A 56,662-nucleotide genomic window follows, 5' to 3' on the forward strand; every position below is an offset into this window, starting at 1 on the left:
CCCGCTGCACGACGCGCCTTGTCTCGGAAAACCTGGGGTGCCAACGCGAGTGTGTACATGGATTAGTGTTTCCTTAAAGGCCCGACACACCGGTTCGGTCAGGGCATTAGCGCTCAATGTAGTTCGAATTGGGGGAAATGGGCATAGGACGAAAGGACGAAATTTGTGCAGATTTTTCATCATTGTCCCGCCATCCAGGTTGTGCCTAAGCTCGCAATACCGTGGCTGCCCAGGCGCAAAAGGTACTGACCTGGTGAGACGCCCTGCCACTCAAACCGCTGCACGGAAGAGCCCTCACTCATGCATGCACTCCCCTCATCGGAAGAGATTCGCCTCGGGGTTATCGGACTGGGTTATGTCGGCCTGCCGCTGGCGGTCGAGTTCGGCCGGGTATGGCCGACCCTGGGATTCGACATCCAGCCCGGCCGCATCCAGGACCTGAAGAACGGCGTCGACCGCACCCGCGAGGTCGAGCCGGAAGATCTCGCTGCCGCGACGCACCTGGACTACACCACGGAGCTCGAGGCGCTGCGCCCGTGCAATGTCTTCGTGGTGACCGTGCCGACACCGATCGATGCCCACCGCCGACCGGACCTGCGCCCCCTGCTCGGGGCTACCCATACCGTGGGGCAGGTGCTCAAGCGGGGCGACGTGGTGATCTACGAGTCGACGGTCTATCCGGGGGCGACGGAAGAAGACTGCGTCCCGATCCTGGAACGGGAGTCCGGGCTGACCCACAACGAGGATTTCTTCACCGGCTACAGTCCCGAGCGGATCAATCCCGGGGACAAGGCGCACCGGGTCACCTCCATCAAGAAGGTCACCTCGGGTTCGCTGCCGAAGGTGGCGGACTTCGTCGACGCCCTGTATGCGCGCGTCATCACCGCCGGCACGCACAAGGCCGAGAGCATCCGTGTCGCCGAGGCCGCCAAGGTGATCGAGAACACCCAGCGCGACGTGAACATCGCCCTGATCAACGAGCTGGCGCTGCTGTTCGAGCGCCTGGAACTCGATACCGAGGCGGTCCTGCAGGCCGCCGGGACCAAGTGGAACTTCCTGCCGTTCCGGCCCGGGCTGGTGGGCGGGCACTGCATTGGGGTGGACCCGTACTACCTGACACACAAGGCCCAGGCCGTCGGGCACCACCCGGAGATGATCCTGGCCGGGCGCCGCGTGAATGACGCAATGGGGGCCCACATCGCGGATGCGACCATCCGTGCACTGGTGCGCAAGGGGATCAATCCGGTGGGGGCACGCATCCTGCTGATGGGCCTGACCTTCAAGGAGAACTGCCCGGACCTGCGCAACACGCGCGTGATGGACATCTACCATACGCTGCGCGGATACAACACCGAGGTCGTGGTGTTTGACCCCTGGGTCGACCCGGAAGAGGCCGAACACGAATACGGGATTACGCCGATCACCGCGCGCCCCGAGGCGGATTCGTTCGACGCCATCATCGTGGCGGTACCCCACCAGGCGTTCCTGGACATGGGGGTGGATACGATCCGCGCCCTCGCGCACCCGCAAGCGGTTCTGTTCGACGTGAAATCGGTCTTCCCGCGCGAGGCCAGCGACCTGCGCCTGTGAAGGCCTCCAGGCGGCTGGCGAGCGATCGCGCCTAGCGGCAGGGTTTGCAGTCGAGGGCCGCAGGGCCGACCCCTTCGCGCCGCCCCGGGTTGGACTCGCGATCGCCTGCATAGGCCCCGTAGCGGGGGGCGCTGCGATCGCGGTCGTTGTAGTCGCGATCCAGATCGGGAGGAAGCGGACTTTGGAATTCGGGCAGCCCCTCATACGCCAGCGTCCCTTCCAGCGGAAACAGATCGAGTTCCGCGAGGGCCGCGTGCGGCTGCGCCAGGTAGGCCGAAGCCCGTTCGAAGCCGGCCTCGTGGTTGATTTCCGTTTGCGCCGTGCGCGCGGCATCGATCGCCGGGTCGGCGAAGACCGCGTTACCGGTAATGAGCTGTTCATAGCGCCGATCGCCCGGTATCAGCCGTATCCCGAATCCCCGCGCCACCACGGTGTTGTGGACGATCAGGACATCCTTCGGGATGTGGTTGTGTGGCTGCACGACCAGGGCACTGCCGGCGTCGTTGAAGAACAGGTTGTTGTACATGGCCAGGCGACCCTCGCCCTGAAAGAGGCGCTGGTGGGGGTTCTGGTAGAAGAGGTTGCCGTAGATCCAGTACCAGTCGTGCTGCCCGGGACCCTCGGGCGGGAAGTGCCCGACCAGCAGGTTGGGACGCGCACGATGGCCGCTGCTCGCGCGCTCCGCCTTGCTGAACACGTTGTGGCGGATGATGGTGGCATGGGGTTCGGTCGGCATCCCCGCGCGCGAGGCTCGCGGACGCTGGTGCTTGATCTGCATGTTGTAGCCCAGGGTACGGCCAATGAAGTTGTGCTCGATCAGGCCCGCGACAAACGGCCCCGTACCATCCGGCCGACCGAGATACATGCCGGTGCCGGCATCGCGAATATCGTTGTGGCGAATGGTCCAGTTCCAGGCAGGCGCACGGGTGGTGATGCCGCTGTTGCCCTGCGAACGGTCGTAGCCGCGGATGGTCAGGTGCTCCAGCGTGATGTCGTGGGCGTATTCACTGTCGTGCTCGACCACGACCCCGGCGATGTTGTGCCCGTCACCCTCCAGGGTCAGGTGCCGGATCACCAGGTGCGCGGCATTGATCAGGCGAATGGTATTGCTGCCCGCCCGACCACGGAGGATGGCCGGGTCTCCCGAATCCGGGCCGGTGATCACGATTGGCCGCTCGGCCGTCCCGCTAACCCCACGCAGCACCAGCGGCTCCGGGTATTCGCCCGGGGCGAGCTGAAGATGATCGCCCGGGCGCAGCTGGCGCACGGCACGGTGCAAACCCTCCGGGTCGGTATGCAGGACGCGGGTGGCCGCAGCGGGTGGCTCCGAGGCCCCGCCTGGCCGCGGCGTGTCGGCACTCGCCGGCAGCACGGCCAGCACCACCAAGCCCGCCAGCGCCCATGCCCGGGACGCAAGCGAGTGGACCATTGACCGCCCTGCTGTCATCACCGCACTCCCCGCCCGGGCCCTGCGAAAACAGGCCGCCCTGCGGCGCTTGGCGGGGCCATACTCCGGTATATGCCCCCTTGTCAGGTTAGACCATGTGCGAGCGCGGCAACCCATGAGACGCATCCGCGAACCACTGGCCTTTCGGACCTGTGTCATCGGGGCGTGGCTGTCCCTGGGGTTTGCCCTCTATCTGACGTTGCTGCCGTTCGAGTTCGGCGAGATGGGTCTGGAGGAGGCGTGGTCACTCTACCGCGAGATGAGCCTGCAGGGTCCCGGCACCAGCGGGCGCGCCCAGTTCATGGCCAATGCCATGATGTTCATACCGCTGGGCTTTTTCTGGATGGCCTGGCTCACCTATGGTCGCGATGGCCTTGTATGGCACCTGGGGGCCCTCGCCCTGGTCGCCCTTCTGGGGCTGGCTACCACGGCAACGGTGGAATTCCTGCAAATCTGGCTGCCCTATCGCTATCCGGCTGGGGCGGACATCGCGGGCAATTTCCTCGGGGCGGTGGTCGGGGCCCTGATGTGGTGGGGGCTGCGCCGACCGCTGCTCCGCTGGCGGGGCCAGCTCGCGGGGCCGAACCGTGCGATCGGGCCGGCCGTGCTGATCGCCTATGCGGTCCTGTACGTCGCGATTGGCCTGGCCCCGTTCGATCTGGTCCTGTCCAGCGCCGAGTGGAGTCAGCGCCTCGACTCCGACACCTGGGGCCTGTGGGTCGCAGCCGGGGCCTGTACGTCCGGTCTTCGCTGTATCTCCGAACTGGGCCTGACACTGGTGGCCAGTGTGCCCGTCGGGATCCTGCTCGCGTACGGACTCAGGCGGCGCCCGTCCGCGAACTGGGCCGTGCTGGTAACCCTGGCCGCCCTCCTGGCCATCCTGCTGGAGGCCCTGAATCTCGCCACGCTCTCGGGAATTGCAGAAGGCCGATCGGCAGTGCTGCGGGGCGCCGGATTTGTCACAGGAATGCTCCTGTACGAGTACCTCTCGCCGCCGCAGCTCATGCAGACCCTGCGGCGTGCCGCGATCCCGCTCCTGGTCGTTGCGACGCCACTCTACGGGGTCGCGCTGCTCGCCCTGAACCACGACCTGGGCCCCTACCAGTGGGACCGGGCGGCCATCTCGGCGCAGTGGGCCCAACTCAATCTCTGGCCGTTCTACTACCACTACTTCGTCGGCGAAACCGTGGCCCTGCGCAGTGCGGCGCTGCATGTGGCCATGTATCTGCCGCTGGGCGCGCTGGTATGGCTGGCCCAGGTCCGGCGCCCGCTGCATCCGCGGCAGTTGCAGTGGCTTGCCGCCCTCGGCGGGCTGCTCGCGGCACTGCTGATGGAAGGCGGCAAGCTGCTGGTCGTGGGGCTGCGGCCCGACCCGGCCAGCCTGGTCCTGGCCACAGCGGCCGCCTGGGGCATGGCGGCCGCACTGCACTTCCTGACGCGCATCGCCACCGAAACCAGTGCTACGAGCCAAGCCCGGGTCCGGCCGCCCGGTTCAGCGCCCGGAACGCCCGGGCGGTCTACAGTCAACAGCGAACGACTCAGGCGGGAACACGAACGTGACGAACTCCAGTTTTGAGCAGCGCTGGCGCCAGCGCTTTACCCAGCGCGGCAGCCAGTGCGACGACGATGCGGCGATCGCGGGCTGGACGCCCACCGGGCTGGCCAGCCGGGTACGCCAGTTCCAGTCGTTCTGGCAACAGAGCCGACCCCCCGGCGCGCAATGGCTGGATATCGGCTGCGGGGCCGGCACTTACACCCGACTGCTTCAGGCGGAAGGCCGCAGCCCGATCGGGCTGGACTACTCCGCCCCGTCACTGCACAAGGCGCGACGGCGCAGCCCCGCCGCGATCGACTGGCTGGCGGCGGATGTCCACCGCCTGCCGTTCGCCGATGGCGAGTTCGATGGCGTGCTCTGCTTCGGGGTGATGCAGGCGCTGGCCGACTCGCGCCCGGCTCTTGCGGAGATGCATCGCGTGCTGCGCCCCGGCGGCGAGATCTGGGTGGATGCGCTGAACGCCAGGACATGGCCCACCGTGCTGCAGGAGCGTCGACGGGTCCGTGCCGGGAAGGCACCCCATCTGCGCTACGAGACCCCCGACTCGCTGCAGGCGGGGGCGCGCACGGTCGGCCTGCAGCCACTGGCGTGCTACTGGCTGCCCCTGGTCCCGGGCCGGCTGCGCTGGCTCCAGGGCCCGGCCGAGAGCCGCTGGGCCAGGGCCATTTGGCAGGCATCGCCATGGACCGCGGAGCGGTTGTGTCACTCGTTCATTCTGCGTGCACGCAAAGGGTGAGTGTAAAAGGGGGTGACACTCCTGCGTGGCCTTGGGCGTGCCGGCATCGGCGAACGGCTACCAGTGTCAGCGCCTTTTACACATCCTTCGCAGCAACGACCCTGATGGACCCCTTGGTATTAGAAAAAGCCTTCCAAACAGTGGATTACACCGCTGCTGATTTGGGGTATAGATATTGCTCTGTGTTTTGGTTGTCGTCGCGAATACGTGCGGCTACACAAATTCAGCGACCGAATGCGAAATCCCGGGTGACCCGGACTAGGATCAAGCCAGGAGGCCTGGACAGCCCGCGTCTCCCTGCACGCGATACCGCTCCAACCAAGGCCCGGTCCCGATCATTCTGGAGGGACACGATGGAACAAAACGACAACCAGGACTCGAGCCGGCGCCAGGAGGGGCTGGGTACACACGGCCACAATCGACGTCGCCTTAGCCGGGCGATGCTCGGGGCAACCCCCCTGCTGATGACCCTGCATGCCTCGCCGCTGAAGGCGGCCGGTGCGAACTGCATGCCCTCGGGCTGGGCGTCCGGCAATGTGTCGCGCCACGATGGGCCCCAGGACTGCGGCGGCCACTCTCCCGACTACTGGAGCGGGGGCTACGACCCGACGCACGCGAGTCTTTCACTCAATGACAGTGGCCAGGGCCGCGGCGGGGGCCAGCTGTTCAACAGCGCCTCCTTCCACAGCCATCCGGAATGGCGGCTGGCGGTGGAGTCCGGCGTCCTGTTCGATTCGAACTACGGCTTCCCGGGCGTAAGCCGGGGCTTCCAGGAAGAGGACGGGGACCTCACCATGATCGGGGCCGTCTCCGCTTCGGTGTTCGTACTGGATGTGCAGGGGGCAGCCGAGCGCGAAGTGATCCGTTATGGCACCGCCGCATTATTGAATGCCAAGTACACCACCGGGTACCCGCTGTCCGAACGTCTGGTGCGGGACATCGTCACTGACACCCTGGAGCATGGCCACTACGAGACCGATGGCGGCGACCGCCTGTACCCCGAGCAGGTGTATCGGTTCCTGGAGAACACCATGGGCCTCCCGAGCTGGGGGTCCGCCTGAGCCATTCATTCCGTAATGGCCGCCGTAATAGCCGGAATCCAGGGGGAACGATATGTCGCGCCGCAGGTGGCAACGGACTGACGGGCTGCAACAGCGCACCCTGGGGCAGGAGTGCGTGGTGTTTCACCCCGGGGCCGGCACAACCCACTTGCTGACACCCGCGGCCGCCGCGCTAATGGACGGCCTGGCCGAGGGCGTGGCGATGGACGAGGCCGCGCTGGCCCGGCACCTGGGCCTGTCGGAGGAGGACGGGGAGGCCGAACTGAGGCGCTGGCTGTCCAGCCTGCAAAGCGCCGACCTGATCCAGGAACGCCCCTGATGCGTATCGCGGATCTGGGACAGACCCGGCTCCAGTGCAGCCTGGCGGGCCGTGGCCTTTATCTGCGCACGGGCCCCTTCACCAGCCGCATCCAGAGTCCCATTGCCAGCGTGGCCCGAAGCATCGAGTCGCTGTACCGGGACTTCGAGGTAGCCGACAGCCAGGGCTTTTACGACTTTCACTGCGAGCTACGTGCACCACGTTCCCACCGTCGCTTCTATCGGCCCCAGGTCCTGTTTCTCTCCGACCGTCGTAGCGTCTTCAAGCCCCTGGCCTACCACCAGGCCTATCCGATGCTCGAGTGGGGACTGAACTGGTGCATCGCCAACCAGGTGCCGCATCGACTGGTACTGCACGCGGCCGCCCTCGAACGCGACGGGAAGGCCCTGATCCTGCCCGCCCCGCCGGGCTCCGGGAAAAGCACCCTCTGCGCGGCCCTGGCCCATCACGGATGGCGCCTGCTGACGGATGAATCCGTCCTGGTGGATCTGGCCACCAGCGAGGTCTCCGGGCCCGCCCGGCCGGTGAGCCTGAAAAACGACTCGATCCGCGTGATCCGCGACGCCTGCCCCTCGGCTGTCCTGAGCACGCCGATCGCGGACACGCTGAAGGGCGCCGTGGCGCACATGCGCCCGCCGACGGATGCCGTGCGCCGCGGTCACGAGACCGCCCGGCCCGGGTGGATCGTGTTCCCGCGCTACCAGCCAGGAGCCCCCACCCGGCTGAAACCGCGCACGGCGGGTTCCGGGTTCATGCAGCTGATCGCCAATGCCTTCAATTACGCTGCCCTCGGGGCACGGGGCTTTCACAGCGCCGGACGACTGGTCGAACAGTCGGCATGCTTCGACTTTTCCTACAGCCGTCTGGACGAGGCCATAGAGCAGTTCGACAGGCTGGCCGATGGACGCTGACACCGCACTGCATCTGGCACTGGCACGGCCGGAGAGCATGGCCGAGCGCTCGGCGGCCGAGTGGGCCCCGCTGCTGGCGGCCGCGCGCGAGAGCGCGCTGCTGGGTACGCTCTGGCACCTCGCGGACGACGCGGGCCTTGCCGAAGACCTGCCGGAACCGGTGGCCAGCCACCTCTGGGGGGCAGCCCTGATCGCCGAGCATCGGTCACAGGCGCTGGTCTGGGAGCTGCACCGTCTGGCAGAAGGATTGCTCTCACGGATGAGCCCGGGTGTCGCGCTGAAAGGCGCGGCCTACCTGGCCGCCGGGCTGCCGAATGCGCGTGGGCGGCTGGCCAACGACATCGATCTGCTCTTTCCCCGCAGCGAAGTGGAACGAGCCGAGAAGCTCCTGTTCTTCGAGGGCTGGTCGGGCACGCATCACAACGTCTACGACCAGCGCTACTACCGCGAGTGGATGCACGAACTGCCGCCACTGGTGCACCAGCACCGGGGCACCACGCTGGACCTGCACCACAACATCCTGCCGGAAACGTTTCGCGGGCATCCCGACCCCGCGCGCCTGCGGCAGCAAAGCCAGGCACTCCCGGAACCCTTCCGCTTCCGGGTCCTGTGTCCGGCGCACCTGGTACTCCACGCGATCGTGCATCTGTTTTCGGAGACGGAATGGGACCGGGGCCTGCGCGACCTGTACGACATCCATGTGCTGCTCGACCACTTCGGTGCCCGTGACGGCGATGCCTTCTGGGAGCACTTCGTCGCGGAGGCCGAGGCCCTGAACATTGCCTGGATGGCGGAACGCGCGCTGTGGACCGCGAACCGACTACTGCTGACCGAGATTCCTCCCGAGCCCGTGAAACGGCTGGCCCGGGCACGCGCGGGCATTGCACTGCGGGGACTTGGCCGCTGGTCATTCGTGCACGGGCTGCATACGCGTGCCGGCTCGATCACCCCCCGCCGCGATGCGGTCGCGCGGGGCATGCTGTTTCTGCGCGGGCACTGGCTCAAGATGCCGGCCGGCCTGCTGGCCCGGCACCTGTTCCACAAGGCCTTCCTCGCCGAAAAACCGGAGACGGCCACGGCCCAGCCGCAGCCGGATCAGCACGGTTAGGGAGTCGCAACGCCGTGCGAATGCGAGCGCGCGATTGAATCAGCCTCTCCCTAACCATCCGGCTGCGAGCGGTACTGTTCCAGCAGGGGACGAATGCGGTCCGAGGGGATGGCGTAGGTAATGCCACTGGGGTTGCGTACGGCGGCTTCCCTTCCACCCTGGACGTAGACCTGATTGATCACCCCGATCACCTCGCCAGTGTCCTTGCGGTACAGGGGGCTGCCGCTGTTGCCCGGATAGGCCGTCGCATCCAGCTGGAAGACCATCGGCGGGGCGTTGCGCAGGGCCCGTATCCGGCTGTCATCCAGCTCCGAGGAATGCCGGGCCGGGATCGCCATCGGGGTCATCGCCGAGATCCCTGCGCGATGGGTGGCCGGATACAGCCCCAGGATCATGCCGATCGGGTAGCCGGTGAAGGCAACCTCCTCCCCGACCCTTGCCCGGCTGGAATTGCCAAGCGTCAGCGCGGGAAGGGAGGGTGGCGCAATGTGCAGCAGGACCAGGTCATCGCTCGCGGCGCGTGCCACGACCTCGGCATGATGGATGGTGTTGTCCCGGCCCTGGCCGCTGACCACCACCAGTCGTTCCCGGTTGTCCTGGTCCAGATCCCCCGGCAGGACATGGTCGTTGGTGACCACCAGTCGGCCATCGTCGATCACGAAGCCGGTCCCGAGATACTGGGCGCGTGGGCTGCGGGTCGGCTGATAGGTCGCGATACTCACCACCGAGGCCTTCACCCGCTCGGCCGTGTCGGGCAGCGGATCGGCGAGCGCCTGGCCCGGCGCAATCACCAGGGCAAGCAGCACAAGCGGTGTCGCTATCCAGAGCGGGACCCGCTGGCGCTTGCAGTGAACGACCGCTCGAAGGCCCCCATGAAGGTGTCCCCATGCCCACATGCCGCGTCCTCCACCCCCATTGCCAACCCCTTAAAGAATAGCGCGCAGCAAGCAGCCCGCAGCCCCTTCCGGGCATGCAATAACTCGCACGGTCGGCGGCAAAAAGGAGGGCCATACTCAGCCCCGGCAAGGCGGTCAGTCGAAGACGATGGTCTTGTTGCCGTGGGTGAGAACGCGGCCCTCGAGGTGATAGCGCAGACCACGGGCGAGGACCCAGCGCTCGACGTCGCGGCCCTTGCGGATCAGGTCCTGCACGCCGTCGTCGTGGCGGATGCGGGTGACGTCCTGCTCGATGATGGGGCCGGCGTCCAGTTCGTCGGTCACGTAGTGACAGGTCGCTCCGATCAGCTTGACCCCGCGGGCGAAGGCCTGGTGATAGGGGCGGGCCCCGACGAACGAGGGCAGGAAGCTGTGATGGATGTTGAGGATACGCTCGGGGTACTCGGCACAAAGCCCCGGCGGGAGGATCTGCATGTAGCGGGCGAGCACGATGGTCTCCGGTGCCAGTGCGGCCAGGCGTTCCTGGAGCGTGGCGAACGCGGCCTCGCGATGATCCTTCGGCACCGGGATGTGCTCGAACGGGATGCCGTGGCAGGCCGCCAGCGGCTCCAGGTCGCGGTGGTTGGAGAGGATCGCGGGGATCTCCATCGCCAGCTCGCCTGTGCTCCAGCGGGCCAGCAGATCGCTGAGGCAGTGCGGCTCGCGCGAGGCCAGGAGCACGACGCGTGGGCGGGTGTCGGCATTGCTGAGCCACCAGTCCATGCGCAGCTCGGGCGCCAGAGAGGCCAGTCGCTGCTCGAGCAGGGCCTCGCCATCGGCAGGCAGCGAGAACACCCAGCGCATGAAGAACCAGCCCGCCTCTTCGTCGGTGTGCTGGGCGGCCTCGGTGATCCATCCGTCGGTATCGGCAATGGCGGTCGCGATGCGCGAGACGATCCCGTGCTGGTCCGGGCAGCGAATGCTGAGGCGAAAGCGGGGGCGTTCAATCATCTGCGTCTCGGGATCACAAAGGGTAGCGGGGTGCAGCAGTGCCGAGCATAGCCGATCCGGCACTGGGGCCACATGCGGAAATCGCTACGGCTCGGCGTGCCTTCGTGGGCTTCGTGGGGCCAATAGCGGCACCGGAAAGAAACGGGGCCGGTCAGGCGGATTCGCGGCGCAGGGTGGAAGGAATGGAGAAGGTGATGGTCTCTTCGCGGCCGGACAGTTCGGAGACGGCCTCAACACCCTGGGCGCGCAGGAAGTCCAGCACCTCGTTGACGAGGATCTCGGGTGCGGAGGCGCCGGCGGTCACGCCGATGCGCTGTTTGCCCTTCAGCCAGGCCGGATCAACGTCGGCCGCGCCGTCCACCAGGTAGGATTCGACACCCAGGCGGGCGCCGATCTCGCTCAGGCGATTGGAGTTGGAGCTGTTCTTCGAGCCGACGACCAGCAGCAGGTCGCACTGTTGCGCCAGGTCCTTCACGGCATCCTGCCGATTCTGGGTCGCGTAGCAGATGTCCATCTTCCGCGGGCCCTCGATCTTCGGGAAGCGCGCGGTCAGGGCATCGATGATCTCGGCGGTGTCGTCCATCGACAGCGTGGTCTGGCTGACGAAGGCCAGGCGGTCGGGGTTGGCGACCTCGAGACCGGCGACATCATTCACGGTCTCGACCAGCATCATGCGCCCGCCCTGGCTGTCATCGAACTGGCCCAGCGTCCCCTCGACCTCCGGGTGGCCGGCGTGGCCGATCAGCACTACCTCGCGGCCCTCGCGAGCATAGCGCGCGACCTCGAGGTGGACCTTGGTTACCAGCGGGCAGGTCGCGTCGAACACGGTCAGGCCGCGGTCTTCCGCCTCCTGCTGGACGCGCTTGGGCACGCCATGGGCGGAGAAAATCACCACCTGGCCGTCGGGGACCTCGTTCAGCTCCTCGACAAACTTCACGCCCGCCGCTTCCAGGCGCCCGACCACGTGGCGGTTGTGCACGACCTCGTGGCGGACATAGAGCGGGGCACCGTAGATCTCCAGCGCACGCTCGACGATCTCGATGGCGCGCTCGACCCCGGCGCAGAAACCGCGCGGATTGGCGAGCTGGACCTGCATACTCATGTTGGCTCCTGCCAGGGAAACAAGAGGTTTCCCTATGGTTCGCTAACCGATACCACGTCCACCTCGAAAGTGAACGACTGCCCGGCCAGGGGGTGGTTGAAGTCCACGGTGACGCTCTCGTCGCCGACCTCTTCGATGCGGCCCGGGACCGCATCACCCGACGGGCTGGTGAACTCGTAAATGTAGTCTTTCTCCAGCGGCATGTCCGCCGGAAACTGTGACCGGGGCATCGTCTGTACCGCCGCGTTGTCCCGCAACGGGAACATGGCCCCGGCCTCGATCGCAAATTCCCGGTGATCGCCGGGTTCCAGACCCACCAGAAGGTCCTCCAGCCCGGGCAGGATCTCGCCCGCCCCGACCTCGAGGCGGATGGTCTCCTCGTCGGTGCCATCCACGACAAAGCCGTTGTCCAGGATCAGGCGGTAGTGCATCTCCACCGTCGCGCCCTTGGTTACCGTTGTCATGCCTTACTCCCGCGAATCCGTTGGTGACCCGTTGCTGCGGTCACCTTCAACAAAGGTGGCCACGATCAGGGTGATCGCGCCGACGACGATGGCCATGTCGGCCACATTGAACGCCGGCCAGTGATAGCCGGCCCAGTGGAAGTCGAGAAAATCGATCACCCGACCATGAGCGATGCGGTCGATCAGGTTGCCGACCGCGCCGCCCAGCACCAGCCCCAGCGCAGTAACCGACCAGCGCGCCTGGCGCGGCAGCCGCGCCAGCCACCAGAGGATCAGCAGCCCGATCACCACCGCCACGCCGGACAGGAACCAGCGCCCCCAGTCCCCGGCGCCGGCCAGGAAGCTGAACGCGGCCCCCGGGTTGTAGACCAGGGAGAGATTGAAGAACGAGGTCACCTCCACCGGCGCGTACAGGGTCAGGGCATTCTCCGCCCACCACTTGGTGACCTGATCCAGCAGCGCAACCGCGACCGCAATCAGCAGCCCCGGTCGCAGACCCGATTGCGCCAGCCGCATCAGGCGAAGCGCCGGGTCTCGCCCGGGCCCTCCACGTTGGTTACACAGCGCCCGCACAACTCGGGGTGGGCGTCATGCTGGCCGACGTCCGGCCGGCGGTGCCAGCAGCGTACGCACTTGGCGTGTTCGCTCTTGTGGACGACCACGCCAATCGCGGTGCCATCCTCCAGCTCGGCGGTATGCGCACCCTCGGGGGCGGCCCCGTCCACCAGCCGGGCCTCGGAGGTGATCAGCACAAAGCGCAGTTCGTCCTCCAGACGCGCGAGGCGCCCATGGGCGGCGGAACCCGCCGGCAGGTAGACCTCGATCTCGGCATTCAGCGAGGCCCCGATGCCGTGTTCGTTGCGCGCAATCTCCAGCGCGCGGGCGACATGCGTGCGCACCTCGAGGATGCCGTCCCAGTCCGCGCTGGAGAACTCGGCACCCTCCGGCAATGGGGCGAGGCCCTCGTACCAGGTGGCGAACAGCACGCTATCCGGACGCTCGCCCGGCAGCAGCTGCCAGATCTCCTCGGCGGTAAAGGTGAGGATCGGGGCGACCCAGCGGGTCAGGGCCTCGGCCACGTGGTACAGCGCGGTCTGTGCGGAGCGCCGCGCGCGCGAGTCCGCCTGCGTGGTGTACTGGCGGTCCTTGATCACGTCCAGATAGAACGAGCCCAGCTCCACCGAGCAGAAGTTGTGCACGCGCTGGTAGATCTGGTGGAACAGGTAATCGTCGTAGGCCTTCGTCACCTGCTCCTGCACCTGCAGGGCGCGCGCGACGATCCAGCGATCGAGCGGCAGTAGCTCGTCCAGCTCCAGCGCATGCTCGGCCGGATCGAAGCCGTTCAGGTTGCCCAGCAGGAAACGCGTGGTGTTGCGGATGCGGCGGTAGGCGTCGGCCGTGCGGTCGAGGATGCCCTGGGAGATCGCCATCTCGCCGGAAAAGTCGGTCGCGGCCACCCACAGGCGCAGGATATCCGCGCCCAGGGTAGAGACGACCTCCTGCGGCGCGACCACGTTGCCGCGCGACTTGGACATCTTCTCGCCCTTCTCGTCCACGGTGAAGCCGTGCGTAAGCACCGCCCGGTACGGGGCTTCGCCGCGCATCGCGACACTGGTCAGCAGGCTCGACTGGAACCAGCCGCGGTGTTGATCCGAGCCCTCCAGGAACAGGTCCACCGGCAGCCCGCCCAGTTCCGGGCGCTTCTCCACCACCGTGCTGTGCAGCACACCGGAGTCGAACCAGACATCCAGGGTGTCGTTCAGCTTGATGTAGTCATCGGCCTTGTCACCCAGCAGCTCCTTCGGGTCGAGCTGGAACCAGGCCTCGATGCCCGCCTGCTCGATGCGCTGCGCCACCAGCTCGGTCAGTTCCGGGGTATGCGGGTGGAGCCGTCCGGTCTCGCGGTGAACGAAAAACGGGATCGGCACACCCCAGTTGCGCTGGCGCGAGATGCACCAGTCCGGGCGGTTGACCACCATGCCGTGGATGCGGGCCTCGCCCCAGTTCGGCATCCACCGGGTATCGGCGATCGCCTTCAGCGCATCCGCGCGCAGCTCGGCGCGCTCCATGCTGATGAACCACTGCGGGGTGGCGCGAAAGATGATCGGCGTCTTGTGCCGCCAGCAGTGCGGATAGCTGTGCTCGAACTTCACCGCCACGACCAGTGCGCCGCGCTCCTTCAGCACGTCGATCACATGGCCGTTCGCCTGGTGCACGTTCTCGCCGGCAAACAGCGGCGTGTCCGGCAGGAAGCGGCCGTCCGGGCCGACCGGGTTGTGCACGGGCAGGCTGTACTTCAGGCCGACCGCGTAGTCCTCCTGGCCATGCCCGGGAGCGGTGTGCACCGCACCCGTACCCGTCTCGGTGGTCACGTGATCGCCCAGGATCAGCGGCACCTCGCGCTCAAGGAAGGGATGCTGCAGCGTCAGCCCCTCCAGGGCCTGACCCTTGACCCGCGCGACGACGGCCCCCTCGCCCAGCGAGTAGCGCGCCAGGCAGTCCTCGACCAGGGCCTCGGCCAGCAACAGGCGCTCGTTGTCCAGCTGCACCAAGGCGTAGTCCAGCTCCGGGTGCAGGGCCACGGCCTGGTTGGCCGGCAGCGTCCAGGGCGTGGTGGTCCAGATGACCACGCTGATCGGGCCGCGCGAGTCCTTGGCCCCCTCGAAGCGACGCAGGAAGTCGATGTCGTCGACCACGCGGAAGCGCACGTCGATCGCCTGCGAGATCTTGTCCTCGTACTCCACCTCGGCCTCGGCCAGCGCCGAGCCGCAGTCCACGCACCAGTGCACCGGCTTCTCGCCCATCTGCACATGGCCGCGCTTGAAGATATGACCCAGCGCGCGGACGGTGTCCGCCTCGACCTGATAGTTCATCGTCAGGTAGGGGTGGTCCCAGTCGCCCAGCACGCCGAGACGCTGGAAGTCCGCGCTCTGGCCGTCGACCTGCTCCTGCGCGTACTCGCGGCAGGCCTTGCGGAAGGTCGCGGCATCCACGTCGCGGCCGGCCTTGCCCAGGTTCTGCTCGACCTTCAGCTCGATCGGCAGGCCGTGGCAGTCCCAGCCCGGCACGTAGGGGGCGTCGAAGCCCGACAGGGTACGACTCTTGACGATGATGTCCTTGAGGACCTTGTTGACCGCGTGCCCGACATGGATCGAACCATTCGCGTAGGGCGGACCATCGGCCAGCACGAAGCGGGGGCGCCCGGCACAGTGCTCGCGCAGGCGGTGGTAGCGATCCTCCGCCTTCCACGCCTCCAGCCACTCCGGCTCGCGCTGGGCGAGGCCGGCGCGCATCGGAAAGGCCGTCTCGGGCAGGTTCAGGGTGTCCTTGTAGGGATTCGGCGGTGCCGGTTTGCGTGCCATGTCTTTTCCGGATCGGCCCTCGGGGCCGCGTTTCAGCTGAATTCTGCAATTTGCTGGCGGGCGGTCTCGACGTCGCGCGCGATCTGCGCGCGCAGGGCGTCCAGGCCGTCGAAGCGCTGCTCGCCGCGCACCCGCGCGATCGGCTCGAAGCACACGGCCTCGCCGTAGAGATCGGGGCTGCCTTCGAGCACATGCGCCTCCAGGCGCTGCTCGGTACCCGCCACCGTGGGCCGCCAGCCGATATTGGCAACCGCCGGCAGGGCCTCGCCCGAGGCGCGACGCAGCCAGCCGGAGAAGACCCCGCGCAACGCCAGTGGCCAGGGCCCCATGCGCAGATTCGCGGTAGGGAAGCCGATCGTACGGCCGCGCTTGTCGCCATGCGCGACCCGCCCGTGCAGCCGGTAGGGCCGCCCCAGCAGCTCGGCCATGCGCGTAAAATCGCCGTCCAGCGCCGCCGCGCGTACCCGGGTGCTACTGATCCGGCCCTCGGCATCCGCGACCGTCGGGGTGCCCTCGACACTGAAGCCAAGGCGCTCGCCCTCGCGGCGCATGAAGGCCTGGTCGCCCTCGCGGCCACGGCCAAAGCGAAAGTCGTCCCCGACCAGCACATGCTGCGCGCCGAGACGCTGGTGCAGCACCTCCTCGATGAAGGCGGTCGCCGACAGGCCCGCCAGTTGCGCATCGAAGCGCAGGATCCAGACGGCCTCGAGCGCGGTATCCCCCAGCGTGATCAGGCGGTCCCGCAGGCGCTGCAGGCGCCCGGGCGGGTCCGGGGCCTCGGGTCGGCTGCCGAAGTACTCGCGCGGCAGCGGCTCGAAGGTCATCAGGACCGACGGCGCCTGGCGATCCTGCGCCGCCTCGAGCAGGCGCCCCAGAACAGCCTGATGGCCACGATGCAGACCATCAAAGTTGCCAATGGTCACCACCGCGCCATGCACGGCCGCTGCCGTGGAAGCCCTGCTGTCGGACGGCCCCAGGCCGCGAATCAGCCGCATCGCCCCGATCCCGCGCAAAACGGCAAGTATAACCCGTCAGGGAAACAATGATTAAGGTACACACTCGCGCTCGAGTCGCTTTTGCGTGCGAACAAGGCGCGGTGACTGCCGTGCAGTCATTCTGCACAAGGGAACCGCAACGCCGTGCGCACGCCCGTTTTTGATAACAACGGGAGGCCGAGCCCCTTCGGGGTTGGCACCCCAGGTTCCCCGATCCTGCGTTGCGGCCCGAATCCGTCAAAAACGGGCCGGTAGAACCACTACCGGCTGCGCACCGCGCCTGGTCTCGGGAAACCTGGGGTACCAACGCGAGTGTGTACCTTAACCATTGTTTCCCTAAGCGCCCCGGCATCATTCGCTGGCCTCCCGCAGCAGGAAGTGCCGGGGCCGGAGCCCTGCGGCCAGCAGTGTCAGGATCAGCGCACCGGCCCCGGCCGTAATCAGGCCGGCCAGCGCGAACAGGCGCGTGCTGACCGTCCAGTCGGTCCACTGCCCGAACGACGGCGACAGCACGGCCAGCACCAGGACCATCACCCCGAGCGCGACCGGCAGCCCTGCACGCAGGCGTTTCAGCGCGGGCCCCGGTTGATAGATCCCCTCGCGGATCAGCCCGCGATAGAGCAGACCCGCGTTGATATAGGCGGAGGCCGAGGTGGCCAGCGCCAGGCCCGCGTGCGCGCCCGGGATGCCGGACAGATACCAGGGCAGCACGAACGCCGCGTTCAGCACGATATTGGCCAGCATCGCGATGATCGCGATCTTCACCGGGGTCTTGGTGTCCTGGCGGGCGAAGAACCCCGGGGCGAGCACCTTGATCAGGATGAAGCCCGGCAGGCCCAGTGCGTAGGCGGCCAGCGCCATCGCGGCCATGTAGGTATCCCACTGGGTGAAGGCCTGGTACTGAATCAGCGTGGCAAGGATCGGGACGGCGAGCACGATCAGGCCGACCATCGAGGGCAGGGCTACCAGCATCGCCAGACGCAGCGCCCAGTCCAGCGTGCGCCCGAATGCGGCCGGATCCGCCTGGTTGTACTGCCGCGCGAGGCGCGGAAGGATCACGGTGCCGATCGCGATCCCGAACAGGGCCAGCGGCAGCTCCACGAAGCGGTCGCCAAAATACAGCCAGGAGATCGACCCGGCCACCAGAAACGAGGCCACCAGGGTGTCCACCAGCAGGTTGATCTGCACGACCGAGGTCCCGAGGATCGCGGGCAGCATCAGCTTGACGATGCGCCGCACCCCCTCGTGTGCCCGGCGAAACCGCGGCCGCGGCAGCAGCCCCGCGCGCAACAGGAACGGGATCTGGAAGGCGAGCTGCAAGGCGCCCGCGATGAACACGCCCCAGGCCAGCGCGACGATCGGCTCCGCGAACATCGGCGCCAGCCACAGCGCCGCGACGATCAATGCCAGGTTCAGGAACACCGGGGTAAAGGCGGGGACGGCAAAGCGCCCGATGCTGTTCAGGATCCCCGCAGCCATCGCGGTCAGCGAGATGAACAGCAGGTACGGGAAGGTGATGCGCAGCATCTGCGCCGCGAGATCCTGACGCCCCTCCTCCTGCGTGGCGAGCCCGGGCGCGAACACCCAGATCAGCAGCGGCGCGGCCAGGATCCCGATCAGCGTGACCACCGCGACCACGGCCATCAGCGTGCCGGCGGTGTGGTCCAGCAGGTCGCGCAGGGCCTCGCGCCCGCGCTTCTCGCGAAACTCCGCGAACACCGGCACGAAGGCCTGGTTGAACGCGCCCTCGGCGAACAGCCGGCGCAGGAAATTGGGAATGCGGAAGGCGACGAAGAAGGCGTCGGTCGCAGCCCCGGCGCCAAAGGTGACCGCCAGCACCATGTCGCGCAGGTAGCCCATGACCCGCGAGATCATGGTCATGCCACTGACAACGGCGGTGGAGCGGAACAGGCGGTTCATCGCGGGCGGCGCGGATCCATGCACAAAGGCCCGCAGTGTACTGCAATCGAATACGCCCGGCCGTGCACAGCTTCCAGAGGGGCGCGCACAGTCATGTCGGCGCGTCGAAGGGCCGAACCGCTGACAGAAACGCAGACACAAAAAAGGCCGCCCGGAGGCGACCTTTCTCGGACGACCCGCGAGGGGCCGTCAGCCTTGGGAAGCGCGCCTTACAGGGCGGTCACTTCACCGGCGGCCAGGCCCTTGGCGGTTTCCTGGATTTCGAAGGAGACCTTCTGGCCTTCGGCCAGGGTCTTGAAACCCGAACCGGTGATCGCGGAGAAGTGGACGAACACGTCCTTGCCGCCATCATCCGGGGTGATGAAACCGAAACCCTTGCTCTCGTTGAACCACTTAACAACACCAGTATTCACAACTTGTAACCTCTTCAATGTAACTAACAAATGTGGTCGCGGGATGCTGCCAACAGATCAACGGGAGCACTGGTTCAGAAACTAGAAACTTCCTAGTGTTGCCGTTCATCCGCAGACCACGATCACGACTATACGCCTGCATTCCGGCAAAAGCCAACCGCCTTCCGAGAAACTTTCGTGACAATCAGGGGGTTCGGCTGGAATACCTCCTGCATCGACGCTAGTCGAGCTGCCGGATGTCCACAAAACTCCCCCGCGTCGTCCGACGCAGGCGCGGAAGTACTGCCAGCACAGCCTCGGCGGCCTTCTCCGGCGTCGGCATGGCCTCGGTTCCCCGTGCGGCCTTTAGCCGCTGCAGCACGGGGAAGGCCTCGCGGTCGGCCTCCTCGCACAAGTAGTCCTGCATCGCGGTATCGATCAGGCCCGGTGCCAGGGCGTTGATCGCGGTCTCCTCCGGGAACTCGTGGGCATAGAGCTGCATCATCATGTTCAGCGCCGCCTTGGACAGCGAGTAGCCGCTCCAGCCGGCATGACCGGATACCGAGGCCCCGGACGAGATCGCGACGATCTGCCCGACGCGCACGTCGCGGCGCAGCAGCGCGTCCAGGATGACCTTGTTGGCGAAGGTGTTCACATCCATCAGCAGGCGCAGTTCGTCCATCGGCGCGTCCTGCATGCGCTGCATCTGGCCCAGCAGCCCCGCGTTCAGGACCACCAGGTCCAGCTCGTCGACTCCATCGAGCAGGCGTTCCATCGCCGCGCCGGTGGCACCGAAGTCGGACAGGTCGACGCGTTCGTCGCCCGCCACACCGGGCTCCGGACAGCCACGCCGGCTCATCCCGTATACGCGCGAACCCTGCCCCTGCAGCACGCGCGTCAGCCCCAGACCGAAACCGCTGGAATTGCCTGTCACCAGTGCCGCCCGAATGACACCATCGCTCATGTAATCTCTCCTCCCGGAATGGGTTCAGCGGCAGGCTAACCGGAACCCATTTCAGTCGCCACACGAGCCGTCGCGGGACCACCGTATTGTCATGCCGCCCCCGAACCCACCGGGGGCCGTCAAGTGCAGTACCCTCCTGGTCGACGCATGCATGTCGCCCCACCGCAAACCGGGTATCCGACAAGGACCAGAATGAGACCAGCGGAGGACAGATCCACCCCAGCCTGGCGGCAATTGCTGGCCCACCCGCAGTCGAAAGCGGCGCGCGAGCGTGCGGCCGCCTGGCTTGCGCGGATGCCCAGCGGGACACAGCCTCTCTGGGTGGGCCGCGGGGCACCCTCGGATGTGCCGAAGGCAAACCCCGCACAGGTCGCTCACTGGCTTGGGCGCGAGGCCGACGCGATCGTGTTCGAGGCCCCCTGGCCCCTTCCCGCAGACGCGCTGGCCATCGTTAGCGGCCTGTTGCGGGGGGGCGGGGTGCTCCTCCTGCTGGTCGGGACGCCCGGCACCGGGGCTTTTGGCAGGCGCTGGACGAAGGCACTGCGGCAGGCGCCTGTTCAATGGGTGGGCGAGGATATTCTGGAGTGGCCAGCCCCTTCCGCAACCGGGAATGCCACCTGGTCCTGGACGCAGGACCAGCGGCGCGGTCTCCAGGCGCTGAAGCAGCTGGCCCCGGGGGAGTGCGGTGCGCTGATCGCCGACCGTGGACGCGGAAAGTCGACCCTGCTCGGCGAATGGATCGCCGAACAACGAGATGCCGGTGCAAAGGTCCTCGTTACCGCCCCGAATGCAGGCGCCGTTCGTGCGCTCTTCCGCCAGCTGGAGCACCACCCGGGGGCCCCTGTACCTTTCTGCGCCCCCGACCAGCTGAAGACCCTCGCCACCCCACCAGACACGCTGGTCATCGACGAGGCGGCCGCACTGCCGGTCGATCGCCTGGTGCGTCTGGCACGCCACGCCCGACGCCTGGTGCTGTCGACGACCACCGGGGGCTTCGAAGGCAGCGGCCAGGGGTTTCGCCTGCGCGCGCTCCCAGCCCTGCAACGCTCGGGGTTCCGGGTTCGGGATATTGGCCTGGCTCAGCCGGTACGCTGGGCAAGCGGCGATCCGCTGGAAGCCTGGCTGGACAGCCTGTTTCTGATGCGTGCCGAGAGTCGCACCCCTGCCCCACAAGCACTGCAATTCGACTGGCTTTGTGGCCACGAGCTGGCTTGTGACGAGCGCCGGCTCGAAGACCTGGCCGGCCTGCTTGCCGATGCCCACTATCGCACACGTCCGTCGGATCTCGCGCGCTGGCTGGAGGACGCTCGCGTACACCTGATGCTGCTCACCGGCACGCGTGACAACACCCTGTTTGGGGTAGCCCTGGCACAGGAAGAGGGTGGTCTGACGCCCCAGCTCGCGGAAGCGGTGTGGGCCGGCGAGCGCCGCCCCCAGGGGCATTTCCTGCCCTGCACCCTGGCTGCGCGCGGCGAGTTCGAGCTGGCCAGTCGAACCTGGTGGCGGATCCAGCGTCTCGCCGTACATCCCGCCTGGCAAGGGAGGGGCCTTGGTAGCCGACTGCTGCGAGCAGTCGAGGAGCGCGCTGCGCATTGCGGCATCCCGCTGGTTGGTACGAGCTTCGGACTGCAATCGGCACTGGTACGGTTCTGGGCGCAGGCGGGCTGGCAGCCCGTTCGGGTCGGGGAGCGACCCGACCCTGCCAGTGGCGAGGTCTCGGTCATACTGGCGAAAGCGATGGCTCAGGACATCGTCACCGCCGTGGATGCGGCCACGGCGTCCTTCGCCCGCGACTGGCGCGACACCGGCGCAGAGTACCTGGGCGATCCAACGGGACGTCGACGCCAGGCCCTTGAAGCCATGCTGCCGCCCAATGGCGCTTCGCCAGCGGCGAATCATGCCCATGACATAGAAGAGATTCGGGCCTTTGCGCAACGGCAACGGCCACTGGAATGGGCGCTGCCGGCCTTGCTGCGGCAGCTGGAGGCGGCCCCGCCGGTCGATCCGGAAGGCCGCCTGCTGGCAGCGAGCCTGGCGGCGCCCGTCGACTGGACGTGGCTGGCCCGCGAGCTCGGGGTGTCCGGGCGACGCGGCGTCACCCGCAGGCTGCGCCGCGCCGCCGGGGCCTGGCTGGAGGCCCGCGGGCTGTAGCGTCCCGTCTTACAGGCGGAACTGGGCCAGGGCCTGCTGGATCTCGCGTTCGACCTGCTTGAGCTCGTCGGACGCGGCACTGACCCGGTCGGCGGTGTTGGCCGACTGGTCGGCCCCGTCGGAGATCTGCACGATGTTGCGGTTGATGTCCTCGACCACGGTGCTCTGCTGACGCGCGGCGACCGCGATCTGGTCGGTCATCTCCACGATCGTGGTCACCGACTGCTGGATCTGCTGCAGGGCCCCGTTCACCTCGGCGGTGTGCTCCATGGTGGTCTCGGCCTCGTCCTGACCATGCTGCATGGCCTTCACCGCACTGCCGGTGGCGGTCTGCAGGCGCGAGATCATGCTTTCGATCTCGTCGGTGGACTCCTGCGTCCGGGTCGCCAGCTTGCGCACCTCGTCGGCGACCACCGCGAACCCGCGGCCATGTTCACCGGCCCGGGCGGCCTCGATGGCCGCGTTCAGCGCCAGCAGGTTGGTCTGCTCGGCCACGCCGCGGATGACCTCGAGGATGGTACCGATCTGCTTGGAGTCCTCGCCCAGCTTGGCCACGGTACCGGCAGCCTGTTCGACCGTGCCCAGCAGGGAGGCCATGGACTCGATGTTCTTCTCCATCACCTCGGCGCCGTTGTTCACCGCCCCGCTGGCCTCCTGGCCGGCCTGGGAGGTGGCGTCGGTGTTGCGCGCGATCTCCTCGGCACTGCTTTGCAGCTCGTTGATCGCGGTGGCGACGCGCTCGGTCTCGTCGCGCTGACCCGAGACGGCCTCGCGGGCCTGGTAGGCCTCCTGGTTCAGGTTCTCGGTCGCACGGTTCAGGGTCTCGGTCCCACTGCGGGCATTGCCCACGGCCTGCGCGATCTTGTCGGTGAAGCGGTTGAACGCACGCCCCAGCTGGGCGGTCTCCAGCAGGCCGTTCTCGTCCAGCCGACGGCTGAGGTCGCCATCGCCATCGGCAATCTCCTCCAGCGCCTCGGTCGAGTGAGCCAGTGCACGGCGTACCACCAGGATGATGAACACCGCGGCGGCCACACCCAGGACCACGCCGATCAGCGCCAGCACGCCCTGAGTCATCTGGGTGTTGCGCATGGTCGCGGTCAGCTCGCCGGCGGAACGCTCGGCCCGGTCGGTGATCCGCTCGGACAGCTGTTGCAGCTCGGTGCGCGCCTCCAGGATCACCGGGCCGACCTCGGTGCGGATCAGGAAAGCATCCTGCAGGGCTTCCTCGCTGCCGTGGATACGTACGATCTCCTGGATCGCACTGTCCAGTGTTTCCAGCTCTCCCTCGAAGTCCTCGACCGCGATCTGCTGCTCGAAATCCAGCTCGTCGTACTGCTCCATCAGCCGCGCCAGCACGTCATGGGTCTGGCCGAGATAAAGGCGCAGGTTCTGCTCGAAGGAGTCGTCACGAAACGCGATGAAGCCGCGCAGGTTCGAGGTGATCTGCAGGAGGTTGGTGCGCAGGCTGTAGAAGTCGCCAAGGCGATCGAACGAGCGCTCGAAGCGGGCCCGCGCCATCTCCTCGTCGATCATGGTGCTGGTCAGCTGGGTCATCTGCATGGTCGCGGGGTTGGCGCGCGAGTTCGCAACACCCTGGGCCGGCATGTTCTCGGCCACATCCTCCGCGATCTCGATCAGGCGCTCACGGTGATCGGCGAACCCATCGATGTTCGCCCGCACCTGCTCCGCGGAGCCACTCAGCTCGTCCGAGGCCTGCACCACCGGGTCATTGATCAGTGCATCCATGGCGACATCCAGGTCATCCATGGTGGCCAGCCAGGCGTCGCGGTGCTCGTCCTCTTCGCTCATCAGGTAGAACCCGAGAAAGGCGGCACTCTCCTGCAGTAACTGCTCCACCTCGTTGACACGCGCCACCGCCGGATAGTCCGACTGCGTGAGTTCGGCCACGCCCTGCCCGCCCACGTTCAGGGCGCGCAGTGCCAGTAGCGAGTTGATGATCAGGATCGCGACGACCAGCCCGAAGCCGGCGATCAGCAGCCCCCGAATGGAGAGTTTGTCCAGCATGATGTTGACTCCTTCCTCAGCGCCTTCTGCCGGGCGCATGTCCTCACGCGCAAGCGGGCTCTTCCGCTGCCTGTAGAGACGTTTCATCCCCTGTTACGGCCGCTTGCCCCCAGAGTTGAGGTTCGGGCCGTTTTGAGAATTACATCACAGCGGATGACGGGGGAAGGGTCAGGGTGATTCCAGCGCCTCCCAGCGCTCGAAGGCCACCGCCAGGTCACGCTCGACCTGTTCGAGCCGGCCCTGCAGCTCGCGCACCCGCTCGCCATCTCGCAGCACCTCCGGGTCCGACAGGGCTTCGGCCAGCGACTGGTGTTCGGTCTCCAGGGCCTCGATCCGGCCTGGCAGGGCCTTCAGCTCACGGGCCTCCTTGTAGGACAGCTTGCGGGCGCGGGGCGGCGGTGCCGGTTCCGCGGGCGTGGAATCGGGCCGAACCCGAGCCTCCGGCTCGGCGGGGGGCGGCGTCCCGGTATCCGCTTCGCGGGTCAGCAGGCGTTGCGTGACGCGGGCGGGCAGATCCGACCAGCCGCCGACGAATTCCTCGACCGTGCCATCGCCAGGCAGCACCAGCGTGCTCGTGGCGACATTGTCGAGGAAGGCGCGATCGTGGCTGACCACGATCACCGTACCGGTGTACTCGATCAGCAGTTGTTCCAGCAGCTCCAGGGTCTCGACGTCCAGGTCGTTGGTGGGCTCGTCGAGCACCAGCAGGTTGGCCGGGCGCAGGAACAGCTTGGCCAGCAGCAGCCGGTTGCGCTCGCCACCGGACAGGGCCGACACCGGCTGGCGCGCGCGCTCCGGCGGGAACAGGAAGTCCCCCAGATAGCTCAGCACATGCCGGGTCTCGCCGTTCACGGTGACCCGGTCACGGCCCTCGCCGACCGCATCCTGTACGGTCGTCGTCTCGTCGAGGCGCGCCCGGGCCTGGTCGAAATAGGCGATCTCGAGCTGGGTGCCCAGCTTGACGGTCCCGGACAGTGGCGCCACCTGGCCCAGCAAGCCGCGCAGCAGTGTGGTCTTGCCGGCGCCATTCGGGCCGACAATGCCCAGGGCATCGCCGCGCTGGAGCAGCAGGTTCACGTCGCGCACCACCGGCGTGTCGTCGTAGCCGAAGTCCGCATGCTCCGCCTCGATCACCAGGCGCCCGGAACGCTGCTCGGGCGACAGCTGCATGCGTACCTGCCCCCCGCGCTCGCGCCGCTCCGCGCGCTTCCTGCGCAGAGCCTGCAGGGCGCGCACCCGGCCCTCGTTGCGGGTACGCCGCGCCTTGATGCCCTGGCGAATCCAGGTCTCTTCCTGTGCCAGCTTGCGATCAAACTCGGCGCGCTGGCGCGCCTCGACCTCCAGGCGCTCGGCCTGGCGCGTGCGGAAGGCCTCGATCGACGGCGGGTGCTCGTACACCTGGCCGCGATTCAGCTCCAGGATGCGGGTGGCGACCTGCTCCATGAACTGGCGATCATGGCTGATGAACACCACCGTGAGCCCGCTCCCGCGCAGGAACTCCTCCAGCCAGCGGATCGCGGCCACATCCAGGTGGTTGGTCGGCTCGTCCAGCAGCAACAGCTGCGGTTCGCGCACCAGTTCGCGCGCCAGCCAGACACGTCGCTTGAGGCCGCCGGAGAGCGCGGCAAAACCGGCCTCGGGATCGAGCTCCAGGCGCGAAAGCGTCGTTTCGACCCGGTTCTGCAGGCTCCAGCCGTCAATTGCGTCCAGCCGGGCCTGGACCGGCCCCATCTTCTCCAGGGCCTCGGCATCCCCGCTGGCGGCGGCCTGGCTCAGGTGATGGAAACGCTCCAGCAGCTGCCCGGACTCGCCCAGTCCCTCGGCGACCACATCGAACACCGTGCCCTCGACCCCGGGCGGCAGTTCCTGGGTCAGCCAGGCGGTCGTCAGGCCATCCTGACGGACCACCTCGCCCGAGTCCGGCTGGATCGCGCCCGCGATCACCTTCAGCAGGGTCGACTTGCCCTCGCCATTGCGCCCGGCCACCGCCACGCGTTCGCCGGGCTCCAGGCTCAGGTTGAGGCCATCCAGCAGGGGGGCCATGCCATAGGCCAGGTGGATATCGCGCAGGGTCAGAAGAGCCATCGAGATCTAGGGAAACACTGATTCATGTACACGCTCGCGCTCGAGTCGCTGTTGCGTGCGAACAAGGCGCGGCGACTGCCGTGCAGTCATTCTGCACAAGGGAGCCGCAACGCCGTGCGCGCGCAAAAGCGGCCGAGCCCCAGCATTCAATGGTTTGTGGGGTGCCAACGCGAGTGTGTACATGAATCAGTGTTTCCCTAGAGGAATCCAGTTGGGGAACCGGCAAACGCCGGTCAGAAAGGGTTCAGGGGGAGTCGTGAACCAGGGGGCGCGGCTAGACGCTGAGGTTCTTGACCACCAGCACCGGGCAGTCGGCCCCCCCGATCACGCGCTCGGATACCGATCCCATCAGCAGGCGCTTCAGCCCAGTACGCCCGTGGCTGCCCACCACGATCAGGTCGCGGTTGTCACGCCTTGCCACGTCGATCAGGCTCACCTCCGCGCGGCCCTCCTCGAAGGTTGCGTCCGCCTGAAGGCCCTGCTCCCGGGCCTCGCCCTGCAGGCGCTGGATCGCGTCGACACCCTCCTGGCGTCGCTCGTCGCTCTGGCCGGGAACGGCGACCGAGGCGATGGTGATCGGCAACTGGCAATGACCGGCCAGCTCGATGGCCGCCCGCGCCGCCTGATCACCCAGTTCGGAGCCATCGGTCCCGACCAGCAGCCCCCGGTGCGGCGCCTGGGCGCCACGCGGGACGACCATGACATTGCATGGCGCCGTTCCCACCACCTTGCGCGTGGCATCGCCGACCATCAGGCGCGCAAGATCGCCTCGGTCGCGGCGTCCGATCACGATCAGGCCCGCGTTGTACTCCTCGGCGATCCTGACGATCTCCTGGTGGCGATCCACACCGTGGCGCAGGATTGGAGAGGGATCGACTCCCCGCTCCCGTGCCTTTTTCTCGAGCACATCCAGGTCGCCCTGGGCCGTCACGCTCGCATCATGGCTGCGCCGGGGCGACAACGCGTCGTGCTGGGTATCGGTCGGAATAATACGGGCGAGGATGAGCCGGGCCCCGCAGCGCTGGGCCAGATCCAGGCCGACGGCCTCGGCGGACTCACTGAACTCGGACCCGTCGGTCGCCAGCACGATGGTCTCGAATCGGCAAAGCGGGGCATCGGACATGGGACGTCTCCCTGACGGTTTTTGCCCAGCATAACCGACCGGCCGGCACACGGCAGCCAGCATGGCGCGAAAGGGACAGACGGCCCAGTTTTGCGTCCGACTGGCCGGAATGAAATAATCCCGCGCTTTCAAGGCCGTCTTGCGCTTCCCTGGCCAGCGGCCGGACCTCGCTTGTCAGCCCCCTCGGCCCCGGCCCTGCGCCGTCTGGCGCGGGCATTCAGGACACGAATCGATACATGGACAACCTTACGCTGACCACCGAGATGATCGTGGTGCTCGCGCTTCTTGCGTTCACCATCTTCCTGTTTGTCACGGAGATCATCCGCGTGGATCTGGCCGCCATCTCGGTGATGGTGCTGCTCGGCCTGCTGACGCTGGTGCCCGGGCTCGGCCTGCTGGTCGCGCAGGACGAGCTGTTCAGCGGTTTTGCCTCGAATGCGGTGATCGCGATCATCGCGGTGATGATCATCGGCGCCGGGCTCGACAAGACCGGCGTGATGCACAAGGTGGCCGCCTTCATCATGCGCGTGGGCGGCACCACCGAGAAGAGCATCATCCCGACCGTGTCCGGCACCGTCGGCGTGATTTCGAGCTTCATGCAGAACATCGGCGCGGCCGCGCTGTTCATGCCGGTGATGAGCCGGATATCCAATCGGCTGGGCATTCCCCTGTCGCGGCTGCTGATGCCGATGGGCTTCGCCGCGATCGTCGGCGGCACCATCACCCTGGTCGGGTCCAGCCCGCTGATCCTGCTGAACGACCTGCTGCCGTCGGACATGGAGCCCTTCCAGCTGTTCGACGTGACCCCGATCGGCCTGGCACTGCTGGCCACCACCATCGTTTACTTCGTGCTGCTGGGCCGCTTCGTGCTGCCGTCGGTCAAGTCCAAGGCGACGCAGCGCGAGAGCGCACAGGACTATTTCCAGCGGGTATACGGGCTGTCCTACGAGATCCACGAGGTGTTCGTGCCCGAGAAGGATCCGCTGGTCGGTCGCACCGTGGCCGAGATCGAACGCGAGACCGGGATCGCGATCGTCGGCACGTACAAGCACGACGAACTGCGCATGGCCCCCTGGACCGGCTACGAGATCCAGCCCAACTCGCATCTGGCCGTGCTGGCCAGCCCCGCGCGCATGGAGAAGCTGTGCGCGGACACGCGCAAGCGCCCGACGACCCGCCTGGACGTGTTCGCGAACGCCCTGGATACCGGCCGTTCCGGGGTCGCCGAGGTCGCGATCGCGCCCGGCTCCAATCTCGCCGGCAAGACCGTAACCGAACTGGCCATGCGCCAGACCTACGGCCTGTCGGTGATGCGCATCCAGCGCGGCAGCGAGACCTTCGGCGAGGGCCTGCGCGATATCCCGCTGGAAACCGGCGATATCCTGGTTGTGCACTGCACCTGGGAGTCGCTGGCGCGCCTTGAGAAGGATCGCGATTTTGTCGTGATCACCTCGGACTACCCGCACGAGGAGCTGCGGCCCTCCAAGGTCCCGCATGCGCTGTTCTTCCTGGCGCTGACCGTCGGGCTGATCCTGTTCACCGACATCATGCTGTCGGTCGCGCTGCTGACCGGCGCACTGGGCATGATCCTGACCGGGGTCATCAGTATCGACGACGCCTATCGCTCGGTGAGCTGGAAGACGGTGTTCCTGCTGGCCTCGCTGATACCCCTGGGGATGGCGGTGGAAAACACCGGCACCGCCGCGTGGATCGCGCAGAACACCCTGGAGATGCTGGGCACGGTCCCGCCCTGGGTATTGCAGGCGACGATCTTCGCGCTGGCCACGTTCTTCACCCTGGTGATGTCCAATGTCGGCGCGACCGTGCTGCTCGTGCCGCTGGCGATTAATTTCGCCATCGCCGCTCAGGCGGCGGGCATGGACGCCGACCCGCGCGTATTCGCGCTGACCGTGGCGATCGCCACCTCGAATTCCTTCCTGATCCCGACCCACCAGGTGAACGCCCTGATCATGGGCCCCGGCGGCTACCGGGTGAAGGACTACATGAAGGCCGGCGGTATCATGACGCTGCTGTTCGGTATCGTGGCCATGCTGATGCTCAATCTCATTTTCTGACAACTTGTCGCAACGTCGTTTGCAAGGAGAAACCCCATGTCGCAAAAACACCCCGTGATCGCGGTCACCGGCTCCTCGGGGGCCGGCACCTCCACCGTGAAGCGCTCGTTCGAGTCGATCTTCCGCCGCGAGCAGATCAACCCGGTCGTCATCGAGGGCGACAGCTTCCATCGCTATGACCGCAAGGCGATGAAGGAGGCCATGCAGAAGGCCGCCGACGAAGGCAATCACCACTTCTCGCATTTCGGCCCCGAGGCCAACCTGTTCGATCGCATCGAGGACCTGTTCAAGACCTACGGCGAGACGGGCCAAGGCCAGAAGCGCTACTACCTGCACTCGGACGAGGAAGCGGCCGATCACAACGAGCGTCTCGGCACCAACCTCGGCCCGGGCGAGTTCACCCCCTGGGAAGAGATTCAGCCGGGCACCGACCTGATGTTCTACGAAGGCCTGCACGGCCTGGTCGTGAACGGCGACGTGAACGCCGCCCAGCACGTGGACCTGGGTATCGGCGTGGTGCCGATCGTGAACCTCGAGTGGATCCAGAAGATCTTCCGCGACAACGCCGAGCGCGGCTATTCCGCCGAGGCCATCGTGGACACGATCCTGCGTCGCATGCCGGATTACGTGAACTACATCACCCCGCAGTTCGGCTACACCGACATCAACTTCCAGCGCGTGCCGACGGTGGATACCTCCAACCCGTTCATCGCCCGGGACATCCCCACCCCGGACGAGAGCATGGTGGTGATCCGCTTCAAGGAACCGAAGAAGTTCGACGTGGACTTCCCCTACCTGCTGAACATGCTGCCCGACTCCTTCATGTCCCGGCCCAACACCATCGTGGTGCCCGGCGGGAAGATGAGCTTCGCGATGGAGGTCATCCTCGCCCCGATCATCCACGACATGCTGAAGCGTCGCGGCTGATCGAGCCTCGCAGGAAGTTCCCCTGGCCCCGCTCCGGCGGGGCTTTTTTGTGGCTACAGCCGTTTGAGCTAGCATTCCGACGACCCTACCCAGACTCATGGAGTTGCCGTGTTCGGACTGTTCGGGCCGCGCCCCGCGCAACAGATGGAGCGCTTTCGCAGCCGCTATACCGGCCGCTCGCTGATCGTGCACCAGGGCTTCGAGGGCGACTGGCTGGAGGAACTGCTGAAGCAGCCCGGCGGCGGCGGGCACTTCCGCATCGACAGCCGCCGCCTGCCGGCGCGGCGCCCCACGCCGATCGAGTGGCTGGTACAGACCCATGTGCTGCCCCTGGCGCTGCCCCAGCCGCTGTATCTGGACATCCGCGAGGATGCGATCCTTGCGCGGCACCTGATGCGGGGCGAACGCGCGGTCCACCCCTCCGAGATCGCCTGGTTCCTGGAGGAGCTGGACACGCGCCACCATGCCCGCCTGGAGTTCACGGAGAACGACCAGATGACCGTCCAGCGCGGCATCCCCGAAACCGACAACGAGGCCCTCAGCATGCTGGAACAGCTGGGACTGTGACCGAACCAAGGATGCCGATGGAACGCTTTGTCAGTACCGCTGCCAGCGGCAATGACCCGCGCACCCTCGCCGCGGAACTGATCCAGGGGCTGGGCCCGCTGCCGCCCCGGGGCCCGGAGACCGTGCGCGTGGCGTTTATCTACGTGTCGGACGCGCTGAGCCGCAATGCCCGCCTGGTCATGGACACGCTGCGCAAGGAACTCGGGATAGACCATTTCGTCGGCGGCATGGGCATGGCCGTGATCGGGCCGGACCAGGAATTCTACGAAGACCCGGCGATCACCCTGATGATCGGCGACCTGCCGGCCGGTTCCGCGCGCGTGATTCAGCGTCCGGTCCACAGCCTCGACGAACTGAAGCAGGCCCTGGACGGCTTTCTCGACCCCGCAACCCCGGGCCGCCTGCTGCTCAATGCCGATCCGCGCATGGAGGGCGTGGAGGCCGTGCTGACCGAGATCGGCGAACAGACCGCCTGGTTCGCCACCGGCGGCATACACTCCGGCGAGGAGGGGGCGGTGCAGATCGCCGACGGCGTGGTCGCCTCGGGCATCACCGGGCTCGCGCTGCGCGACGATGTCGCGATCGCTGCACGCCACAGCCAGGGCTGCACCCCGCTGCCCGGCCAGCACGAGCTGACCGAGACCTGGCGCAACATCATCGTGCAACTGGACGGCCAGCGGGCGCTTCCAGCATTCAAGGGCATCATCGGCGATGTCCTGTCGCGCGACCTGGAGCGGGCACTGGGCTACATCCTGGTCGGCTTCCCGATCCCCGGCTCCGACACCGGCGACTACCGCGTCCGCAATATCATCGGCGTGGATCTCGACCAGCAGGTGCTCGCGGTCGGCGAACTGCTGGAGCCCGGGCAGAAGATCCTGTTCGTGCGCCGCGACGGCCAGGCCGCCCGCGAGGACCTCGAACACATGCTGGAACAGATCCGCGCCCAGGCCCCGAACGGCATCCGCGGGGCGATCTACGTCTCCTGCATCGGGCGCGGGCGCCACCAGTTCGGCCAGGAGGGGGCGGAACTGGCGATCATCCAGCAGGGTCTGGGAGACGCGCCCCTGGTCGGCTTCTTCGCCAATGGCGAGATCTTCGCCAACCGCCTGTACGGCTACACCGGGGTCCTCACCCTGTTCACCTGAACCGCCAAGGGAACCGCATGCAATACCGCAAACTGGGACGTACCGATATCGAGGTCAGCCTGATTGGCCTGGGCACCATGACCTGGGGCGAGCAGAACACCGAGGCCGAGGCCCACGAACAGCTGGACTACGCGCTCGATCAGGGCGTGAACCTGATTGATGCCGCGGAGATGTACCCGGTGCCGCCGCGCGAGGAGACCCAGGGGCTGACCGAGACCTACATCGGCAACTGGCTGGCGAAGCGCGGCAACCGTGACCGCGTGGTACTGGCCAGCAAGGTCGCCGGGCCCGGGATGATCGACTACCTGCGCGGCGGCCCGCAGCTGAACCGCGAACACATCGAGCAGGCCCTGAACGACAGCCTCCGGCGCCTGCAGACCGACTACCTGGACCTCTACCAGGTCCACTGGCCGGCGCGGGCCACCAACTTCTTCGGCCAGCTCGGCTACGTCCACAAGCCGGACGCAAGCGCGACCCCGATCGAAGAGACCGCGGCCGCGCTGAAGGCGGTGGTCGAAAGCGGCCGCGTGCGCACCATCGGCATCTCCAACGAGACCCCGTGGGGGTTCATGGAGTGGATCCGCGCCCATGATCGCGGCCTGTCCGAGCGCATCGTCTCCATCCAGAACCCCTACAACCTGCTCAACCGCAGCTTCGAGGCGGGCCTGGCGGAGATGGCCATCCGCGAGGAGGCCGGCCTGCTGGCCTATTCGCCGCTGGCCTTCGGCATGCTCTCCGGCAAGTATCTGGACGGGGCGAAGCCCGCGGGGGCGCGCCTGACGCTGTTCGAGCGCTTCCAGCGCTACAGCAACGAATCCGGCCTGGCCGCGACCGCGGAGTACGCGCGACTGGCGCGCGAACATGGCCTGACCCCGTCGCAGCTGGCGCTGGCCTTCATCAACCAGCAGCCCTTCGTGACCAGCAATTTGATCGGGGCGACCACGATGGAACAGCTGCGCGAGAACATCGCGACCGTGGACATCACGCTGTCCGATGCCGTGCTGAAGGCCATCGAGGCCATCCACGCCCGCTATACCTACCCCTGCCCATAGATCCCGGACGGCCCGGTGCACCTGATCGACACCCACGTCCACCTGGACCTGGACGCGTTCGATCCGGATCGCCCGGCGGTGCTGGACCGCGCCCGCGCCGCCGGGGTTCAGGAACTCGTCCTGCCCGGCGTCACCCGCGCGCGCTGGCCGGACCTGGAGGCCCTGCACCGCCAGCACGCGGGTCTGCATGTCGCCTACGGCCTGCACCCAATCTTCCTGCAGGATCATGCGGACGCGGACCTCGACGCCCTGGAGGCCTGGCTGGATACGCACCCGGAGACCATCGCGGTCGGCGAGATCGGGCTCGATGGCTACCAGGACGGGCTGGACTGGGACCGCCAGTGGCGCTTCTACACGCGGCAGCTGGCCATCGCGCGGGAGCGCGACCTGCCGGTGATCATCCACAGCCGGCGCGCGCTGGACCCGGTGCTGAAGGGCCTGCGCGAGCAGCCCGGCGTGACCGGCATCCTGCACGCCTTTATCGGATCACCGCAGCAGGCCCGGCAGGCGGCGGATCTCGGCTGCTGCCTGGGCATCGGCGGGCCGGTGACCTACGAGCGGGCGAAACGACTGCACCGCGTGGTGCGCGAGGCCCCGCTGGAGGCCCTGGTCGTGGAGACCGACGCCCCGGACCAGCCGCTGGCCGGGCACCAGGGCGAGCGCAACGAACCGATGATGACCGCCGAGGTGAACCGCCACCTGGCACGCCTGCGCGACATCGACCCGGCCGAGATGGCTATAATCACGTCACAAAATGCACGCCGGGTCCTCCGGCTCCCGAACGACCCGGATTCATGAGCACGCCTCACAACCCCTACAGCGAACGCACCGACCTCTTGCTGGGTCCCGATGTCACCGCGCGCCTGCGCGACCGCCATGTGTTCATCGCCGGGTTGGGCGGCGTCGGGAGCTATGCCGCCGAGGCCATCGCACGCGCCGGGGTAGGACGCATGACCCTGGTGGATCACGACGTGGTCGCCGCCTCCAACCTGAACCGCCAGCTGGTCGCCCTGCGTTCCACCCTGGACCAGCCCAAGACCGCGGTGATGGAGGCGCGCATCCGCGATATCGACCCGGAGATCGAACTGAACATCCGGCGCGAGTTCCTCCGCCCGGACAGCATCGCCGACCTGGTGCCGGACGATGCCGATTTCGTGCTGGATGCGATCGACTCCATCGCCTGCAAGGCCGCGCTGGTGGCCGGGGCGCAGCACCGCGGCCAGGCGGTGATCTCCAGCATGGGGGCCGGGGGGCGCACCGACCCCACGGCCGTACGGGTCGGCCCGCTGGAGTCCACCCGCGTCTGCCCGCTGGCGCGGCAGATGCGCAAGAACCTGCGCCGCATGGACGCGCGGCTCGACTACCCCGTGGTGTTCTCGATCGAGCAGCCGCGCAAGGGCACCGAGCACCGGCCGGTCGAGGGCGGCCGGCCGCGCTCGGTCAACGGCACGATCTCCTACCTGCCCGCGATCTTCGGTCTGACGGCCGCCGGCCGCGTGATCCAGACCCTGATCGCCCGCGCCTGACTCGCCCAGCTCCGTCATTGCGAGGCGCAAAGCGCCGCGGCAATCGCCGAGGAGTCCCCCCAGCGGTACTGCTATTCGTCAAACACAGCCTCGATGCGGGCCTGGATGTGCTGGTCGGCGTCCGGGCCGTACTGCGTGCTGGCCGGGTCGAAGCGGTCGCAGAAGGCGTAGGCGAACTTCAGGTCCTTCACGCCCAGGGCGCCGAACAGACGTGCCTCGAAGGAGTGATCCTCCGCGTTCGCGATCAGCGTGGGCCAGCCATCCGCCCCCGGCGCCAGCGCGGGCCCGAAGAACACGACACCCGGCAGGTTCTTCAGGCGCAGGGCGCAGGTACCCTCGGTCACCCCGGCCATCGGCAGGAAATCGATGGTGCGCGACAGCCGCTGCTTGCGGTTGAAGGCGATGTCGATCTCGCCGCCGGCGGCGCGGATCGCCGGGGCCTCGGCCTCGAACGCGAGGGTCTCCAGCCCGGCCGCCCTCCAGGCCCCCAGGTCCCGCACCCCAAGGCGGCTGGGCAGGAACAGGTAGGCGGGCTTCGTGAGCGCCCGAATCGCCTCCAGCAAGGGCTCGGAGTAGGCGGGGGCATTGACCAGCACGCCCCCCAGCTCGTGGTCGTCGATCAGCCAGACGGCCGGGTCCGAATCACCCACGCGGTAGATGCTGCGGTCACGCAGCTCGACCAGCGGGGCACTAATCAGCGGTTCACTGCCCATGCGGCTCCTCCGACGGCGATTGCGCGGGACGCGGCTCGATCCCGGCCATGGTGGTCTCGATCCATTCTTCGGCTTCGCTGAGTACCTCGACCGGCTTGCGCCCGGCGGTCTCGACTGGCGGGCCGACCACCACCTCGATGGTGCCGGGGTAGCGCCGGAGGCCCTTTTTCGGCCAGAAGCTGCCGCTGTTCAGCGCCACCGGCAGTACCGGGTAGCCGGTGCGCGCCGCCAGTATCGCGCCGCCCTGGCGGTAGCGCCCGTGCTCGCCCGGGGCCACGCGCGTGCCCTCGGGGAAGACGATCACCCAGCGACCCTGGTCCAGGCGCTGCTGACCCTCCGCGACCAGGTTCTCCAGCGCCTGACGCCCCGCCTCGCGGTCGATCGGGACCGGGTCCAGCATCGACAGCGTCCAGCCGAACAGGGGGATGCGCATCAGTTCGCGCTTGAGCACCCAGGTCTGCATCGGAAAGATCGCAACATAGGCGACCGTCTCCCACGCGGACTGGTGCTTGGACAGCACCACATGCGGCCGCGAGGGGTCGATGTGCTCGGCCCCGCGCACCCGGTAGTCCAGCCCGCAGGTGATGCGCAGCCACCAGACGTTGAAGCGCCCCCACTGAGTCAGAACGCGATAGCGCGCCGGGCGCGAAAGCGGCCAGATCAGCGGCGGGACCAGCAGGCCGAACACCAGCGTGGAGCCGATGAACCCCAGCTGGAACAGCAGGCCACGGACCAGGGGGAGCATGTGGCGGCGCTATCCCGTGGCCAGGCGGCCGATGTCGGCCACGGTCTCGAAGGCGCGGCGCAGCTCGCGCAGCAGGGCCAGGCGGTTGCGCCGCTCGGCGGCATCCTCGGCCATCACCATCACCTGGTCGAAGAAGGTATCGACACGATCACGCAGGCCCGCCAGCTCGCCCAGGGCGTGCAGGTAGTCGCCATCGGCCACGGCCTGCTCGACACCGGGACGCACCGCCTGCAGGCCCTGGTAGAGGCTCCGCTCCTCGTCCAGCGCCAGGGCCTCGGGATCGAGGTCGGCCTCGGCCTCCTCGCCGGCCTTGCGCAGCAGGTTGTGGATGCGCTTGTTCGCCGCGGCCAGGGCCTCGGCCTCCGGGCGCTCGCGGAACAGGCTGACCGCGCGCACGCGGCGGACGAAGTCCAGCGGGGTATCGGGCACGACCGCGGCCACCGCCTCGATGGTCTCGTGCGCCTGGCCCTGCTCCAGCAGGTAGCCGCGCAGGCGCTCCAGGATGTACTCGCGCACCGGTTCCACCGCCTGGTCGGCCTCCGGCACCCGTTCGCGGATCGGCTCGGCCGCGGCTTGCAGCAGCGGGGTCAGCGCCAGCGGCAGTTCGCGCTCGACCAGGATGCGCACCAGCCCCAGCGCAGCGCGGCGCAGGGCGAATGGGTCCTTGGTACCGGTGGGCTGCTTGCCGATCGCGAAGATCCCGACCAGCGTATCCAACCGATCCGCGAGCGCCAGTGCCTGGGCCAGCGGGACATCCGGCAGCTCGGAGCCGGACTGGCGCGGCCAGTAGTGCTGCTCGATCGCGGCCGCGACCGCTTCGTCCTCGCGGTCGTGCAGGGCGTAGTAGCGGCCCATCGTGCCCTGCAGCTCGGTGAACTCGAACACCATCTGGGTGACGAGATCGCACTTGGCCAGGCGCGCGGCGCGCGCGGCGAGACCGGCATCCAGCCCCATCAGGCCGGCCAGGCGCTGCATCAGGGCCTCCAGCCGCACGGACTTGTCGCGCAGCGTGCCCAGGCGCTTCTCGAACACCACCGAGTCCAGCGCGTCCAGCCGCTCCTCCAGGCGCTTCTTGCGGTCCTGCTGCCAGAAGAATTCGGCATCCGCAAAGCGCGGACGCAAGACGCGCTCGTTGCCATCACGCACCGCGTGCGGGTCGCGCGACTCGATGTTGCTGATCACGACGAAGTGCGGCTGCATGCGCCCGGCCTCGTCGACCACCGGGAAGTATTTCTGGTGGTCCTGCATGGTGGAGATCAGCGCCTCCTGCGGGACATCCAGGAAACGCGGGTCGAAGCCGCCGGTCAGGGCGACCGGCCACTCCACCAGCGCGGTCACCTCGTCCAGCAGGTCGGCATCCACCAGCGCGCGCCCGCCCAGGGCCTTGGCCTGTTCATGCACCTGGGCCAGGATGTTCTCGCGCCGCGCCTCGAACGACGGCTCGACAAAGCCGGGGCTGCGCAACCGCTCGGCATAGTCGCTCCCGCGCTTCAGCTCCAGCGCGCCGGGCTGATGGAAGCGGTGGCCATGCGTGGCCCGCCCGGCGGTCTGTTCCAGCACCGTCATCTCCAGCACCTCGGTCCCGTGCAGGACGACCAGCCAGTGCGCGGGGCGCACGAATTCGGTGCGGCTGCTGCCCCAGCGCATGCGCTTGGGCGTGGGCAGGGCCTCCAGCGCGGCCTCCAGCATCTCCGGCAGCAGTTCGCCCAGGGCGAGGCCCGGCTGCATCTGGCGGAAGACCAGGTATTCGCCCTTGTCGGTGGTCTCGCGCTCCAGGCGCTCGACCTCCACGCCGCAGGAGCGGGCAAAGCCCAGCACCGCCTTCGTCGGCTCGCCGGCGTCGTCGAAGGCGGCGGCCACGGCCGGGCCGCGGCGCTCCTGGAGCTGGTCGGGCTGGCGCGCGGGCACGTCCGGGAACAGCACCGCCAGCCGCCGCGGGGTGGCGAAGGCCTCGGGGTCGCCCGGTTCCAGACCGGCCTCGCGCAGCCGGGTGGCCAGGCCCTCGGCCAGGGCGTCACGCAGACGGGGCAGGGCGGTGGGGGGCAGCTCCTCGGTGCCGAGTTCGATCAGGAGTTCGCGGGCTTCAGCCATGTCGGGTCCAGTTCGGGTCCATCACGACCGCGCGGTCGGGCGCACGGTCCGGGAAAAGGTTTCAGGCGGCATCGGGCCGGTTCGTGTCGTCGTCGGCGCACAGCGGGAAGCCCAGGGCCTCGCGCGACTCGTAGTACTTCTGCGCGACGTTTCGCGACAGCTCGCGCACACGCAGGATGTAGCGCTGGCGCTCGGTGACCGAGATCGCGCCGCGCGCATCCAGCAGGTTGAAGCTGTGCGAGGCGCGCAGCATCTGTTCGTAGGCCGGCAGTGGCAGGCCCAGCTCGATCATGCGATCGCTCTCGTTTGCGTGCTGGTCGAAGGCGGCGAACAGGGCGTCGCGGTCGGCGTGCTCGAAGTTGTAGGTGGACTGCTCCACCTCGTTCTGGTGATAGACGTCGCCATAGGTCACCGGGCGGCCGTCGGGCCCGACGGTCCAGACCAGATCGAATACGCTCTCCACCCCCTGCAGGTACATCGCCAGGCGTTCCAGCCCGTAGGTGATCTCGCCGGAGACCGGGTGGCAGTCCAGCCCGCCGACCTGCTGGAAGTAGGTGAACTGGGTGACCTCCATGCCGTTCAGCCAGACCTCCCAGCCCAGGCCCCAGGCGCCGAGGGTCGGCGACTCCCAGTTGTCCTCGACGAAGCGCACATCATGGGTGAGCGTGTCGAAGCCCAGCGCCTCCAGGGAGCCCAAGTAGAGGTCCTGGATGTCCGGCGGCGACGGCTTCAGCAACACCTGGAACTGGTAGTAGTGCTGCAGGCGGTTGGGGTTGTCGCCATAGCGCCCGTCAGTGGGACGGCGGCTGGGCTGCACATAGGCCGCGCGCCACGGCTCCGGCCCGATCGAGCGCAGGAAGGTCGCCGGATGGAAGGTACCGGCCCCCATCTCCATGTCGTAGGGCTGCAGGACCACGCAGCCGTGGTCATTCCAGTAATCCTGCAGACGCCGGATCAGGTCCTGGAAGGTGGGGCTGCTGCTGGACGGGGTGCGTTCGTGCGCCATGCGAGATCCCGGGTCAGGGCAAAGCGGACAGTATATCGGCCGGGCTCCGGCTGCGGCCACCGCCGACGGCAGTGCAAGCGTCTTGCATGTGGCGGAAGCACGCCCATACTGGGGTCTGGATTCCCTTCGGGAGAGCCGCCCTGAGCGATCCCCACGCCAGCTCCGAAACCGCAGTCACGCCAGAAAACGGCCGGCGCTACAGGGCCACTCGCCGGGTGACCGTTGTGGGTGCGGTGGTCAACGCCTTCCTCGCCCTGGCACAGCTGCTTAGCGGATGGCTGCTGAACTCGCAGGCGCTGGTTGCGGACGGCGTCCACACCCTGTCGGACCTGATCACCGACGGGGTGGTGCTGTTTGCCGCCGGCAAGGCCGCAGCCTCGCCGGATCATGATCACCCCTACGGACATGGCCGGATCGAAACCCTGGCCACGGTGGTGGTGGGCGTATTCCTCGCCCTGGCCGGCCTCGGGATCGCCTGGGCCGCCGGGCAGCGACTTGTGGACACCGAGGCCGCGATCGGACCGGCCCCTGCCGCCCTTGCCTTCGCCGTGCTGACGCTGGTGGCCAAGGAGGGGCTTTATCAGTACACCCACCGGGTCGCGAAGCGCACCGGCTCGCGCATGCTGGACGCCAATGCCTGGCACCACCGCACGGATGCGATCTCGTCGCTGTTCGTGCTGGTCGGGGTCGGAGCCGCGGTCGCAGGCTTCCCATGGGCCGACGCCCTGGCCGCGCTGATCGTCGCCCTGTTCATCCTGCACATCGCCGGACGGCTGATCGTGCGCAGCGCGGCCGAACTGATCGACACGGCACTGGACCCCGAAGAGGTCGAGCGCATCCATCGCACCATCATGGAGGTGCCCGGCGTAAAGGATGCGCACATGCTGCGTACACGACGTCACGGCAGCGACGTGGTCGCCGACGTACATGTACAGGTCGCCCCGATGATCTCGGTTTCCGAGGGGCACCGGATCGCCGATGCCGTTCATCGGACCGTCACCCAGCGACACCAGCGTCTGCGTGATTTCACCGTTCACGTCGACCCGGAGAACGACGAGGAACAGGCCCGCAGCTCGAATCTGCCCCTGCGCCCGGAGATCGCCGAGGCGGTCCGCGAGGCATGGGCGGACAGTCCGGAGCTGGACCGGCTGGAGCACCTGTCCCTGCATTATCTGGGCGGCCGTATCCATCTGACCCTGACACTGCGCCTTGACGGGGCATGCACGCCCGCGGACCTGAACGTGCGCGCCGAGGCCCTGTCACAGACGCTGCAGGGCCATCCACGACTGAAAGGCCAGCTGGGGGAAGTGAAGATCCTCTATCGCCCATGCACCACGGATGTGCAACAAACACCTTGATGCACTACTGTGGTGCCAAAGCCGCACGGATACCGTGCAGAGGCCGGCGCTGTATTCCCCGTACATGTGCCGGACCACCGTCACGGGGCCATTTGGGCGAAGTGGCATGATGCCTGCATAGAACCGCATCGACGTCGCCCGGCCCCGATTCGGTGCGGCAAACCCTAAAGACGAAGTGCAAACTTAAGGAGACTCCCATGTCCGCAGCCGACGTGCTGAAGCAGATCCAGGAAAAGGAGGTCCGTTTCATCGACTTCCGCTTCACCGACTCCAAGGGCAAGGAACAGCATGTAACCGTTCCAGCCCATGACCTCGACGAAGAGGCCTTTGAAGAAGGCAAGATGTTCGACGGCTCCTCGATCTCCGGCTGGAAGGGCATCAACGAGTCCGACATGATCCTGATGCCGGATGCGGAGTCCGCGGTCATCGACCCGTTCTTCGAAGACATGACCATGAACATCCGCTGCGACGTGGTCGAGCCGGCCACCATGCAGGGCTACGACCGCTGCCCGCGCTCGCTGGCGCGCCGCGCCGAGGCCTACCTGCAGAGCACCGGCATCGCCGATACCGCGCTGTTCGGCCCGGAGAACGAATTCTTCGTGTTCGACGACGTGAAGTGGGGCGCGGATCTCTCCGGCTCCTACTGCCGCGTGGACTCCTCCGAGGCCTCCTGGAACTCCGAACGCGTCTACGAGGACGGCAACATCGGCCACCGCCCGGGCGTGAAGGGCGGCTACTTCCCGGTCCCGCCGGTCGACAGCCTGCACGACATCCGCTCCACCATGTGCGAAGTGCTGACCGAGATGGGTCTGGTCACCGAGGTGCATCACCATGAGGTGGCCACCGCCGGCCAGTGCGAGATCGGTGTCGGCCCCGCAACGCTGACCCAGAAGGCCGACGAGGTCCAGGTACTGAAGTACGTGGTGCAGAACGTGGCCCACATGCACGGCAAGACCGCGACCTTCATGCCCAAGCCGATCGTCGGCGACAACGGCTCCGGCATGCACGTGCACCAGTCGCTGTCCAAGGACGGCAAGAACCTGTTCTCCGGGGACCTGTACGGCGGTCTGTCCGAGACCGCGCTGTACTACATCGGCGGTATCATCAAGCACGCCCGCTCGCTGAACGCCTTCACCAACCCGTCCACCAACAGCTACAAGCGTCTGGTGCCGGGCTTCGAGGCGCCGGTGATGCTGGCCTACTCCGCGCGCAACCGCTCCGCGTCGCTGCGCATCCCGTTCGTGATGAGCCCGAAGGCCCGTCGCATCGAGCTGCGCTTCCCGGACTCCACCGCCAACCCCTATCTGGCGTTCGCCGCAATGCTGATGGCCGGCCTGGACGGGATCCAGAACAAGATCCACCCGGGCGACGCGATGGACAAGAACCTCTACGATCTGCCGCCGGAAGAGGAAAAGGGCATCCCGCAGGTCTGCCATTCGCTGGACCAGGCGCTGGAAGCCCTGAACCAGGATCGCGAATACCTGACCCAGGGTGGCGTGTTCACCGACGACATGATCGATGCCTACATCGACCTGAAGATGGAAGAGGTCACGCGCATGCGCATGACCACCCATCCGGTCGAGTTCGACATGTACTACAGCCTGTAAGGCATCCGCTTCCGGCCCCTCGGGGCCAGAGGCACTGGCCGCCGCGACCTCCGGGTCCGGCGGCTTTTTTGTGCGCGGGATCCGACCCGACCGGGTGTCAGCGACCGGGAAACATCGATTTATCGGCGTTTCCCGGCGGCACAGGGACGTGCCGCCGGAATCGACCACCGCAGGTGGAGGATTCCGACACAAGCTGCAAATCCCTTTGCCCGTGCAAAGGCATACAGAACGTTGCAGCGCCGCGCGCGGCTCCGAAAGCCAGGATGGCTTTATTCAGCGCTTCTATAAGGGCTGGGCTGGCCCTCGGGGGCCGGGTGGAAACGCTTGTAGGCCCAGTTGTACTGCTCCGGGCAGCGCCGGACCAGGGCCTCCACATGGGCGTTGATCGCGGCGGCCGCTCGGGCGAAGTCGCGGTCCGCGACCTCCGGCCCGGCCTCGATCTCGTGATAGCGAAACCCGCGCCCCTTCGGCAGGCGCTCGGCGAACAGGAACACAACATGGTCGTCGCGCCCGCGCAGCAGGCGCGGCAGCAGGGTCATGGTCAGCGCCGGGTGGCCGAAGAACGGTGCATGCGTACCGGAGGCGCCCTTCGGGCTCTGATCCGGGAGGATGCCGATGATGTCGCCGCGATCGCGCGCCTGCTGCAGCACGCGCAGCCCGGAGCGGTCGGCCGGGGCCAGGGTCGCGCCGGTCGAGGCGCGGGCCTCGCGCACCCAGCGGTCGATCTCGGGGGTCTTGAACGGGCTGTACAGGGTGGCCATCGGCCCGTGGCAGGCGGCCTGCAGCCCGGCGAACTCCCAGGAGCCCAGATGCGGGGCACACAGGAACAGGGCCCGCCCGCCCTCGCGTTCGCGCAGGCGGGCGTAGCGGGGCGGTTCCACCGCCAGTCGCGCGAGGGTCTGCGGCGAGGCCTGCCAGAGCCAGGGGGACTCGGTCAGCGCCCGCCCCATCGCCATCAGCGATCGACGTCCGACCCGGCGGCGCCAGGCGGCGTCCTTGTCCGGGAAACAGAGCTCGAGGTTGCGGCCGGTGATCCGGGCGGAGCGCGTCGGCCAGTACCAGGCCAGCGCACCGAGCAGACCGCCCAGCGCATGATTCACGCGCAGCGGCAGGCGGGCGAGCAGGCGCAGACCGCCGGCGATCAGCCGGTCACGCAGATGCCGGCGTTCGGCCATGATCGCAAGATTCGGGTGGGTCGGCCGGGGTCCGTGGCGGAATGCCGCCCTCGGTCATCAGCGGCTTCAGGGTGGTGCGCAGGTTGCGGAACAGCCGCGGGTGCTGGGCCTCCTCCTGCGCGAGCAGCTGCTTCATGTGTTCGCGCTGGGTGGGCATCGCGAAGCAGGCCGGGCAGTTGTCCAGGATCACCGGCAGCCCGGCGGCCTCGGCGAAATCCCGGGTCTGGCGCTCGCGCACGTAGACCAGCGGGCGGATCACCCGCAGGTCGCCGGCGTCAATCGCGTAATGGGCCTTCATCGTGCGCAGCTGGCCACCGTGGAAGGCGCTCATCATGAAGCTCTCGGCCAGGTCATCCAGGTGCTGGCCGAGGGCCAGCACGTTGTAGCCCTGTTCGCGCGCGGTGCGATACATCAGGCCGCGTTTCATGCGCGAGCAGAAGGAGCAGAACGAGTCGTTGTCCATGTGCTCGCCGGCCAGTTCCGCGATCGGCTCGGAGACGAAGTGATACGGGATGCCATACCCGCTGAGATAGTCCATCAACCGCTGCGGCTCGAAGCCCTCGATCTCCGGGTTGATCGTGACCGCGCCGACCTCGAAGCGCACGGGTGCCCGCCGCGACAGATTGTGCAGCAGCCACAGCAGGGTCAGCGAATCCTTGCCGCCGGACAACCCGACGAGGATGCGGTCACCCTCGCGGATCATGTCGAAGTCCGCGATGGCGCGGCCGGCCAGGCGGCGGATGGAGGCGGGGACGGCGGGCGTTTCCATGGCCCGCAACATAGGGCGGCGAGGCCTGCTTCGCAAGCGCCGCCATACCCACAGCGGTTGCAGGGTGGCGCCCATTGTCGGTGCAGGCGCTCGCCCTTCTGCACCTGGTGGAGGCAACAGATCCCCGCGCATGCCACTCAAGCTGGGACCAAGCCCATGGCACCCCGCTTGCATACAAGATGGGCGGACACATCAACGGTGGGGGACCGGTATGCACAATCGCAAAAGCTTGAGCCTGGCTGCCGAGCTGCGCCGGAACCTCCGCGCGGAGTTCCCGGCGGTGGTACGGCTGTCGGTCACCCACCCGGACTTCATGGAGGCGATTCTTGACTACGCGTCACGCTCGCAGTCGAGCGCCGCCCGGGCCGCCGCACTCTCGCTGCGCAGCGAGTTGCAGCGTTCGGGGCACCTGGCACCGCCGGAAGCTTCGCCGGACACACCGGAGCGCCGCGGGGAACCGCAACGACGCCGGGTCTACCGGGGGCAGCTCATCGACGAATAGGCGAGCCGCGCACTTTCCCTGCGCGAGCGTTTTGGCGACACTCGGGGCCCGCAATCTAGGAAAACACTGATGGACACCCTGTACCCGGAGATCGAACCGCACAGCACAGGAAGGCTCGCGGTGGGTGACGGCCACGAGCTCTACTTTGAAGAATGTGGCACACCCGACGGGATCCCGGTCGTATTCCTGCACGGCGGGCCGGGCTCGGGCTGCGAGCCGTGGCATCGGCGCTTCTACGACCCGCAACGCTACCGCATCGTGCTGTTCGACCAGCGTGGCTGCGGGCGTTCGACGCCGCACGCGAGTCTGGAGGCCAACACCACCTGGCACGCGGTGGCTGATATCGAACGCCTGCGCGAGCACCTGGGGATCGAGCGCTGGGCGGTGTTCGGTGGTTCCTGGGGCTCTACGCTGGGGCTGGCCTATGCCCAGACCCACCCGGAGCGCGTGCTCGGCCTGGTCCTGCGCGGCGTATTCCTGTGCCGGCCGCGGGACATCCAGTGGTTCTACCAGTCGGGGGCCGACCGCCTGTTTCCCGAGGCGTGGGCGCACTACCTACGGCCGATTCCCGCGGAGGAGCGCGACGACCTGGTCGGGGCCTACTACCGGCGGCTGACCCACACAGATCCCGAAGTCCGCCGAGCGGCTGCCCGCGCCTGGTCGGGCTGGGAGGGGCACGCCTCCTGCCTGATCCCGAACGACGACGTGATCGCGCACTTTGAAGACCCGGACGTGGCCGTGAGCCTGGCGCGGCTGGAGTGCCACTACTTCATGCACGACACCTTCCTGGAACCGGAGCAGTTGCTGCGCGACGCGCCGCGCCTGCGCGACATACCGGGCTGGATCGTGCACGGGCGCTACGACGTGGTGTGCCCGGTGGAGCAGGCGGTGGAGCTGCACCGGGCCTGGCCGCAGGCGCGCATGGCGATCGTCGCGGACGCCGGACACTCCGCGGCCGAACCGGGCATTGTGCGCAAGCTGGTCGCGGCAACCGACACCCTGGCCGACGATCTGGCGGGGCAGGTCGCGGGCGGGACCGGGGGTGCCTCGGCGTGATTGCCCTGATCCAGCGAGTGACCGAGGCCGCGGTGGACAGCGGCGGCGAACGCGTCGGCGCGATCGGGCCAGGACTGCTGGCGCTGGTCGCGGTGCAGCCACAGGACAACGAATCGGCGGCGAAACGGCTGCTGGAGCGCATGCTCGGCTATCGCGTGTTCGCGGATGACGAGGGGCGCATGAATCGAAGCCTGCAGGATACCGGTGGCGGTCTGCTGCTGGTGCCGCAGTTCACACTGGCCGCGGATACGCGCAAGGGGATGCGTCCGAGCTTTACCGCCGCCGCCAGCCCGGAGCACGGCCAGGCCCTGTTCGAATACCTGGTGGCTCAGGCGCGGGGATTACACCCGCGGGTCGCCAGCGGCCACTTCGGTGCGGACATGCAGGTCAGCCTGGTCAACGACGGCCCGGTGACCTTCTGGCTGGAGACGCGCGGCTGAGAAGGCCTGACCGAGGCCCCAAACAAAAGACCCGGCGCAAAGGCCGGGTCTTCGACATCACCAGTCAGGAGACTGGGTCAGGCAGCGCGACGCAGGAACGGACGCTGGCCGGACTGCACGGCACGACGGATGAAGTCGGCGCGGCCGGACTCACGACCATTCAGGTTGTCGGCGCACTGGGACGGCTCATAGGCGGCCGCGGACAGCATCACCTCGAGCTCGCAGAGGTCGACCTTCGGCTCGGTCAGTTCCTCGGGGGTCACATTCAGCTTGCGGCCGACGTTCCAGAACATGCGCGGATTCCAGAGCTTGGTCTGGATGCGCGGGGACTGAAACAGGGTAACGCAACGGTTGTTGAGCTCTTGCTGATCCATGGGGTACTCCTGATCGTACGGTTATTCGAGCGCGCCCGAATCTAGCCGACCCACCCGGGGAATACAAGCGTTTCCTGATAGAAAGTCTGGTAGTGCCGAGTACGGGGCGCTATTCCACCGTCACCGATTTCGCCAGATTGCGCGGCTGGTCGACGTCCGTGCCCTTCAGCACGGCCGTATGGTAGGCGAGCAACTGCAAGGGCACGGTCAGCAGGACCGGCGCCAGCCAGGGACTGAGGGGCTCGCTCTGCGGCAGGCCGATCCAGATGTCCTCCGGGGCCAGGGTGCGGGCTGCACTGGACTCGCCAATTACGATCAGCTGGCCTCCCCGGGCGCGCACCTCCTGCAGATTGCTGGAGAGTTTTTCCAGCTGCGCGTCGTCGGGGGCCACCGCAACCACGGGCATCTCGGTGTCGACCAGCGCCAGTGGGCCGTGCTTCAACTCGCCCGAGGGATAGGCCTCCGCGTGAATATAGGAGATCTCCTTCAGCTTGAGCGCACCTTCCAGTGCGATCGGGAAGTACGCCCCGCGCCCGAGGAACAGGGCATGGTGACGCTCCAGCAGGTCTTCGGCGATACGGGCAATCGGGCCATCCAGGGCGAGGATGCGCGCAACCTGATCCGGGAGACTGCGCAGGGCGGTAACGGCGGTCGCGCGCGCCTCGGCGGTCATACGGGCGGCCGTGGCGGTCTGCCCGAGGAGCAGCACGAGGGTCGCCAGAGCGGCCAGCTGGGTAGTAAAGGCCTTGGTGGAGGCGACGCCGATCTCGGGGCCGGCGTGCGTCATGAGCACCAGATCGGCAGCTCGCGCCATGGTGCTTTCCGGGACATTGCAGATGGCGAGGCGCGCCAGGAAGGGCTCCTCCTGGGATTGCCGGAGCACGGCGAGGGTATCGGCGGTCTCCCCCGACTGGGAGATCACGACCAGTAGCGTGCCCGGGGCCAATACGTGACGCCGGTAGCGGTATTCGCTGGCCACGTCGACACGGGCGGGCAGGCCCAGGTGCTCCTCGATCCAGTGGGCGGCGACCATGCCGGCGTGGTAGCTGGTGCCGCAGGCAATGATCTGGACGGCACCGACGTCAGCCAAGTGCTCGCTCGTGCCGGGCCCGAGGATGTTTTCCAGTACGGTATCCTCGCCCAAGCGACCGGACAGGGTCTCCTCCAGCGCGTGGGGTTGCTCGTAGATCTCCTTGAGCATGAAGTGGCGGTACTCGCCGCGATCGGCCACGCTCGCCTGGCAGCTGGTCTCGCGCATGCGGCGCTCGACCGGCTGGCCATGCAGGTCCTGGACCTCCACACCGTCGCGGGTCAGCCGCGCGATATCGCCATCTTCGAGGTCGATGAAACGCTGCGTAACCGGCAAGAGCGCCTGGACATCCGACGCCGCGAAGAACTCGCCAATGCCCAGTCCCAGGATCAGCGGGCTGCCGGACCGCGCAACAATCAGCTCGTCGGGAAAGTCGGCAAATACCGCGGCAATGGCGTACGCGCCCTCCAGCTCGGCACAGGCATGGCGCATGGCCTCGAGGGGGGAGGCACCGTCGAGCAGGCTGCGCTCGATGCGGTGGGCGATCACCTCGCTGTCGGTTGCCGACGCACAGGGCCAACCGGCCGCTGCCAGGTCGGTTCGCAGCTTCGCGTGGTTTTCGATGATGCCGTTATGGACGATCGCGACCCGCCCATCCCGCGAGCGGTGGGGATGCGCATTCACCTCGGTCGGTGGTCCGTGCGTGGCCCAGCGCGTATGCGCGATCCCGACCGGCCCCTGCAGACCCACAGCCTGGATCTGTTCCTCGAGCGCGGACACCTTGCCGACCGCACGGACGTCGCGCAGCGCATGGTCCGCGACGACCGCTACACCCGCAGAGTCATACCCGCGGTATTCCAGTCGATGCAGACCCTCGACAAAAATCGGGACCAGATTGCGCTCACCAATACCTGCCAGCAGGCCGCACATGGAAGCTCCTTAGTCAGATTTCTTTTTCGGGCGCGGCCAGTCCTGGATGATGCGCGGGCGGGCGCGGGTCAACGCCAGCGCGCGTGGCTCCACATCGTCGGACAAGGTCGAACCTGCACCGACCGTCGCATCATCCCCGATGCGAATGGGCGCCACCAGGGCCGTGTTCGAGCCGATGAACGCACGCTCGCCGATCTCGGTGCGATGCTTGTTCGCACCATCATAGTTGCAGGTGATCGTTCCTGCCCCCAGATTGGCGCCAGCCCCGACGCTTGCGTCCCCGACATAGGTCAGGTGGTTGGCCTTCGCGCCGGGGCCGAGCGTAGCGTTCTTGATCTCGACAAAATTGCCCACGCGGGCGCCGGGGCCCAATTCCGTACCCGGCCGCAAGCGAGCAAACGGTCCAACGTTGGCGGCTTCGCCGAGCCGCACACCTTCCAGGACACTGTGTGCCGCGATCTGCGTGCCGGATCCGATCTCGCAATCGCGCAGCACGCAGCCGGGGCCAATATAGACATCATCCGCCAGGGTCACCGTGCCCTCGATCACGACGTTCACGTCAATCGTGCAGTCCTGTCCGAATTTCAGGACGCCGCGCACATCCAGGCGGGCGGGGTCCGCTACGGCGAGGCCTTCCCGCATCATGCGCGAGCACTCCTCCGCCTGGTGCAAGCGCTCCTGCACGGCCAGTTGCTCGCGGTCATTGACACCCAGTACGGCCGCGGGGTCGCAGCTGCGCACGACATCGATTATCCGCCCCTGACCTCGCGCCACGGCCACGATATCCGTCAGATACCATTCCCGGGGCCCAGTTGGTTCCGGTTCGCAGGACGCAAGCCAGCGACGCAGGTCGCCGGCGGGTGCCGCAAGGACACCGGTGTTGATCAGATCGACCGCACGCTCCGCCGCGGTGGCCTCCTTGTGCTCGACGATGCGCTCGAGCTGGCCAGCGCCGTCGAGGATCAGGCGACCGTAGCCGCTCGGGTCGGAGACCTGAGCGGCCAGAACCGTCACGCCGGCTCCACGGGCACAGGCCTCCAGGTCTGTGACCGGGATCCGCGGGACATCCCCGTAGGTGACGAGCACCCGCGCGTTGTCCGGGATCTGTTTCAGGGCCTGATAGACCGCATGTCCGGTCCCCCGCGGCTCGCCCTGGTCGATCCACTCGAGAGGGGGCATGTGATCGGCAAACGCCGTTCGCACGCGTTCCTGTTCGTGGCTGACCACGACATGAACCGCGGCTGCATCCAGCGGTGCCACGCGCTGCAGGACATGGGCAAGGAGGGGGCGTCCGGCAAGCGATTGCAGGACCTTGGGGAGGCGCGACCGCATGCGCGTCCCCTTACCCGCCGCCAGGACCGCGATATGAAGGGGTGTCGTTTCAGGCATGGGTGCAATCATAAAGGGCCAACCGAATCGGTTGGCCCTTGGGGTCGGTCATCCGTCGCAGTTTGCCGGATTATTTCCGGCGCAGCTTCTGGATCATTTGCAGGCGGGCGGCAGCCTCCGCGAGTTCCGCCTGCGCCTTGGCGTAGTCGAAATCGGCCTTGGAATTGGCCAGGGCCTCTTCCGCGCGCTTCTGCGCCTCCAGGGCCTCGGCCTCGTCGAGGTCCTTGGCCCGTACCGCCGTGTCCGCAAGCACGGTCACGTGATAGGGCTGGACCTCGAGGATCCCGCCCGAGACGAACACCGGCTGCGGGTCGGCACCTTCCTTTTCCAGGATGCGCAGCTCGCCCGGGTTCAGCCGTGCCAGCATCTGGGTGTGGCCCGCATAGACGCCGACCTCGCCACCCTCGGCCGGGGCCGCGATCATCAGCGCGGTGCCGGAGTAGATCGACTCCTCGGCGCTGACCACATCCACGTGCATCGTCATGGGCATCTCGATTACTCCTTAGCCGAGCTTCTCGGCCTTCTCGACGGCTTCCTCGATGGTGCCGACCATGTAGAAGGCCTGCTCGGGCAGGTGGTCATATTCGCCCGCGACGATGGCCTTGAACGCACGGATGGTGTCCTTCAGGGACACGTACTTGCCGGGCGCGCCGGTGAAGACCTCGGCCACGAAGAACGGCTGCGAGAGATAGCGCTGGATCTTTCGCGCACGGGCCACGACCAGCTTGTCGTCTTCGGACAACTCGTCCATCCCGAGGATCGCGATGATGTCCTTCAGCTCCTTGTAGCGCTGCAGGGTGTTCTGCACGGCACGCGCGGTGTCGTAGTGCTCCTGCCCGATGATCTGCGGGTCCAGCTGGCGCGAGGTCGAGTCCAGCGGGTCCACGGCCGGGTAGATACCCAGCTCGGCAATCTGGCGCGAGAGCACGACGGTGGCATCAAGGTGCGCGAAGGTGGTCGCGGGCGACGGGTCGGTCAAGTCATCCGCCGGCACGTAGACCGCCTGGATGGAGGTGATCGAGCCCTTCTTGGTCGAGGTGATGCGTTCCTGCAGCACACCCATTTCTTCCGCCAGGGTCGGCTGGTAGCCCACCGCGGACGGCATACGACCCAGCAGCGCGGAGACCTCGGTCCCGGCCAGGGTGTAACGGTAGATGTTGTCGATGAACATGAGCACGTCACGGCCTTCGTCACGGAAGAACTCGGCCATGGTCAGGCCGGTCAGCGCGACACGCAGGCGGTTGCCCGGCGGCTCGTTCATCTGACCGTACACCAGTGCCACCTTGTCGAGGACGTTGGAGTCCTTCATCTCGTGGTAGAAATCGTTCCCTTCACGGGTACGCTCGCCCACGCCGGCGAACACCGAGTAACCGGAATGCTCGATCGCGATGTTGCGGATCAGCTCCATCATGTTCACGGTCTTGCCCACGCCGGCACCGCCGAACAGGCCGACCTTGCCGCCCTTCGCGAAGGGGCAGAGCAGATCGATCACCTTGATGCCGGTTTCCAGCAGCTCGGTGGAGCCCGCCTGCTCGTCGAAGGTCGGGGCGGCACGGTGGATCGACCAGGTCTCCTGGGCCTCCACGTCGCCGGCGTTGTCCACCGGACGACCGAGGACGTCCATCACGCGGCCCAGGGTCCCCTTGCCGACTGGCACGGAGATCGGCTTGCCGGTCGCGGTGACCGGGGTCTGCCGCTTCACGCCCTCGGTGGTGCCCATGGCGATGGTCCGCACCACGCCGTCGCCCAGCTGCTGCTGCACTTCCAGGGTCAGGCCGTTTTCCAGGGTCAGCGCGTCGTAGACCTTGGGCACTTCGCCGTGGGGAAACTCCACATCCACGACGGCGCCGATGATTTCGACAATTTTTCCGGAACTCATTTGTTCATCCTCGTAAGTCGTAATTCGTGCCGAGCCGATCCAATCGTGGCGGCGGGCGCTAGACCGCAGCCGCGCCGCTGACGATCTCGGAGATCTCCTGGGTGATCGCAGCCTGGCGCGCCTTGTTGTAGACGAGCTGCAGGTCCTTGATCATCGTGCCGGCGTTGTCGGAGGCCGACTTCATCGCGACCATGCGCGCGGCCATTTCGCAGGCCACGTTCTCGACCACCGCCTGGTAGATCAGCGACTCGACATAGCGCTCGAGCAGGGTATCCATCACCGGAACGGTGTCCGGCTCGTAGATGTAGTCCCAGTGATGCTTCAGGGACTCGTCCTTGCTGGGCGCGGTCGGCAGCAACTGGGTGACCTCGGGCTGCTGGGTCATCGTGTTGACGAACTTGTTTTCGAGCAGCACGACCCGATCGACCTTGCCGTCGCGGAAGTTGTCCAGCACCACCTTGATCGATCCGATCAGGTCCGTGATGTGCGGGCGATCGCCCAGATCGCGCGCCTCGGCCACGATGTTGCCACCCAGGCGCTTGAAGAACTGCAGCGCCTTGTTTCCGATCACGCACAGATCCACCTCGACGCCCTCGTCGCGGTAGCGCCGCAACTCGCCAACGGCCTTTTTGAACAGGTTGGTGTTCAGGCCGCCGCACAGGCCGCGATCGGTCGAGACGATGATCAGAGCGACGCGCTTCACGTCGCGCTCGACCATGAACGGATGTTGGTACTCCGCATTGGCCATCGCGACGTGACCCATCACGTCGTGGATCTTCTGGGCGTAAGGCCGGGACTCTTCCATGCGGTCCTGGGCCTTGCGCATCTTGGACGCGGCCACCATTTCCATGGCCTTGGTGATCTTCTGAGTATTCTGGATACTCTTGATCTGCGTCCGGATCTCCTTAGTGCCCGCCATTGCGTGCTCCCGTTACCAGCTGTGCTTGGCCTTGAACTCTTCCAGGGCCTTCTTCAGCTTTTCCTGGATGGAGTCGTTGTAGTCGCCAGAGCTGTTGATCTCGTCGAGCAGGTCCTTTTGGCTGGAGCGCGCGTAGGAGATCAGTTCCTTTTCAAAGCTCACGACCTTGTCGGCCTCGACGTCGTCGAGGTAGCCCTCGTTGGCCGCGAACAGCGAGAACGCCATCTCGCCGATGGACATCGGCTGGTACTGGCCCTGCTTCATCAGTTCGGTCACGCGCTTGCCGCGATCGAGCTGCTTGCGGGTCAGCTCGTCCAGGTCGGAGGCGAACTGCGAGAACGCGGCCAGCTCGCGGTACTGCGCGAGCGCCAGACGCACGCCACCACCCAGCTTTTTGATGATCTTGGTCTGCGCGGCACCACCGACTCGGGACACCGACAGACCGGCGTTGATCGCGGGGCGGATGCCGGAGTTGAACAGGTCGGTCTCGAGGAAGATCTGGCCGTCGGTGATCGAGATCACGTTAGTCGGCACGAAGGCCGAGACGTCACCGGCCTGGGTCTCGATGATCGGCAGCGCGGTCAGTGAGCCGGTCTGGCCTTTCACTTCGCCGTTCGTCAGCTGCTCGACATAGTCGGCATTCACGCGCGACGCACGCTCCAGCAGGCGCGAGTGCAGGTAGAAGACGTCACCCGGATAGGCTTCGCGACCCGGCGGGCGGCGCAGCAGCAGCGAGACCTGGCGATAGGCCCAGGCCTGCTTGGTCAGGTCGTCGTAGACGATCAGGGCGTCTTCGCCGCGATCGCGGAAGTACTCGCCCATTGCGCAGCCGGCGTAGGGCGCGATGAACTGCATCGCGGCCGACTCGGAGGCGTTGGCGGCCACGATGATGGTGTTGTCCATCGCGCCGGCCTCTTCCAGCTTGGCCACCACGGAGGCGACCGAGGAGGCCTTCTGGCCCACGGCGACGTAGACACACTTAACGCCGGAGTCCTTCTGGTTGATGATCGCGTCGATCGCCACCGCGGTCTTGCCGGTCTGGCGGTCACCGATGATCAGCTCGCGCTGGCCACGGCCGACCGGGACCATCGCGTCGATCGCCTTGATACCGGACTGCAGCGGCTGATCGACCGACTGGCGGTCGATAACCCCGGGGGCAATCTTCTCGATCGGGCTGGTGACACCGGTCTCCACCGGGCCCTTGCCGTCGATCGGGCGACCGAGGGAATCGACCACGCGGCCGAGCAGGGCCTCGCCGACCGGCACCTCGAGGATGCGGCCGGTGCACTTGGCGGTATCACCTTCCTTGATGTGCTTGTAGTCACCCAGGATCACGACGCCGACAGAGTCGCGCTCGAGGTTGAGCGCCATCCCGTAGGTGTCGCCGGGGAACTCGATCATCTCGCCCTGCATGACATCGCCAAGGCCGTGTACGCGGGCGATACCGTCGGTCAGGCTGACCACGGTGCCCTCGGTGGAGGCCTCGGAGGAGGCATCGAATTTCTCGATGCGCTGTTTGATCAGATCACTGATCTCGGAGGGATTCAGTTGCATGTTAAATATCCTCTTAGCGACTCAAATTGGCAGCCAGGCGGTTCAGCTGGCCTCGCACGGAGCCGTCGATTACCAGGTCGCCGGCGCGGATGATGGCCCCCCCGAGCAGGGAGCTGTCGACCGAACACTCGAGATCGACTTCGCAGCCCAGGCCCTTGACCAAGGCGTCGTGGATCTCTTTCTCCTGCGCCTGCGTCAACTTGCGGAAGGCGACGACATCGGCGTGCACACGCTTTTCGGCCTCGGCCTTCATGGCGGAGAACGCATCGAACACGGCAGGCAGCACCGGCAGGCGACCGTTTTCGGCCAACAGCCGAACCAGGTTGGCCGCTTCGGCGCCGACCTTGTCGCCGGCAACATCGAGCACCAGCTGTGCGCGATCGGCACGCGGGAGCCGCGGGTTGGAGAGGAGACTGTGCATCTGCGAGTCACGGGCGATCGCCGCCAGCAACTCCAGCTGCTCGGCCCAGCCAGCGAGATCGTTCTTCTCCTGGGCCCGCTCGAACGCGGCGCGGGCGTAGGGTCGGGCGACCGAAATCAGGTCTGACATAACGTCTCCTTAGAGCTTGGCCGCGAGCTTCTTGAGCAGATCGCCGTGGGCCTTGGCATCGATCTCCTTGGCCAGGATCTGCTCGGCACCGGCAACCGCCAGCTGGGAGACCTGCTTGCGCAGGTCTTCCTTGGCACGGTTGATCTCCTGCTCAATCTCGGAGTGCGCCTGTTCCTTGATGCGCTCGCCTTCCTCGCGCGCGGTGGTCTTGCTTTCTTCGACCAGCTCCGTGGCGCGCTTCTGCGCGGAGGCCATGATCTCGTTGGCCTGCTGTTTGGCCTCCTTGATCACCTCGGTCGCGCGCTCCTGGGCAAGCTCCTGTTCTTTGGCGCCGCGCTCGGCGGCAGCCAGACCGTCCGCAATCTTCTTGCGGCGTTCTTCCAGGGCGGCGGACATGGGCGGCCAAACGTAGCGCATCGTGAACCACACGAACACGCTAAACGCGAGGAGCTGGCCGATGATGGTCAGATTGATATTCATCCTGCTACCTCAGGTTGACGAGTGGAGGGGACCTCGGGACTCGCTCAGCCTTGTTAACCCAGGGCGAACAGAACGTACAGGCCGATACCCACGCCGATCATCGGCACGGCGTCGGTCAGACCCATCACGATGAAGAACTGGGTGCGCAGCATCGGGATCAGTTCGGGCTGACGCGCGGCGCCTTCCAGGAAGCGACCACCGAGGGTACCCACGCCGATGGCGGCGCCGACAGCGGCCAGACCCAGAAGCAGCGAGCCAGCCAGGACGATCAGAGCGTTAGCCATTTCCATTTTTGTATCTCCAGTCGAGTGTTGAAACGGTCAGTTTGAAGGTGAAGCGGATCAGTGGTCTTCGCTGTACGCCATGTCGAGATAGACGACGGTCAGCACCATGAAGATGAAGGCCTGCAGCGGCACCACGAGGATGTGGAAGATCGCCCAGCCGACATGCAGCACGCCCCCGGCCAGACCCAGGATCAGGCCCGCGGAGTACATCACGCCGATCAGGATGAAGATCATCTCGGCCGCGTACAGGTTGCCGAACAGTCGCAGGGCGAGCGAGGCGGGCTTGGCCAGCAGGTTGATGAACTCGAGGACGAAGTTGATCACCCAGAAGATCGGCTTCAGGAACACGATGTTGGTCTGGAACGGGATGCCCGTCAGTTCCTTGATGAAGCCGACCGGGCCCTTGATCTTCAGCGAGTAGTAGATGATCAGGACAAAGACGCCCAGCGCCAGGCCCGCGGTCACGTTGATGTCCGTGGTCGGCACGATCTTGAAGTAGGGGATGCCCAGCAGATAGGCGATGTGCGGCAGCAGGTCCACCGGCACCAGATCCATCAGGTTGAGCAGGAAGATCCAGACAAAGATGGTCAGCGCCAGTGGTGCGACCATGTCGTTCTTGTGCTTGAACGAGCCACGGACGTTGTCGTTGACAAAGTCCATCGTCATTTCGACGAAGTTCTGCCATCCGGCCGGGACGCCGGCAGTGACCTTCTTCGCGGCGGCGCGGAACGTCAGAATGAACAGCAGGCCAAGACCGATCGACCAGAGCATGGAGTCAACATGAATCGCCCAGAAGCCCATTTCCGCGGCTTCGGTGCTGGTCGTGGCGAAGCTCAACCCGTTCTCGGGATGGAGCCCGAAGGTGAGGTTTGTGAGATGGTGAGCAATGTGCTCTTCCATCGTGGGCAGTTCGCTTTCTGAAGCCATGCAGTTATCTCGTCATTGCTTGATCAGAAACCCGGTGCAGCCACCAGAGCGGGGCCAGATGCACCAGGAGGAAGATGCCGAACAAAGCCAGCAGGTTCGGCTCGTCCAGGTAAGCGAACGCCACCCCGAATGCCACCGCGATGATTACGAGTCGTCCCAGTTCGGCGCCCATCATGCGCGCCGTGAGCGAGCCCACCTGATCGGAACGGTAGGCTCGAAAGACAACGACCGCGGCCACGGCGTTGCCGAGTGTCGCGGTCATGCCGCCGACCATGGCCGAGATCGCCACGATCGGGGGGAACAGGGCCAGAAAAAGGCCCGACAGTATCAGCGTCAGGGCGAGCTGCAGACCGATCGATTGCAGGGCGTGTCTGTAGCGTCGCGGTGTCATTCAGC

General features: G+C 67.0%; 52 protein-coding genes. 20 read left to right on the forward strand and 32 right to left on the reverse strand.

All coding sequences use genetic code 11. The features are described from left to right. The first annotated feature begins 300 nt into the window (after window positions 1–300). Window positions 301–1,590 (forward strand): Vi polysaccharide biosynthesis UDP-N-acetylglucosamine C-6 dehydrogenase TviB, encoded by a 1,290-nt coding sequence (tviB, locus tag G372_RS0110035; protein ID WP_019623902.1) that lies wholly within the window; start codon window positions 301–303, stop codon window positions 1,588–1,590. A gap of 31 nt (window positions 1,591–1,621) precedes the next feature. On the opposite strand, the gene G372_RS0110040 is transcribed toward tviB, so the two are convergent. Continuing rightward, window positions 1,622–3,019 (reverse strand): right-handed parallel beta-helix repeat-containing protein, encoded by a 1,398-nt coding sequence (locus tag G372_RS0110040; protein ID WP_020008856.1) that lies wholly within the window; start codon window positions 3,017–3,019, stop codon window positions 1,622–1,624. Window positions 3,020–3,152: 133 nt separating this feature from the next. On the opposite strand from G372_RS0110040, the gene G372_RS0110045 reads away from it, so the two are divergent. The 6 genes from G372_RS0110045 to G372_RS0110070 all read left to right on the forward strand — a co-directional run bounded on the left by G372_RS0110045 (window position 3,153) and on the right by G372_RS0110070 (window position 8,727). Continuing rightward, the gene (locus tag G372_RS0110045; protein WP_019623900.1) at window positions 3,153–4,613 is read left to right on the forward strand and encodes a VanZ family protein; all 1,461 of its coding nucleotides are present in this window, start codon (window positions 3,153–3,155) and stop codon (window positions 4,611–4,613) included. After that, window positions 4,594–5,328, forward strand: coding sequence for a class I SAM-dependent methyltransferase (locus G372_RS0110050; protein ID WP_018863370.1), 735 nt, complete (start codon window positions 4,594–4,596; stop codon window positions 5,326–5,328). The genes G372_RS0110045 and G372_RS0110050 overlap by 20 nt, the downstream gene beginning before the upstream one ends. 353 nt (window positions 5,329–5,681) lie before the next feature. After that, entirely contained in the window at window positions 5,682–6,389 is a 708-nt protein-coding gene (locus G372_RS0110055; protein WP_018863369.1) for a hypothetical protein, read from the forward strand. Window positions 6,390–6,441: 52 nt separating this feature from the next. Further along, window positions 6,442–6,708, forward strand: coding sequence for an HPr-rel-A system PqqD family peptide chaperone (locus G372_RS0110060; RefSeq protein ID WP_019623899.1), 267 nt, complete (start codon window positions 6,442–6,444; stop codon window positions 6,706–6,708). Next, window positions 6,708–7,619 (forward strand): HprK-related kinase A, encoded by a 912-nt coding sequence (locus tag G372_RS0110065; RefSeq protein ID WP_019623898.1) that lies wholly within the window; start codon window positions 6,708–6,710, stop codon window positions 7,617–7,619. The genes G372_RS0110060 and G372_RS0110065 overlap by 1 nt, the downstream gene beginning before the upstream one ends. Next, window positions 7,609–8,727, forward strand: coding sequence for a nucleotidyltransferase domain-containing protein (locus G372_RS0110070; protein WP_018863366.1), 1,119 nt, complete (start codon window positions 7,609–7,611; stop codon window positions 8,725–8,727). The genes G372_RS0110065 and G372_RS0110070 overlap by 11 nt, the downstream gene beginning before the upstream one ends. Window positions 8,728–8,777: 50 nt before the next feature. On the opposite strand, the gene G372_RS0110075 is transcribed toward G372_RS0110070, so the two are convergent. The 10 genes from G372_RS0110075 to G372_RS0110120 all read right to left on the reverse strand — a co-directional run bounded on the left by G372_RS0110075 (window position 8,778) and on the right by G372_RS0110120 (window position 19,812). Then, window positions 8,778–9,548, reverse strand: coding sequence for a S1C family serine protease (locus G372_RS0110075; protein ID WP_026340344.1), 771 nt, complete (start codon window positions 9,546–9,548; stop codon window positions 8,778–8,780). Window positions 9,549–9,758: 210 nt separating this feature from the next. Next, entirely contained in the window at window positions 9,759–10,613 is an 855-nt protein-coding gene (gene purU / locus G372_RS0110080; RefSeq protein WP_019623896.1) for a formyltetrahydrofolate deformylase, read from the reverse strand. Window positions 10,614–10,764: 151 nt separating this feature from the next. Beyond that, on the reverse strand, window positions 10,765–11,715 hold the full coding sequence (gene ispH, locus G372_RS0110085; protein ID WP_026340343.1) for a 4-hydroxy-3-methylbut-2-enyl diphosphate reductase: 951 nt from the start codon (window positions 11,713–11,715) through the stop codon (window positions 10,765–10,767). 32 nt (window positions 11,716–11,747) lie between these two features. Beyond that, window positions 11,748–12,179 (reverse strand): FKBP-type peptidyl-prolyl cis-trans isomerase, encoded by a 432-nt coding sequence (locus G372_RS0110090; RefSeq protein ID WP_018863362.1) that lies wholly within the window; start codon window positions 12,177–12,179, stop codon window positions 11,748–11,750. A 3-nt stretch (window positions 12,180–12,182) separates the two neighbouring features. Beyond that, window positions 12,183–12,695, reverse strand: coding sequence for a signal peptidase II (gene lspA / locus G372_RS0110095; RefSeq protein ID WP_019623894.1), 513 nt, complete (start codon window positions 12,693–12,695; stop codon window positions 12,183–12,185). Then, window positions 12,695–15,541 (reverse strand): isoleucine--tRNA ligase, encoded by a 2,847-nt coding sequence (gene ileS, locus G372_RS0110100; protein WP_019623893.1) that lies wholly within the window; start codon window positions 15,539–15,541, stop codon window positions 12,695–12,697. Before ileS ends, lspA begins: the two co-directional genes overlap by 1 nt. A gap of 32 nt (window positions 15,542–15,573) precedes the next feature. Then, window positions 15,574–16,536 (reverse strand): bifunctional riboflavin kinase/FAD synthetase, encoded by a 963-nt coding sequence (gene ribF, locus G372_RS0110105; protein WP_019623892.1) that lies wholly within the window; start codon window positions 16,534–16,536, stop codon window positions 15,574–15,576. A gap of 351 nt (window positions 16,537–16,887) precedes the next feature. Further along, entirely contained in the window at window positions 16,888–18,456 is a 1,569-nt protein-coding gene (gene murJ, locus G372_RS0110110; RefSeq protein WP_018863358.1) for a murein biosynthesis integral membrane protein MurJ, read from the reverse strand. 209 nt (window positions 18,457–18,665) lie between these two features. Then, window positions 18,666–18,869, reverse strand: coding sequence for a cold-shock protein (locus tag G372_RS0110115; RefSeq protein ID WP_018863357.1), 204 nt, complete (start codon window positions 18,867–18,869; stop codon window positions 18,666–18,668). A gap of 220 nt (window positions 18,870–19,089) precedes the next feature. After that, entirely contained in the window at window positions 19,090–19,812 is a 723-nt protein-coding gene (locus tag G372_RS0110120; RefSeq protein WP_018863356.1) for an SDR family NAD(P)-dependent oxidoreductase, read from the reverse strand. A gap of 192 nt (window positions 19,813–20,004) precedes the next feature. On the opposite strand from G372_RS0110120, the gene G372_RS0110125 reads away from it, so the two are divergent. Continuing rightward, window positions 20,005–21,963 (forward strand): GNAT family N-acetyltransferase, encoded by a 1,959-nt coding sequence (locus tag G372_RS0110125; protein ID WP_051080813.1) that lies wholly within the window; start codon window positions 20,005–20,007, stop codon window positions 21,961–21,963. Between the two features lie 9 nt (window positions 21,964–21,972). On the opposite strand, the gene G372_RS0110130 is transcribed toward G372_RS0110125, so the two are convergent. The 3 genes from G372_RS0110130 to G372_RS0110140 all read right to left on the reverse strand — a co-directional run bounded on the left by G372_RS0110130 (window position 21,973) and on the right by G372_RS0110140 (window position 27,196). After that, window positions 21,973–23,988 (reverse strand): HAMP domain-containing methyl-accepting chemotaxis protein, encoded by a 2,016-nt coding sequence (locus G372_RS0110130; RefSeq protein ID WP_019623890.1) that lies wholly within the window; start codon window positions 23,986–23,988, stop codon window positions 21,973–21,975. Between the two features lie 168 nt (window positions 23,989–24,156). Then, window positions 24,157–26,073 (reverse strand): ATP-binding cassette domain-containing protein, encoded by a 1,917-nt coding sequence (locus G372_RS0110135; protein ID WP_019623889.1) that lies wholly within the window; start codon window positions 26,071–26,073, stop codon window positions 24,157–24,159. 274 nt (window positions 26,074–26,347) lie between these two features. Continuing rightward, complete coding sequence (locus G372_RS0110140; RefSeq protein WP_018863352.1) at window positions 26,348–27,196, reverse strand: universal stress protein; 849 nt, start codon at window positions 27,194–27,196, stop codon at window positions 26,348–26,350. 236 nt (window positions 27,197–27,432) lie between these two features. Between G372_RS0110140 and G372_RS0110145 the strand changes: the two genes are divergently transcribed. The 7 genes from G372_RS0110145 (at window position 27,433) to G372_RS0110175 (ending at window position 34,488) form a co-directional block, all read left to right on the forward strand. Next, entirely contained in the window at window positions 27,433–29,271 is a 1,839-nt protein-coding gene (locus tag G372_RS0110145; RefSeq protein WP_019623888.1) for an SLC13 family permease, read from the forward strand. Between the two features lie 36 nt (window positions 29,272–29,307). Beyond that, the gene (locus tag G372_RS0110150; protein ID WP_019623887.1) at window positions 29,308–30,198 is read left to right on the forward strand and encodes a phosphoribulokinase; all 891 of its coding nucleotides are present in this window, start codon (window positions 29,308–29,310) and stop codon (window positions 30,196–30,198) included. Window positions 30,199–30,306: 108 nt separating this feature from the next. Beyond that, window positions 30,307–30,765, forward strand: coding sequence for a hypothetical protein (locus G372_RS0110155; protein ID WP_019623886.1), 459 nt, complete (start codon window positions 30,307–30,309; stop codon window positions 30,763–30,765). Window positions 30,766–30,782: 17 nt separating this feature from the next. Further along, window positions 30,783–31,910: an FIST signal transduction protein gene (locus G372_RS0110160; protein WP_020008857.1), complete on the forward strand. Its 1,128-nt coding sequence runs from the start codon at window positions 30,783–30,785 to the stop codon at window positions 31,908–31,910. Between the two features lie 17 nt (window positions 31,911–31,927). Next, on the forward strand, window positions 31,928–32,962 hold the full coding sequence (locus tag G372_RS0110165; protein ID WP_019623884.1) for an NADP(H)-dependent aldo-keto reductase: 1,035 nt from the start codon (window positions 31,928–31,930) through the stop codon (window positions 32,960–32,962). A gap of 15 nt (window positions 32,963–32,977) precedes the next feature. Next, on the forward strand, window positions 32,978–33,760 hold the full coding sequence (locus G372_RS0110170) for a TatD family hydrolase (protein ID WP_018863347.1): 783 nt from the start codon (window positions 32,978–32,980) through the stop codon (window positions 33,758–33,760). Then, entirely contained in the window at window positions 33,757–34,488 is a 732-nt protein-coding gene (locus G372_RS0110175; RefSeq protein ID WP_019623883.1) for a tRNA threonylcarbamoyladenosine dehydratase, read from the forward strand. The genes G372_RS0110170 and G372_RS0110175 overlap by 4 nt, the downstream gene beginning before the upstream one ends. 71 nt (window positions 34,489–34,559) lie before the next feature. Here G372_RS0110175 and G372_RS0110180 read toward each other — a convergent pair whose 3' ends face one another. From G372_RS0110180 to glyQ, 4 genes are all read right to left on the reverse strand, one after another. Further along, on the reverse strand, window positions 34,560–35,201 hold the full coding sequence (locus tag G372_RS0110180; protein WP_019623882.1) for a hypothetical protein: 642 nt from the start codon (window positions 35,199–35,201) through the stop codon (window positions 34,560–34,562). Further along, window positions 35,191–35,946, reverse strand: coding sequence for a lysophospholipid acyltransferase family protein (locus tag G372_RS0110185; protein ID WP_019623881.1), 756 nt, complete (start codon window positions 35,944–35,946; stop codon window positions 35,191–35,193). Before G372_RS0110185 ends, G372_RS0110180 begins: the two co-directional genes overlap by 11 nt. Window positions 35,947–35,955: 9 nt before the next feature. Continuing rightward, the gene (gene glyS / locus G372_RS0110190) at window positions 35,956–38,037 is read right to left on the reverse strand and encodes a glycine--tRNA ligase subunit beta (RefSeq protein WP_019623880.1); all 2,082 of its coding nucleotides are present in this window, start codon (window positions 38,035–38,037) and stop codon (window positions 35,956–35,958) included. A gap of 61 nt (window positions 38,038–38,098) precedes the next feature. Further along, window positions 38,099–39,043 carry a glycine--tRNA ligase subunit alpha gene (glyQ, locus tag G372_RS0110195; protein ID WP_019623879.1) on the reverse strand — a complete coding sequence of 315 codons (945 nt, stop codon included), beginning with the start codon at window positions 39,041–39,043 and terminating at the stop codon, window positions 38,099–38,101. A gap of 86 nt (window positions 39,044–39,129) precedes the next feature. Between glyQ and G372_RS0110200 the strand changes: the two genes are divergently transcribed. Beyond that, on the forward strand, window positions 39,130–40,401 hold the full coding sequence (locus G372_RS0110200) for a cation diffusion facilitator family transporter (RefSeq protein WP_026340342.1): 1,272 nt from the start codon (window positions 39,130–39,132) through the stop codon (window positions 40,399–40,401). 197 nt (window positions 40,402–40,598) lie between these two features. After that, on the forward strand, window positions 40,599–42,008 hold the full coding sequence (gene glnA, locus G372_RS0110205; protein ID WP_018863340.1) for a glutamate--ammonia ligase: 1,410 nt from the start codon (window positions 40,599–40,601) through the stop codon (window positions 42,006–42,008). A gap of 269 nt (window positions 42,009–42,277) precedes the next feature. On the opposite strand, the gene G372_RS0110210 is transcribed toward glnA, so the two are convergent. Next, entirely contained in the window at window positions 42,278–43,183 is a 906-nt protein-coding gene (locus G372_RS0110210) for a lysophospholipid acyltransferase family protein (protein ID WP_019623877.1), read from the reverse strand. Beyond that, on the reverse strand, window positions 43,158–43,952 hold the full coding sequence (locus G372_RS0110215) for a PP-loop family protein (RefSeq protein ID WP_026340341.1): 795 nt from the start codon (window positions 43,950–43,952) through the stop codon (window positions 43,158–43,160). The genes G372_RS0110210 and G372_RS0110215 overlap by 26 nt, the downstream gene beginning before the upstream one ends. A gap of 211 nt (window positions 43,953–44,163) precedes the next feature. Here G372_RS0110215 and G372_RS0110220 point away from each other — a divergent pair, with 211 nt between their 5' ends. From G372_RS0110220 to dtd, 3 genes are all read left to right on the forward strand, one after another. Then, window positions 44,164–44,454, forward strand: a complete 291-nt coding sequence (locus G372_RS0110220; protein WP_019623875.1) for a hypothetical protein — start codon at window positions 44,164–44,166, stop codon at window positions 44,452–44,454. Window positions 44,455–44,523: 69 nt separating this feature from the next. Beyond that, window positions 44,524–45,510, forward strand: a complete 987-nt coding sequence (gene pip, locus G372_RS0110225; RefSeq protein WP_019623874.1) for a prolyl aminopeptidase — start codon at window positions 44,524–44,526, stop codon at window positions 45,508–45,510. After that, complete coding sequence (gene dtd / locus G372_RS0110230; protein ID WP_018863335.1) at window positions 45,507–45,950, forward strand: D-aminoacyl-tRNA deacylase; 444 nt, start codon at window positions 45,507–45,509, stop codon at window positions 45,948–45,950. The genes pip and dtd overlap by 4 nt, the downstream gene beginning before the upstream one ends. A 77-nt stretch (window positions 45,951–46,027) precedes the next feature. Here dtd and G372_RS0110235 read toward each other — a convergent pair whose 3' ends face one another. From G372_RS0110235 to G372_RS0110290, 12 genes are all read right to left on the reverse strand, one after another. Next, window positions 46,028–46,324, reverse strand: a complete 297-nt coding sequence (locus G372_RS0110235; RefSeq protein WP_012983944.1) for a hypothetical protein — start codon at window positions 46,322–46,324, stop codon at window positions 46,028–46,030. A gap of 109 nt (window positions 46,325–46,433) precedes the next feature. Further along, the gene (gene glmS, locus G372_RS0110240; RefSeq protein WP_019623873.1) at window positions 46,434–48,284 is read right to left on the reverse strand and encodes a glutamine--fructose-6-phosphate transaminase (isomerizing); all 1,851 of its coding nucleotides are present in this window, start codon (window positions 48,282–48,284) and stop codon (window positions 46,434–46,436) included. 9 nt (window positions 48,285–48,293) lie between these two features. After that, complete coding sequence (glmU, locus tag G372_RS0110245; RefSeq protein ID WP_019623872.1) at window positions 48,294–49,616, reverse strand: bifunctional UDP-N-acetylglucosamine diphosphorylase/glucosamine-1-phosphate N-acetyltransferase GlmU; 1,323 nt, start codon at window positions 49,614–49,616, stop codon at window positions 48,294–48,296. A gap of 127 nt (window positions 49,617–49,743) precedes the next feature. Continuing rightward, window positions 49,744–50,163: a F0F1 ATP synthase subunit epsilon gene (locus G372_RS0110250; protein WP_018863332.1), complete on the reverse strand. Its 420-nt coding sequence runs from the start codon at window positions 50,161–50,163 to the stop codon at window positions 49,744–49,746. Window positions 50,164–50,175: 12 nt separating this feature from the next. Continuing rightward, complete coding sequence (gene atpD / locus G372_RS0110255) at window positions 50,176–51,552, reverse strand: F0F1 ATP synthase subunit beta (protein ID WP_012983948.1); 1,377 nt, start codon at window positions 51,550–51,552, stop codon at window positions 50,176–50,178. Between the two features lie 58 nt (window positions 51,553–51,610). Next, window positions 51,611–52,471: a F0F1 ATP synthase subunit gamma gene (gene atpG, locus G372_RS0110260; protein ID WP_018863331.1), complete on the reverse strand. Its 861-nt coding sequence runs from the start codon at window positions 52,469–52,471 to the stop codon at window positions 51,611–51,613. A 12-nt stretch (window positions 52,472–52,483) separates the two neighbouring features. After that, window positions 52,484–54,025 (reverse strand): F0F1 ATP synthase subunit alpha, encoded by a 1,542-nt coding sequence (gene atpA, locus G372_RS0110265; protein WP_018863330.1) that lies wholly within the window; start codon window positions 54,023–54,025, stop codon window positions 52,484–52,486. A 13-nt stretch (window positions 54,026–54,038) separates the two neighbouring features. Beyond that, complete coding sequence (locus G372_RS0110270) at window positions 54,039–54,575, reverse strand: F0F1 ATP synthase subunit delta (protein ID WP_018863329.1); 537 nt, start codon at window positions 54,573–54,575, stop codon at window positions 54,039–54,041. Between the two features lie 9 nt (window positions 54,576–54,584). Next, entirely contained in the window at window positions 54,585–55,055 is a 471-nt protein-coding gene (locus G372_RS0110275) for a F0F1 ATP synthase subunit B (RefSeq protein ID WP_018863328.1), read from the reverse strand. Between the two features lie 53 nt (window positions 55,056–55,108). Further along, the gene (gene atpE, locus G372_RS0110280; protein WP_012983953.1) at window positions 55,109–55,345 is read right to left on the reverse strand and encodes a F0F1 ATP synthase subunit C; all 237 of its coding nucleotides are present in this window, start codon (window positions 55,343–55,345) and stop codon (window positions 55,109–55,111) included. Window positions 55,346–55,396: 51 nt separating this feature from the next. Further along, window positions 55,397–56,239: a F0F1 ATP synthase subunit A gene (gene atpB, locus G372_RS0110285; RefSeq protein ID WP_020008858.1), complete on the reverse strand. Its 843-nt coding sequence runs from the start codon at window positions 56,237–56,239 to the stop codon at window positions 55,397–55,399. Between the two features lie 31 nt (window positions 56,240–56,270). Continuing rightward, entirely contained in the window at window positions 56,271–56,657 is a 387-nt protein-coding gene (locus G372_RS0110290; RefSeq protein ID WP_018863326.1) for an ATP synthase subunit I, read from the reverse strand. Between the last annotated feature and the right edge of the window lie 5 nt (window positions 56,658–56,662).

The organism is Thioalkalivibrio thiocyanoxidans ARh2, from assembly GCF_000385215.1.
Taxonomy (GTDB): domain Bacteria; phylum Pseudomonadota; class Gammaproteobacteria; order Ectothiorhodospirales; family Ectothiorhodospiraceae; genus Thioalkalivibrio; species Thioalkalivibrio thiocyanoxidans.

Excerpts from the sequence above, each read along its gene's own strand:
- ispH (WP_026340343.1), bottom strand. The coding sequence starts at position 11,715 with ATGAGTATGCAGGTCCAGCTCGCCAATCCGCGCGGTTTCTGCGCCGGG.
- G372_RS0110145 (WP_019623888.1), top strand. The coding sequence starts at position 27,433 with ATGGACAACCTTACGCTGACCACCGAGATGATCGTGGTGCTCGCGCTT.
- G372_RS0110220 (WP_019623875.1), top strand. The coding sequence starts at position 44,164 with ATGCACAATCGCAAAAGCTTGAGCCTGGCTGCCGAGCTGCGCCGGAAC.
- atpE (WP_012983953.1), bottom strand. The coding sequence starts at position 55,345 with ATGGAAATGGCTAACGCTCTGATCGTCCTGGCTGGCTCGCTGCTTCTG.
- G372_RS0110040 (WP_020008856.1), bottom strand. The coding sequence starts at position 3,019 with ATGGTCCACTCGCTTGCGTCCCGGGCATGGGCGCTGGCGGGCTTGGTG.
- glmS (WP_019623873.1), bottom strand. The coding sequence starts at position 48,284 with ATGTGCGGCCTGCTGGCAGGTATTGGTGAGCGCAATCTGGTCCCGATT.
- glyS (WP_019623880.1), bottom strand. The coding sequence starts at position 38,037 with ATGGCTGAAGCCCGCGAACTCCTGATCGAACTCGGCACCGAGGAGCTG.
- glnA (WP_018863340.1), top strand. The coding sequence starts at position 40,599 with ATGTCCGCAGCCGACGTGCTGAAGCAGATCCAGGAAAAGGAGGTCCGT.
- G372_RS0110215 (WP_026340341.1), bottom strand. The coding sequence starts at position 43,952 with ATGGAAACGCCCGCCGTCCCCGCCTCCATCCGCCGCCTGGCCGGCCGC.
- G372_RS0110135 (WP_019623889.1), bottom strand. The coding sequence starts at position 26,073 with ATGGCTCTTCTGACCCTGCGCGATATCCACCTGGCCTATGGCATGGCC.
- G372_RS0110130 (WP_019623890.1), bottom strand. The coding sequence starts at position 23,988 with ATGCTGGACAAACTCTCCATTCGGGGGCTGCTGATCGCCGGCTTCGGG.
- G372_RS0110270 (WP_018863329.1), bottom strand. The coding sequence starts at position 54,575 with ATGTCAGACCTGATTTCGGTCGCCCGACCCTACGCCCGCGCCGCGTTC.
- G372_RS0110140 (WP_018863352.1), bottom strand. The coding sequence starts at position 27,196 with ATGTCCGATGCCCCGCTTTGCCGATTCGAGACCATCGTGCTGGCGACC.
- G372_RS0110120 (WP_018863356.1), bottom strand. The coding sequence starts at position 19,812 with ATGAGCGATGGTGTCATTCGGGCGGCACTGGTGACAGGCAATTCCAGC.
- lspA (WP_019623894.1), bottom strand. The coding sequence starts at position 12,695 with ATGCGGCTGGCGCAATCGGGTCTGCGACCGGGGCTGCTGATTGCGGTC.
- glmU (WP_019623872.1), bottom strand. The coding sequence starts at position 49,616 with ATGCGGTCGCGCCTCCCCAAGGTCCTGCAATCGCTTGCCGGACGCCCC.
- atpG (WP_018863331.1), bottom strand. The coding sequence starts at position 52,471 with ATGGCGGGCACTAAGGAGATCCGGACGCAGATCAAGAGTATCCAGAAT.
- tviB (WP_019623902.1), top strand. The coding sequence starts at position 301 with ATGCATGCACTCCCCTCATCGGAAGAGATTCGCCTCGGGGTTATCGGA.
- G372_RS0110070 (WP_018863366.1), top strand. The coding sequence starts at position 7,609 with ATGGACGCTGACACCGCACTGCATCTGGCACTGGCACGGCCGGAGAGC.
- G372_RS0110060 (WP_019623899.1), top strand. The coding sequence starts at position 6,442 with ATGTCGCGCCGCAGGTGGCAACGGACTGACGGGCTGCAACAGCGCACC.
- G372_RS0110210 (WP_019623877.1), bottom strand. The coding sequence starts at position 43,183 with ATGGCCGAACGCCGGCATCTGCGTGACCGGCTGATCGCCGGCGGTCTG.
- G372_RS0110180 (WP_019623882.1), bottom strand. The coding sequence starts at position 35,201 with ATGGGCAGTGAACCGCTGATTAGTGCCCCGCTGGTCGAGCTGCGTGAC.
- glyQ (WP_019623879.1), bottom strand. The coding sequence starts at position 39,043 with ATGGCGCACGAACGCACCCCGTCCAGCAGCAGCCCCACCTTCCAGGAC.
- G372_RS0110165 (WP_019623884.1), top strand. The coding sequence starts at position 31,928 with ATGCAATACCGCAAACTGGGACGTACCGATATCGAGGTCAGCCTGATT.
- purU (WP_019623896.1), bottom strand. The coding sequence starts at position 10,613 with ATGATTGAACGCCCCCGCTTTCGCCTCAGCATTCGCTGCCCGGACCAG.
- atpD (WP_012983948.1), bottom strand. The coding sequence starts at position 51,552 with ATGAGTTCCGGAAAAATTGTCGAAATCATCGGCGCCGTCGTGGATGTG.
- ileS (WP_019623893.1), bottom strand. The coding sequence starts at position 15,541 with ATGGCACGCAAACCGGCACCGCCGAATCCCTACAAGGACACCCTGAAC.
- G372_RS0110160 (WP_020008857.1), top strand. The coding sequence starts at position 30,783 with ATGGAACGCTTTGTCAGTACCGCTGCCAGCGGCAATGACCCGCGCACC.
- G372_RS0110045 (WP_019623900.1), top strand. The coding sequence starts at position 3,153 with ATGAGACGCATCCGCGAACCACTGGCCTTTCGGACCTGTGTCATCGGG.
- G372_RS0110150 (WP_019623887.1), top strand. The coding sequence starts at position 29,308 with ATGTCGCAAAAACACCCCGTGATCGCGGTCACCGGCTCCTCGGGGGCC.
- ribF (WP_019623892.1), bottom strand. The coding sequence starts at position 16,536 with ATGCGGCTGATTCGCGGCCTGGGGCCGTCCGACAGCAGGGCTTCCACG.
- G372_RS0110185 (WP_019623881.1), bottom strand. The coding sequence starts at position 35,946 with ATGCTCCCCCTGGTCCGTGGCCTGCTGTTCCAGCTGGGGTTCATCGGC.
- G372_RS0110200 (WP_026340342.1), top strand. The coding sequence starts at position 39,130 with ATGTGGCGGAAGCACGCCCATACTGGGGTCTGGATTCCCTTCGGGAGA.
- atpA (WP_018863330.1), bottom strand. The coding sequence starts at position 54,025 with ATGCAACTGAATCCCTCCGAGATCAGTGATCTGATCAAACAGCGCATC.
- G372_RS0110125 (WP_051080813.1), top strand. The coding sequence starts at position 20,005 with ATGAGACCAGCGGAGGACAGATCCACCCCAGCCTGGCGGCAATTGCTG.
- pip (WP_019623874.1), top strand. The coding sequence starts at position 44,524 with ATGGACACCCTGTACCCGGAGATCGAACCGCACAGCACAGGAAGGCTC.
- G372_RS0110275 (WP_018863328.1), bottom strand. The coding sequence starts at position 55,055 with ATGAATATCAATCTGACCATCATCGGCCAGCTCCTCGCGTTTAGCGTG.
- G372_RS0110175 (WP_019623883.1), top strand. The coding sequence starts at position 33,757 with ATGAGCACGCCTCACAACCCCTACAGCGAACGCACCGACCTCTTGCTG.
- G372_RS0110290 (WP_018863326.1), bottom strand. The coding sequence starts at position 56,657 with ATGACACCGCGACGCTACAGACACGCCCTGCAATCGATCGGTCTGCAG.
- atpB (WP_020008858.1), bottom strand. The coding sequence starts at position 56,239 with ATGGAAGAGCACATTGCTCACCATCTCACAAACCTCACCTTCGGGCTC.
- G372_RS0110250 (WP_018863332.1), bottom strand. The coding sequence starts at position 50,163 with ATGCCCATGACGATGCACGTGGATGTGGTCAGCGCCGAGGAGTCGATC.
- G372_RS0110090 (WP_018863362.1), bottom strand. The coding sequence starts at position 12,179 with ATGACAACGGTAACCAAGGGCGCGACGGTGGAGATGCACTACCGCCTG.
- G372_RS0110055 (WP_018863369.1), top strand. The coding sequence starts at position 5,682 with ATGGAACAAAACGACAACCAGGACTCGAGCCGGCGCCAGGAGGGGCTG.
- murJ (WP_018863358.1), bottom strand. The coding sequence starts at position 18,456 with ATGAACCGCCTGTTCCGCTCCACCGCCGTTGTCAGTGGCATGACCATG.
- G372_RS0110235 (WP_012983944.1), bottom strand. The coding sequence starts at position 46,324 with ATGGATCAGCAAGAGCTCAACAACCGTTGCGTTACCCTGTTTCAGTCC.
- G372_RS0110065 (WP_019623898.1), top strand. The coding sequence starts at position 6,708 with ATGCGTATCGCGGATCTGGGACAGACCCGGCTCCAGTGCAGCCTGGCG.